The following is a 57671-nucleotide window of genomic DNA, read 5'->3' on the forward strand; positions in this document are numbered from 1 at the left end:
GTTATCAAGCATACTCAGATGCGATAAATAAAGCAAAGGTTAAGTTAAATGCATCTGATACTTTAACTAATGAAGAGATTTTAGACTTACAAAATCAAATTCAACTTGCACAAAATCAATTAACTATTGCAAACGATAAAGTAGACGCTGCTAAAAGTAATGTTGAATCATTAGTAACACAATTAGAATCACCAGAAATACAAAAACAATACCAAGAATTGTTAAAAGCTGCTACAACTCCCGAAAAATTAGCTAAAGCAATTAATGATATTAATACTGCTATTAAGGATCAAAAAGTTGAGAAAGAAACTTTAAAAGATCAAGTTCAAAGAGATATTGATTCGATTAAAGATCCTGAGAAAAAAGCAGAATTACAAAAAGAATTTGATGCGCTTAAAACATCAAATGCAACTAATGATAAATTCTCAGAATTCAGATCTCAAACATTAGCAGAATCACTTAAATCAATATTTAAATCACAACAGTCAACAAATAACACTGATGCTACTAAAGATAAACCTGAAAATCCAGAATCAAAACCTACAAATCCTACAAACCAACAACCTTCAAATTCAAAAAATACTGCAATTATTGTTATATCAGTATTAATTGCTCTTGCGGTAATTGGTGGATTAATTGGTGCTTGATTTGCTGCGCGTTCAATCAAAAAGAAGAAAGCTAACAAATAATTTAAATAAAAAGACACAGGTAATATGTCATTGAATTATAAATCTAAAAGCTACACTAAACGGTAAAAATTTATACAAAAAAAGATGATGTTTTTTAAAAATCATCTTTTTTTGCTACTTGAATATTACTTTAACAAAGATAATAAAACAGCTTATATAACCTACAAGATTAAATTTTAAGCATATTTAGAATTAATGAACAAATACTTAAATAACTGTTTTATCTCAGATCTCGTAGGATTTTCATCTATAAAATATTTTTGGGTTTTTTTGATTATAACCCCAGTGATTGGCAGATTTGTAATTAAACTATTTGAATCATTGATTAAGTTTATATTACTATCCACATAATACAAATCATTTGGCCTAACTATTTCAAAAACCAGTCTTCTTGAATCCGAATTGTTAGGATTAAGGATTATATATTTTTTGTTAAATAAATTATAATCTGCTTTATTAAATCAAAATTGAGTTAATATTAAATCGTGTTCTTTGAAAAACGAATCAAAATCTTGATTATTCAAATAAATTTTTGAAAATTCTTCTCTTAACATTTTTTGAATAGCAAGTTCGTCCATATTTCTAATGTCAAAGCCAAAGTTATACTTTTTGCTATTGTAAGCATCTACAAATAGTTGGCGAGTAAATTTACTGAGAAATTCTTGTTCTAATTCATCACCATTACTAAATACCTTGTATGATTTATCAAAAATTTTTTTATTTTGCGTGTTTCAAATATAACTTCAATAATAACCAAAAGTGTTATCGGTTTTAATAATTTTAGTTGCATCTTGATATTCATTTATTAATGCAGAAAAATTCAATGTTGTTCTCTCTTCTTCGATTGTTGTTGCTTTGTTTTCTTGTTCTTCTTTATTTCCCAAAGCAGAACACGAAACTGATAATGAAGCAGTAAAAACTGATATTATTGATAAAAATCAAAATCTTTTTCTAAACATTATTTAACCTCATATTTTTTATCTAAAAATTTAAATATTTTTATAACTTCACTTCTAGGTAGGTTGTCATTAATTATTGGATTTATTTTATATTTTTTACTTATTATAACTGAATCAATAAACGATTGCCCACCACTCGATGTTTTTACGTACTTATGCATTTTTAGTTGATTAGGTTTTAGTTTTATATAACTTAATTCAGCGCTATTTGGTGTATTTTTGATATCTGGAATTAAATAAGGTAATGCATCATAATTAATATTATATCTACTATGTCAAGAGGTAGATAAAATTAAATTATTATTGATAAAGAACTCATTAATTTTCATTCCGTTTAAGTATTCTTCTTCAAATTTTTCTTCATTTTTTGTTTTAAACTCTTTTTCGTTAATATTTTCTATATCAAAACCAAAAATATCATTTATATTTATTTTTATATAAGGGTCTTTTGCTTTATTTTTTCAATAAGTAAGCATCTTAAGATTAAATTTATTTAAAAATTTATTTCTTACGTCGTCTGGTGTATAAAATATTTCATAACCTTTCTCAAATATTTTTATTTTTTCATAATAGTTTTCTGTTCATAAATTGAGAAAATAATTACTTTTTGTTCTCTTAACTTTATTATCTTTTTGATAAAGTTTTAGATATTCAGTAAATCTATCGCGATAATTATCATCATAATCAGTTTCGTTAGAAGCACATGACATGACAATAAAAGGAGTGGATAATACAGGAATACACACAATATTTTTTAAAAAAGTTAATTTCATATATTCCTTTAACTAACTAAATATGTTAATACCAACGAGTCATCAATAGAATTTTCAAACAATGAATCTTTATATTTTTCTACCCTAACCCTATAGGTTCCTGAATCTATAACTTTATAAATTATTAATTCATCAACTGTATTCTCTGTGTATATCTTTTTAATTGTATTTCAACTTCCATCGGAATTTTTCTTTTCTAGGTATAAATCATAATCAGAGAATCATTTGTTATTTTGTCTTTTTAAAGCTTCACCTAATTTTAAAGAATATGAATCTCTATGTGTTTTAATTCATTCTGCATAATCAATTGCATTGGAAATACTTAAATAATAATTATAAAATGGAATAATATATTTTCATCATTCAGTTTTTTCAGCATTGCTTGTCTCTTCTCTTTTTATAATTCCTGCATTAAATAATCAAGAACTAGCTGCCTTTATAGTTTGATCCTTGTTTGCATAAAATTCATTTGAAATTAAAACTGTACCATTTAAATTTTTATTAATTGATTTAAATTTTAAATTATCAGCAGCAAGTAACATTTTTTCAAAATCAGGTATTCCCGCACCGTATATTTTTGAATATCCATTACTTTTATAATCTAAATAAACATCTTTAGGTAGTCATGATGAAACTGCTAAAATTGCTTTTATAGCTTGTATTCTAAGATAATCTTTGTCTAAAAAACCTTTTTCCCTTAATAATGTTGTAGCAAGACCCGCAACAATTGGTGATGCAAAACTTGTACCAACAGTTTCGTAAATCTTATTATCACCTTCATAAAATCTATCATATAGATATCCAGGGGCAACAACATTTGGTTTAGATAGACTTTCATATTCTTTAAATAAAAGATAGTTAGAATAATCAGCTATTATATCGCTAGAAATTCTCCTTTCGTTATTGTATTTTAATGCTCCAACTACAATATTATTAAACGATAACCTATTACCGTTTATTCACTCATTTTCTTCTTTCTTATTATCATTTCCATTACCTGAAGAAAACACATTGATCATTCCATATTTTCTAGAATAATAATCTAACAATAAATTGTTTTCATTATATTTTGATCCAATTAAATCATCTATTTCTCCGTAACTATGATTGACTACTTTTATTCCGTTTTCTGCAAACCATTTCATAGCATCATTTCATTCTGCGTCATTTTTAAAACTTGCAAAATATAATTTTGCATGCCTATCTATACCTTGACTACCTGCAGCAATCATTGGTACTTCCTGAGAATGATGGTTTAATTCATCCTCTTTGTATGGTCGCATAACTTCATAACCTTCATTTTTAAAATCATCTACCATTTTTTCATCAAAACCACCATTAGCTTCTAATATACCAATCGATGTTGGGAAATTATATTCTCTATTATCCTCATGCTTTTTTTGTTTAATAAAATTAAGAAACTTATCGTTATTATTGTTAATTTTTCTCTCAAATCTGTAATATTTGTCTTTTTCGCTTGAATTATTAGACATTTTTTTGATAGTTTGATCAAAAATTATTACTTGAAAGATTGAATTAAAATTTTTAATTTTTTTAAAAAAATATTCTCTTTCTTCTTCTGAATTAAAATAAAATCAAATAATTGGCACAAAATCTAAAGTCTTATAGTTTTTATAAATTAGCTTTTCATCATTCACTTTATTTAAAAATTCATCATTTTTTATTTTAATAATATTCTCGTTAGAATTTAATTCACTATCAGTTAATTTATGATCTAATAGCACTTTTAATTCATAATTTTTTAATGAATTAATATGATTAATATCATTTGACGATGTAGTTATTCTAAATTTCCTCACTAATAGTTTGTTATTATCGTAATTATGGTATCATTTATAGTGTTCTTTTGTTTTTCAATTATCTGCAATTTTTATGGTTGTAGTCATTCCTACCGCTCCTAACGCAATAATAGGTAATGATCTAAATAGTAATTTAAGTTTTATTTTTTTCATTTATTAAACCCTTCTTATTAAAAAAATAAATTAAAATGTATTTTACACTGAATTAAAGTTATTTTTTATAAATTTAATTCATACATTATTTTACCAAAATTTATTACTATTCTAAATTCAGAATTTCTATTTCAGAAATATTGAATAAAAATATACTAAGATATACAATGAAAAATTATGATATTAAATAATTTTTTCTTTATTTTAAAAGTTATTATCTCTATTTTTATAACATAAAACTACTTACAGAAACTCGCTCTAAATTTTTTTATGAATCTAAACGCCTTAATACACTATAAAATTCAAACAAATATAGTGTAGTTTTTGTTTAGTAATTCATTAATAGACTATTTTTATTTCTTTATTGTTGCAAAGATATATAATTATTAAATAAATAAAAATTATTAGATTAAGGAGCGAAAATGCAAAAAATTTTATTATTAGACGGAAATTTAATTAACAAAGATCATTCATCATATGTAGGTGCAACTTTGGACTATTTAGAGACTAAATTTAAATCAAAAAACTTAGATGTTCAAAGATTTGATTTAAATGATACACACTCAGAAGTTTTTTTAACTAAAAAAACTTACCCTGAATACTGAAAAATGATTGATTCTGATAAATGAATTAATTTATTAAAAGAAACCGATTTATTAGTGATTTCAACTTCGATGATTAACTTTACAGCGGCAGTTGTGGTAAAAAACTTTATTGATTCTATTTCAGTAGCAGATAAAACATTTTCATATAAATATTCTAAAAAAGGTGATGCAATCGGATTGTTAACTAACTTAAATGTTTTAATAGTCGCTTCACAAGGAGCACCACAAGATTGATATCAATGAGGTTCACACGTTTCTTGGTTAGAAGGTACCTTTAAATTTTTAGGTGCTAAAAAAGTTTTAACATACAGAATTAATGGAACTAAAGTTAAACCTATTTCAGAACACAAAGCAGTTGAATATACAAAAGAGCATGAAACAGACTTAAATGAAGTGCTTTCAAAATTCTAAAAATTGATTCATCAAAAAATATTTTTATGATAAAATTAGAAAGCATAAATTTAGCAGCAGTTTATTATTGTTTCTTTGAAATTTAACATGTTGAACTTTGTTAGTAGATTAGCTGATTAATTGAAATCATTAAGTTAAATTTTACAAACAAGGAATAAACCCTCTTAATTATGCAGAAAAGAGGAATAAATGTCAAGATATACAGGTCCTGTATTTAAAAGATCGCGCCGTTTAGGATTTTCTATTCTTGAAACAGGAAAAGAATTTTCTAAAGGAAGAAAAAGAACTTATGCTCCCGGACAACACGGAAATAGAAAAGTTAAATTATCAGATTATGGTCTTCACTTATATGAAAAACAAAAAATTAAACACTTATTTGGTTTAAATGAAAAACAATTACGTAAAGTATTTGATAAAGCCGTAAAGCTTAAAGGAGTTACTGGTACTAACTTATTACAATTATTAGAATTACGTTTAGATAACTTAGTTTATAGAGCTGGTTTTGCCACTACTAGAAGACAAGCGCGTCAATTAGTAAATCACAATCACTTTACATTAAACGGTAAAAAAGCTAACATTCCATCAATGATGGTGTCTGTTGGTGATGTAGTTGAATTAAAAGAAAAATCAAGATCAAACAATCAAATTACTGAAGCCTTAGCAAATAAAGAAGCCGCCACTTGATTAACCAGAAAAGATTTTAAGGTTAAATTAGATAGATTACCAGAAAGAACAGAAATTCACCCAGAAATTAAAGAATCATTGGTAGTTGAATTCTATTCAAAATAATTAAAGTTTAGGAGAATATTAAAATGAAAAAAGATCTTCACCCAACATACCATAAAGTTTCTGTTCTATGTTCTACATGTCAAAAAGAATTTAACTTTAAATCAACTAAAAAACACTTCAGCGTTGATGTTTGTTCAGGATGTCATGCCGTATTCACTGGTAATAGAACTCAAGTGAAAGCAACCGGAAGAATTGATAGATTTAACAAACGTCTTCAAAAGGCGGGTCAAAAATAATATAAAAAACACCTACGTTGTAGGTGTTTTGTTTTAATTAAACTAAAAGATCAAAAATGTCTTCACCAGCTTCTTCAAAAGTACGTACTCCAAAATTTTTAGCAACTATATTTCCTAAAGTGCCTAAACCATTTAGTTTAGATAACACTTTTGGTGATTTAAATGATTTACTAAAAATTGTTGCCGGCAATAATTCTCTTGTATGATTAAATCCGACATATAACGGATCGTTTCCGTGATCTGATGTAATAATTAATAAATCATCTTCTTTCATTGCATTTATTAATTTACCTAATTTAACATCCAACATCGAGATATTTTGTGCATATCCGTGTACATTTCTACGGTGTCCATAGTGCGAATCAAATTGTACTAAATTAGTGAAAATAAATTGGTTTTCACCACCCTTTTCAGCTAAATCAATGGTAATATCCATTCCGTTTGCATCACCTTCACTCGGAAAGTGTTTAGTAATTCCGCCACCAACAAAAATATCATTAATTTTACCAACCGAAATAACTTCAACACCTGCATTTTGAAGGTGATGTAAAATATTTTCTCCTGGTTTATTAGCATAATCATGTCGGTTAAAGGTTCGAATAAAATTCCCAAAATCCCCAATATAAGGTCTAGCAATAATCCGTCCTACATTTCATTCAGGTTTTGATGAACAAATTTCACGCGCAGCTTTTGCATAGCGATATAAATTATCTAAACCAGTTCATACTTCATGCGCACAAATTTGTAATACCGAATCCATTGAAGTATATACAATAATTGCTCCACGCTCATTTTCTTCATGCGCTAATTCATTAATAATGTCAGTTCCGGAAGCTGCCTTGTTTCCTATAATTGGCCTACCATCAAAAGCTTCAGAAAGTTTATCGATTAATTCTTGTGGAAAACCATTTTCAGCAAATGTAGGAAAAGGCATAGTAGTACGAATTCCCATCATTTCTCAGTGTCCAGCTAGTGTATCTTTTGCATTTGAAACTTCTTGAACTTTAGCCATATAGGCCATTGGTTTACGTACATAATAATTACCATTTAAATCAGTAATATTACCAATTCCTAATTTTTTTCAAACATCAATTTGAAATTCTTCAACCATTGACGCAGATCGAATGGTGTTTGCTCCGGCATCACCAAATGTAATTTGATCTCTATCTGGTCCAATTCCGAGTCCGTCAGTCACAATCATAAAGACACGTTTAAATTTTGCCATAATTCTCCTTTAAGATACATTTCTTTAAAATTACTTTATAATGTAATTATATACTTATATTTTATTAAATTTGAATATAAAACAATGATTTCCGAATATTAAAATTAAAGTAGCTACGTTATCACAGAAAGGTGTTATGAATCAATTTGAAATAAAAGACTATGATTTAGTGCTTACTGAATAAGGCGGATTTCCAATATTAACATCTGGGTGATATTTGGTATTAAAATATGAATCTATAATTGCGTTTTCATGCGCAATACTTGCATCGATTTCAATAGCAACAACATTATTAAATTTAGAAGTTAATTTAAAGTAAAAATTACCAGTTCCACTGGAAGGTTCTAAAACTAATAATGGATTAGGGTGCGAAATTAACGAAATCATTTTATCAACTATAAAATCTGGCGTAAAAACTTGCCCCAGTTGAATTTTATTCATCATTTCTCCTATTGATTAAATAACTTATAAATTCATTATCTTTATATATTATTTTATCATCAGTTAATTCATTATTTTGGATAAAGTTTATTTTTGCATCGGTTTTATATTTGTCTTGAATTACACTAATATATATTTTTTGTGCATATCGATAAAACTGTTGATAAATACTTTCTCCCCCACAAATAAATAAGATATCCTTTGAATTCCGATATTTCTTCAAAAAATTAACCGCTTCCTCAGTATTTTTTAAAATTTTAGAAATTGGCAAGTGCTTAAAAAAGTTTTTTTGAGCTGAAACTACAACTATTTTTCGATGTGATGTTTTAAAAGTTTTTGGTAAGCTTAAGTATGTTTTCAAACCCATTAATAATGTAGCATTTTGTGTTATGCGATTGAAAAATTCCAATTCTTTTGGAATTTTTCATGGTAATTGATTGTTGATTCCGATACCAAAATCTAAATCCGATGCAACAATTAAATTAATCATTAAAATCTAAATCTGCTTTCTTTGCGTCTTTTCACTTTTGAATTAATGCTTGATATTCTTCGTTATTTGAACATTCTAAATATGCTAATTGGTCTGCATCATTTAAGAAATCAAACTGCGGGGATGTATCAGTGTGAGTGTATTTATAATACCAATCTTTAACTATACGAATGTCTTCTTGTGCTTCTAAATCATTTACATTAAAGGTATATGATTTTATTTTACGTTGATTTAAATCAACGTTTTGTGGTGCGATATAATCACCTTCAGAATCTTTTAGAAATGCTGCAATAATAGCATATTTAGAAACTTTTGAATTATTTTTTTTAGACATTAAATATGCATAAAGTTGTGCTTGCTTACGATATGAAGCATCAACTCCATTCTTTTCTCATGAAGCATATTTGTTTTCGTTGGCGGTTTTGATTTCTAAAATCATTTTTTGATCAGGAATATATCCATCCGGGACCCCACTCAAAACATCATCAATGCCCTCAAAGTAATCATAATTAAACTTTGCTGCTTCATAATTTTCAATATGTTTGTTAGGAAGTTTGGATCTTAAAAAATTAAAAATTTTAGGTTCTAAGGTAATTCCGGCATTAATATATTTTTTAGACAAAACCGGAAGTTTTAATCTAGTAATATGACAAAAAGCGTTGAATTGTGATTTATAAGTATTAGATATTAAAATATCTCCAACACTACTTCCACCAATTTTTTTATAACCATTTCAACGGTCAAAAGTTTGTAACTGTTTATAAAAATCCGGGAGTAGTTTAATAACTCTGTTTGCTCTATCAATAATGTAGTGCTGGTTGTTGTAGTATTTTCTAGCCATTATTTAAAAAAATTTTCAATAATTGTATTGGCAGAAATGTCAACACCTTTAAAATCAGCAACTCATTCTTCGTTGATCATTGTATTTTGTGGAACAATATGGTCAAAACAAATATTTACCAACTTATCAAAACTAGTTTCGGTAGAATTATCATCAACTCCTAAAACGAATTTGTTAGCATCCATAAATTTTTCAATCCGGATCGCAATAACTTTTGAAACATCTTTATCCTTATTTTGTGATTCCTGGATTTCTTTCATTTCCTTCTTAAAGTAATCTAATTCGTTTGGGAATCTTAAATCATCTATTAAAATTAAGGTATTTTTCTTATCTTCGATAGATTTTTTAATAATATCTCTAATTTTATTGAAAACTCTAGTACATCAAATATTGTTATCAACATTTCTTCCAACTTCACCCATTGCAATTCATAACGGACGAACAACTTCTTTGTCTTTTCCATCTCATTTAATTTCTTCCAGGATTGGTTCTGTGATTTTTTTAATGGGTTCTGCAAAAGATAAAATATGAATATTATCATCAAATCTTTTTCTTAATTTTTCGGCTAAAGCAGATGATAATAAACCTTTACCACTCCTTCTTTTACCATTTATTAAAACAACTATATGTTTTCTTTTTGCCATTATTACCTCTTTAATGATTATGTCTAAATCGTGTGATATTATTATAATACATTAATAACACCAAGCAGATAAATTTAATCTACTTTTTTGTTTTTTATCAACTTATATTTGGTTTAAAAACCAAACACCGAAGCGTTTGGCAAATACTATTTTGTTAAAGAAAATATTTTTTCTCCCTGTGATATAGTTGAATTCGGTTTTTGCAATATTTGAAATTTCGCATCATCTATACTGCAAATAATTAAATGTATATCTAAATTTGCTGCCACAATCTTTTCCATATTTAGATTCAATAGTGTTTCACCCGCTTTTAATTCAGTGTTAATTTTATTTATTGTTTCAAAGCCAATTCCACTTAACTTATCTGCATCTAAACCAACTAAAATTACAACTTCTAAACCACAATCACTGTGGTATATAAATTGATTTTTTGCCGCAGTCATCATTTGGATTTTTCCATCAAAAGGAGCAATTATATTAATACTTTTTGCACTTTTATCCATTTGAATTGCTACACCATTACCAACTAAGTTTGCTGAAAATATTCCATCATTTAAAGTTTTTAAATCTATTAATTTTCCTGAAACAGGAGCTAAAACATCAATAGTTTCATTAGTTTCAGTGGACTCCAAGTTATTTTTGATAGATGTTTGTTTGGTGTTTGTGTTTATTGGTTGTCTTTGAAGTAATTGTAGATATTTTTTTACTTCAAAATTTAATTCTTCAGCGTTTTTTTCTAATTCCACTTGTATATGGTTGGATTCGTTAAAAATTGCAACATTTTTAGCTCCACATTTTTTTAAAAGTTCTTCAGAAACTAATTTTAAATCATTAACATCGTAACGTAGTTGTGAAACGCTATTGTTTAAATTTTTTAAGTTTGTCGCCCCACCAAAAGCATCAATTAAATCTTTAATATTACTCGGAACTTCTTGATTACATACACAACCCAAAAATGGTTTACATTTATCGCAAGTTTGTTTCATTTGACCCCTTTTTATTATTGTATTTATTTATAAATAATACACTTTTTTCTAAAATTTATTAATTGAAAGATTATTAAAATTTAGTTTTTATTTGTTAAAATTTTAATACAAGGAGAAAAATGTCAATTACTCAAAATCTCAAAAAAAAGATGTTGGAAATAGTAATTCAAATGCAACAAGATAATTATTTTGATCTCAATTTTGATATAAAAAAATTAAATTTTGTGCTTGCAGAACCAAATTTATCACAAAAAAATAATAGTGCAGTAGTTTATGATTTATCTAGTAATTTAGCCTTCGTTTTAAAGACATATAAAAAAATTAATCCAATACAGATTGCTCAAGATATATCTAATAAATTAGCAACTTATAAATTGATTAAGCAAATTGATGTTACAACACCTGGTTTTTTAAATATTATTTTAGATGATTCTGCTTTTATAGAAATTATTTCTAATATAAATTCTCAAAAACAAAATTATGCTAAAAACATATCAGAAAAAAGAAAAATCAACGTTGAATATGTTTCAGCTAATCCAACCGGTTTTTTACACGTAGGACATGTGCGTGGGGCGGTTTTTGGAAGTAGTTTAGTAAATGTATACAAACATGTAGGTTATGATGTTGAAGCAGAATATTATATTAATGATGCCGGAAACCAAATTGAAGTTCTAGCTAATTCACTTTGAGTACGTTATAAAAATTTATATTCTGAAGAAAAAGTAGAAATGCCTGAAGAAAGTTATCAAGGTGAAGATATTATTTGAGCCGCACAAGAGCTTTACAAATTGTATAAAGATGAATTTTTAACTTTGAATAAAACCAAAAAAATAAAATTAAAAAATATTGCTATTGAAATTTTCTTAAACAAAATTAAAAATGATTTAGCAAAATTAAATGTATATTTCGATACTTTTTCAAGTGAAAAAGTAGTATTACAAAGCGATTTAATTAACAAAGTTTTAGTTCAATTAAATCAACATACTTACCAAAAAGACGGAGCCTTATTTTTAAAAACCACTACATTTGGAGATGATAAAGACCGCGTCTTAATTAAAAATGACGCAAATAACACTTATTTATTGCCCGATATTGCTTATCATTTAACTAAATTACAAAAAGCAGATTATTTAGTAAATATTTGAGGTGCCGATCATTCAGGCTATGTTGCTAGAATGAAAATTGCTTTACAAGCGTTGGGTTATAACGCCGATAAATTAGAGGTTCTAATTATTCAATTAGTTAGATTGATCAAAGATGGTGTAGAATTTAAAATGTCTAAACGAGCTGGAACAAGTATAACGTTATCAGATTTACTTAATGTTGTTTCGGCAGATATCATTCGATTTATGATGTTAACTAGAGATATTAGTAACAAATTTGATTTTGATATTGATTTTGTTAATTCAAATGATTCTAATAATCCGGTTTATATCGTACAATATGGATATTCCCGAACTTTATCATTACTTAAAAAATTAACTACTCCACAACTACAAAAAAACATCATATTTAGCAATAAAGCAAAAAAAATTATCATTTCTTTAGATTTATTTATTGATTTACTCAAAACGATTGTTGATAGTGCTAAGGTAAATTTACTAAGTCAGTATTTATTAAATTTAGTAAAATTATTTAATAGTTTTTATGAAGAAACAAGACTGCAAGGACATGAATTTGAAAGTTCTTATGCAGCAATGGTATTAGCGGTTAAATATGTTATGAAACTAGCATTGGATTTAATGGGAATTAACGCTCCTGAAACAATGTAAAATCTGATAAAAATGAAAATTTTATTTAACAAAAATAAATAAAATAATACAATTTAGATATTATAATGTTGAGAAAGGACAAGATGAAAAATTCTACAATGTTAGAAATTACAACCGAAATTGTAAGTTCACAACCTGGAAAATCATTTACCTTTAATCAAATTTTTAGTAAAGTTGAAGAACAACTTAAAGATAATTGATTTAAATATGTACAAGGAAGCAATACATTAACATACGATCAAGTTCGTGAAACCAAAATGGGTGAACTTCATCGTCTATTAACTGTAGATAAAAGATTTCATAGAAATTTAGACGGTACTTGAAAAGCCGCATAATAAAGGAGAAAAATGCCATTAGTAAATGCTAAGGAAATGCTAAAAAAAGCAAAAGATGGAAAATATGCAATTCCGCATATTAATATTAATAATTTAGAATGAGCTAAGGCGGTTTTACTAACTGCCGAAGCAGAAAAATCACCAATCATTTTAGCTACTTCTGAAGGAGCAGTTAAATATATGGGTGGTTTTGATGTAGTAAGTGGAATGGTAGTAGGTTTAGTAAAAGATTTAAAAATTACTATACCTGTTGCTTTACATTTAGATCACGGAACTTTTGAAGGTGCTAAAAAAGCTTTAGAAACCGAAGGATATACCTCATTAATGTTTGATGGATCGCATCTTGGTTTTGAAGAAAATTATGCTAAAACTAAAGAATTAGTAGAATTGGCAAAATTAAAAAATATGTCATTTGAAGCTGAAGTTGGAACCATCGGTGGCGAAGAAGATGGTGTAGTTGGTGATGGCGAATTTGCTGACCCACAACAAGCACGCAAAATGGCCGCACTAGGAATTGATGTTTTAGCTGCAGGAATTGGAAATATTCACGGTCCATATCCTACAAGCTGAAAATCATTAAGTTTTGAAACATTATCAGAAATTTCAGCTGCTGCTGGAATCGGAATTGTCTTACACGGTGGAAGTGGAATACCAAAAAATCAAATCCAGAAAGCTATTTCCTTAGGTGTAACTAAAATTAACGTAAATACCGAATTGCAACAAGCTAATCATCAAGCAATTCGTGAATTTATCTTATCTAACAAAGATTTAGAAGGAAAAAATTTTGATCCACGCAAATTATATAAACCGGGATATGATGCTATGTGTCAAACTATTAAAGATAAAATTCATGAATTTGGTTCAGATAATAAAGCATAAAAAATCACCGCTCAGGTGATTTTCATTTATTTAAAACTTAATTAGAATTCTCAAATATGACATTAATGTTGTTAATTATGCCTTTATTATCGTACGAAAGTTTTGTAGTATTCAAATCAACTAAATATGATTTAGCCAACATTTTAAGTTTAGAAGTTTCTGTATTAGAATTTAAGTCATCATATTTTTTACGGTCTTTCAAATATTCATCAACATCGTGTGATCAAATTCTTGTATAATAAGAATTATTAAACATAAATTCTCAAAGATCATCATATACTCTTTGTTGAGACATTATAGGAACATTATTGTTTTTACTTTTATCTAAAATAATATTTTTACTAAAATATAAAGCAGATAAGTTATCTTTTAATTTAACTTCTCAATTACTTTTGCTTACGTTAAATTTATGTTTTGTTTCAGTAACCGAACTTAAAAAACTTGTTTTTTGCATTAAATTTAATTGAAATTTATCATCTTGAATTGTAATATTATTTATTTTTGAGTTATTGTATTCTTGCATTTCTTCACCAAATTCATAATCTCATCTCGATGTTAACTCGAATGCAAGATAATCGGGTGTTTGTACTTCTTTAAATAGATAAATTCATGTTCTTTCCATATCTCTGATAAATAAAAGATTAACTAAAACTTCGTTTTTATTTAATAAAGGTAAGATTTCAAGGATCATATTATTTCTTTTGTTATAGAAAACCTCATTTTCATTTGCAAAATATTTTTTAATATTTTCATAGTTTCACTCAAAATTATATGAATTTGAAATTTTAGTAAAATTTATTTTTTTATCTATGTTTTCTGTTGAAATTAAAGCAAAAATAGCATGTTCTCTATCGATTTCTTTTATTAAATTTTTACCAAATTTACTGTTTAGTATTAGATTTTCTGATTTTAAATTTTGCTTTAAATCTTTAATTTTTTTGTAATTTTGCTTTTCAAAAGGATTCTCAGCTTCTTGATTATCTTTTTGTTCGGCCACTTGTTGAGCGCAACCGGCGCTTATGCCTGAAATAGCAAAAAGATTAATAAGAAATAATCATTTAATATTCTTTTTAAACATATTAAGTTTCTAATTTTGATCTTGTTTCATATATAGCTGTAGAATCTGCAAGTATTACATACAAATTTTTATACGTTAAATTAACGTTCTGAAAATCTTTTTTAGGTTTAATATATACTGTATATTTATAAGGTCAACCTCTATAATTTGTATCATTTGGAAGCATTAATCTATTGGTAGATATAAATGTATTACCTAAAATATTATTGTAATTATAATTCATTGATGAAACATGGTATTGTCTGTAAATTCAATCAGGAGTAGCAAATATGCTTCCTTTTAGATTTGTTTCAAAGAGATTTACATGATTATTTATTTCATCATTGCTAATATTTGATCTCCTGCTATGAGAAAGTTTAAACAAATCAGAAAAATTTGAGAGAACTAAAATAAATTTATATGATCCTAATACAAAATTAGTATATTCAATTCCATCAGATTTTCTAAATAAATAATTATTATTTATCATACTATAATTATTCTTCATTGAAATTTTCATTATTTTTTTAAATTGTTTTTCCATTAAACTTCAACATTCTATAATCAACTAAGCCACCATCAATTATTCCTATTTTTATTTTTTTATCAGATCTTTCTGTAATTCCAAGTTTATCTCATAAATTGTCGTATTTTTTTGTATTTCTGTATTTATCTGTAAATATAGCAGAAAGAGCAAAAGGTACAGTAGAAACTAATGCTATACCAGACATAATTTTTCATATTTTTCTTATTTTCATTTTTACCACCTACATTTATATTATACTCTTTTAAAAAATGATTATTATCAATTTAAATCAAACACTAATATTAGTGTTCAAAATATTAATTAATTATTAACTTTATAATTTATAAATAATTCTATAAATAGTCCGCCTTATTTACTGATAACTGCTTTCTTGTTACTAATTTTTTAAAAATATTCATTATTATTCACATTTTACAAGTAAGTAAAATTTTAATAGATTAAAAAAGCTACACTATTTAGTTTAAATTTTGTAGTGTAGCTTTGAGGCTTGTATTTTATTATATCACTATTCAGTGAATTCTTCCTCTATTTGATTATTTATGCTATTTTCTGCTTGACATTCAGTATCGTTGCAACTTTCTAAGTGTCTACATGTTGGAAAACTTTTACATCCAATAAATTTTTGACCTTTTTTATTGCTACGAATCACTAAAACACCACCACAATTCGGACATGGTCTTTGTAATTCATGTAATTTAAAAACTACAACCTCCATGTGATTTGATGCATCTTTAATTTTTAATTCAAAATTTTGTCAAAATTCTTGCATTACTGAATCTTTTTGTAATTGATGTTCTGCAATTTTATCTAATTGTTCTTCGACATAAGCGGTATATTTTTCGTTAAAAATTTCTGAGAATGAATCATTGAGTGCTTTACTTACTTTTTTACCAAAATCTGTTGGTATAAGTGGAGATTTATCTGGAACAACAAAACCACGATTTTTAATTATATTAACAGTAGAAGCAAAAGTAGATGGACGACCTACCTTAATTTCATCTAATTTTTCTATCAAACTACCATCATTATATCTTGGTTCAGGTTGAGTTTGGTATTCTAAAAATTCAAATTTATCTACAGGTATCACATCACCTAATTTATAATTAGGATTGACTTCATCTTCGGTTTCTTTGTTAATGATGTAGTAACCGTCAAATAAAACTCTAGAGAATGATTTTCTAAACAAGTAATCACCGTTTTGAAAGGTAAATAAGGTACTTTCACGAATTGGTTGTGCGATTAAAGACTGAAAGGTATTGTTATAAATGAGAGTGTAAATTGCTAATTCTCGGTCAGTCATTTCAGGATAAGTTGTTTTTGCAAGTTGCGGAGTTAGATTAAAATTAGTAATTCTAATTGCCTCATGAGCATCTTGATCACCACTCACACCCTTAACGTTTTCAGCAACATAGTTAGAACCATATTTGTCTTTAATGAAAGCTTGTGTTTTTTTAATAAAACCTTCCGACATTCTAGTACTATCAGTTCTTGGATAACTAATCAAACCACCATCACCAAATCCTTCATAAAGCTTTTGAATAATTATTTGAGTGGAAGCGGCTGAATAAGGACTACGTTTATATAAAACTGATTGCTTAAACGGCGTAATAGCACTCATCTTGCGCTTAGAAATTTTAATATCAACTACTTTAAGTTCTTTCTTTGATGTTTGAAAATACTTAAACATTTCAGGATATTCATCCTTTAGAACTCATTCGCGTTTATCTTCGGGATTTTTAGTATTAAAATAATTTGCTAAAACTTGGCCTTTAGCATCTAAAGCATTAAGTTTATAAAAATCTTCAGGTACAAATGCCTCAATTTCTTTTTCGCGATCTACAATTAGTTTTAAAGCCACAGATTGTACTCGACCCGCAGTCGGTAGACCTGGAGAATTTTTAAATTTATTTTTAATTAAATTAGTAACTCTAAACCCAATAATCCGATCTAACATTCTTCGTGATTTTTGAGCATTAACTAAATTTTCGTCTAAAGGGCTCGCTTTTTTAAGAGCGTTTAAAATCGCTTCTTCACTAATTTCATTATATTTAATACGAGAATATTTATCATTTAGCTTAAAGTATGTAACTAAATGACTACCGATTGCTTCGCCTTCACGGTCGGGGTCGGTTGCAATATAAATATGCTCAGAATTTTTAGTTAATTCCTTAATTTCTTTCACAATATTTTTTTTAGTTGAATCTAAACTATATTTTGGTTCTCAAGTTTCAAAATCTATTCCTAAACCATAAACTCCATCAGTTTTCATTTTAAGAAAATGACCGACAGAAGCTACAACTTTAAAATCATCTCCTAAATACTTTTGAATGGTTTTAACTTTATTTGGTGATTCGACGATTACTAAATTTTTCATATCTTAATATAATACAATATTTTTTAAATTTAGTTTTTTAATTACTAAAATTTTTATTTCTTATTGACTTAATTAAATGATTTTAAGTTTATTTAATCACTATTATATAATGATCATGAAATAAATTAAAAAGCACTTATAACTAACTAAAATAGTTTGATATATTTTTTGGAAATCTAATGCAAAATGGTAGAATTTATTTTGAGTATTATATTGCAATACTCCTTGGCTAATTTAGCCCAGAAATGACCATAAGGAGAAATTTTAATTAAGTAATGAATAAATACGAAATTATGATGATTGTAAATCCAAAAGTTGATGTTAAGGTGGCTTTTGATTTACTTTCTGATGTTTTCGGTCAAGGTGTCAAAAAGGCCGAAAAATTAGATAGACACGAATTAGCGTATGAAATTAATAAATCAAAACATGCGCAATATGTTTTAGCATTAGTTGAAGCAAATGCTGATAGCCCAAAAGAATTTACACGACGTGTAAATATTACTAAAGAAATTTGAAGAACTTTAGTAATTAACTTAGATTCAGAAAAAGGTTTAACACCTAAAAAAGAATCAAAACATCTAAAACCAAAAAGAACTTTCACAAAAAGAGAAACAAAACCTACTGATGAAGCAGATAAATTCAAAAAACGTCCAAGAGTTTATAAACCTGCCGAAACAGAAGCAAAATAATTTTAATAAATGAGGTAAATAATGAATAAGGTTATTTTAATTGGTAGAACTACCACTGATATAGAATTAAATAGCACATCATCAGGTACACCTTATGTACGTCTAACATTAGCAGTTCAAAGAAGAATACAATCTAAAAATGATGTAACTGATTTTATTCCATTAGTTGCTTGAGGTACAAATGCCGTTTTATTTAAGAATTCAGTTCCAAAAGGAAGCTTAATCGCAATTGAAGGAACATTACAATCTAATTCATATGTTTCATCAAAAACTAATCAAACAATTCGTGCTTTAGATGTACATGTGGATAATATCACTTTCTTAGAATCAAAACGTGTAACCGATGAAAGACTAAAACAACGTGGTACATTTGATGATTTTACTAAAAAAACTACCTATGAAAACCCAACTTTTACTTCATTTAATAATACAAATCAATTTTCAAAAGATGTAAATTTGTCCACAAATCTAAACACTGAAAATTCAAAAAATGAAGTTTTCGAAAACAAAAAATCTGTTGATGAAAAACTACACGATTTAGATGACTTAGATATTGTAGATGAGGACATCGATGTTTTTAATTAAAAAGGAGAATTATGGCTTTTAATAAACGTAAAAAAGCTTTTTCTAATAGAAAAAAAGTATGTGCTTTTTGTGAAGAAAGAATCAACTATGTTGATTACAAGAATGTTGAATTATTAAACAAATACATTTCAGCAACCGGACAAATCAAAGCAAAAGCTATGACCGGAACTTGTGCTAAACACCAAAGAAAAGTAGCTAATGCAATTAAAAGAGCGAGATATGTCGCATTAATGCCTTACGTAGTCATTCGTGCTCGTAATTTAGCAAAATAATACAATATAATAAATCTTCAAATACAGCATTTGCTGTATTTTTATTTATAATTTTGAAATAATATATTAAAATATTTTTAGTACATGTCAAACAAAATAAAGGAAAATAAAACAATATGAAATTTAAAAAAATTATTTTAACTTCGGCAGCATTCGTTGCTACTGTTCCAACCGTTGCGATCGCAGCTGCTTGTGGGCCAACCGAAAAACCTCAAGGAAATAAATTCAATATCTTAAGTGATCAGGGCGTATTTTCTAATCTATGAAACAGTGTTTCGGCCGAAAGAGATGCAATGGCGCTTTCTCAATATCGTTCTGCTATGAAACAATTTGATGCTTTAGTTGATAGCCAAAAAAATGTATTCGAATTGGATAAAGCCAAGATTGATCCAAAAACTTCAAAATTAACTGTTTCAAATACTTCAGAAAACAAATCAATTCCAGTAGTATTCATGGACATCGATGAAACTATCTTAGATAACTTTGGTTATCAACATTGATTAGTAGCTAATAATGCATCATTTTCACCTGAAACATGAAATGAATTCGTTCAAGATAAAGTATCTAAAAAAATACCTGGTGCATTTGAATTTATAGATCACGTTTATAAAAAAGGTGGAATTGTTATGTTTAATTCAAACAGAGAACAAAAAAACCAATTAATTCCAACACGTGAAAATTTAATTAAGGAAGGTTTAAATAAAGCATATTTACCTGATTGAGTTTTTTGGATGCAAGGTGTGGATTTAAACACAGATAAACCTTGAGCTAACATCAAAGAAGACGAAAATGGAAAGCGTATTAAATCACACAAAGAAGAACGTATGAATTTAGTAAATTCTAAAAAATGAAACTTATCTGTAAATGGACAAGATTTTGGTGATGCAGTGTCTTTAAAAACAGTAATGCGTATTGGTGATAACTTTGATGATTTTAATGATATTAGATCAGCAAATCAAACAAATGAACAACGTAAAGATATAGTAAATAAAGAACTTGGAAAATTATTTGGAAACTTTGATTCAAACGTTAAAGGTATTAAATATACCAAAGATGCTCAAGGCAATGCAATAAAAAGCGAAGAAAGTTGAGCTGAAGGTTATGTGCAAATCGGTGGTAACGCATCATACGGTGGATGAGTTAGTGGTTTAGCTGCTGGTTTTAACGGATTTACAAATGATAAAAAACTAAAAACTGTTGAAGATTTAACTAACGCTTTAAAATGAACTCCATCACAACAAAAGAACTCTTAATACTTAAAAATCGGCCTAAATTATAGGCTGATTTTTATTAAAAAATAAATCAAAGATCTTCTTGGTTTATTCATCAAATTGTGATTTGTATAAATTATTATAAAAACCACCCAAAGCTAAGAGTTGTTGATGTGTACCACTTTCAATGATTTCTCCATCATTAACAACTAAAATTAAATCAGCATTTTTTATCGTGCTTAAACGGTGTGCAATGATAAATGAAGTACGATTTTGCATTAAATGCAACATTGATTTTTGAACGATACGTTCAGTACTTGAATCGATGTTTGAAGTTGCCTCATCTAAAATCAAAATATTACGATTTGATAAAATTGCACGAGATAAAGATAACAATTGTCTTTGTCCCTGCGAAATATTCATTCCGTTATTTTCAATCGGTGTTTGATAACCTTTTTCCATATTTTGAATAAAGTGATGTGCTTGAGTCATTTCGGTTGCTTGTTCAATCTCTTGCGTTGTAGCATCGGGATTGGTCATCTTTAAATTTGCTAAAATAGTTTCATTAAATAAAAACGAATCTTGTAGTACAATGGTCAAAATATCTTTTAAATCTTCTGAATTAATTTCTTTTAATTCATTTCCATCAATTTTAATACTTCCTTTTTGATAATCATAATATTTTGAAATTAGGTTAATAATAGTAGTTTTTCCGGCGCCAGTAGGCCCAACGATGGCAATCACTTTACCTTGCTTCGCTTTAAATGATGCTCCTTTCAGTTGATAATGTTTTGAATTTTCATTATATTTAAAATAAACATTATCAAAAACTACTTCACCTTTAACAGATTTATAAGTGACTTCTTGGGTATTAGCATCTATATATTTATAAGCCGCAAATCCAAATGGATCTTTTTTATTAGTTTCTTGATATTGCTGCTTTTGTTCATTATAAGCAATTTTAACAATTCGAATTTTTTCAGCTGCTTTAGAAGGTTCAACGGCATTTAAAATCCGAATAACACGGGTAGTTGCGGCAACTCCGACTTGAGCGTTAAAAACTGTTGCTAAAACTTGTTGAAATGGGCCAATAAAATTTCAATTTAAAGAAATATAAGTAAAGATCAGCGCGGCAGTTGCTTTGCCCTTGATATCAGCCCCTAAACCAGCTACTCCTCAAACGCTAAGGTTGTATAAATAAAATAAGGCAGAAATTACAGAAATCACTAAAATAATTGAGTTAGAAATCACATAATAAATAGTTTCTAAACTCTTGGTTATCATATCTCCTTTAAAAGCAATATGACGAATTTTTTTAGTAATCTTTTTAAGTTCACTATTAATTAATGCTTGACGGTTAAATGAATTGGTGATTTTAGTGTTGGCTAGCATTTCTTCAACGAATGCATTAAGTTCACCAAATGCGTCTTGAACTCTAATGAAATAAGGTTGCGATTTTTTAATCAATAAAACAATTCCACCGAACATCAATAACGAGATCGGAACTACAATCAAAGTTAATGCAACTGAAATTAGCGACATCATCAAAATAGATAAGCTAATGCTAAAGAAAGCAGCAATAATTTGAGTTAAACTCTGATATAAAGACAAGGCAATATTATTGACATCAACAATTAAACTAGAAATTAAATTTCCGGTTTTATTATGATCATAATATGCAATCGGTAGTTTTAATAATTTAGCAATTAAATTATTACGCACCCGGCCTGCAGCTTTAAAACTAATTTTGACATAAAATAAGTTTTCTAAATATTTAAAAGCAGCATAAATTAAATAGATTAAAACTAAGGTTCCTAGTAATAATCAAAATTTTAATGCATTAAAATTTTCTCATTGTAAGGCACCTTTAGCTAAGGGTTCAAAAAATGCATTAATAATATAACCAATTAAAAAACTTCCACCAATATAAGCTACTGAGTTAATCGCTGAAAACAAAATTGCAAATCAAATTAGTTTACGATCTGGTTTGATAAAAGCAAGTCAAATCTTAAAAGTTTTTCAATTTGAATGAGTTTTTTTCATCTTACTCCTTATTGTTCTAATTGATTATAATTAACATCTCAGTATCATTGACAATTTTGTATCAATTCATTATGTGTTCCAGATGCGATAATGCGTCCTTTATCTAAAACCAAGATTTTATCAGCGTGCTTAATTGAATTGATTTTTTGTGTAATAATAATATTAGTAGTTTGATAATCTCTATTTAAATTAGAAATCAGTTTTTTAGTAGTAATGTTATCTAAAGCACTAGTTGAATCGTCTAAAATAAGAATTTTAGGTTTAATTAACAAAGTACGTGCAATGGTTAGTCTTTGTTTTTGACCTCCAGAAAGGTTTTTGCCGCGTTGTCCTACTTCGTGGTCTCATTTATCGCTAAAATTCTCTACAAATTCATCTGCACACGAAGCATTCAATGCTTGTTGTAATTCTAAATCAGTTGCATTTTCTTTAGCAAATAGCAAGTTAGATTTAATACTTCCCGAATAAAGAAGCGCATCTTGATAAACAATTCCGACATCTTTACGTAAATCATTGGTATCTATATGATTAACTTCTTTACCATCAATTAAAATATTCCCATCGAGATATTGCATATTTTTAACCAATAAATTAGCTAAAGTAGATTTACCAGAACCGGTTGGCCCAATAATTCCTAAGGTTTGTCCTGATTCTAATTTGAAATTAATGTCTTTTAAAACATAATCTTCAGAGGTTTCAAAGTATTTAAAATTAAGATTTTTAAATTCAATACTATAGGCTGCTTTGTTTTGATTACTTAATAATAAGTTAGTTTCAAAAGGTCGATCACTAGATTGAAAATCTAAAATATATGTAATCCTTTGAGCGGATACTCTAGCACGAAATAAGGTGCCTAAAAACTGACTAAAACTGCTAATCCCAAAAGCAATAATAAATTCATATTCCATAAACGCATTAATTTTAGCAATTAATTGTGTGGTATTTGCAAGGGAATGATCTTTATCCAAAATCACATATGCAGCCGAATAAATAAAAACTACAATAAGGTTAATAATAAAGAAAAAAGCAGGCATTGCTAATGAAAAAATAGAGAAAATACTGCTTTCTGTTGATCTTCATTTACGGTTAGCAGCCTTAAATTTTGCATATTGTTGATCTTGTAGATTATACGCTTGAATAAATCGAATTCCTAAAATATTTTCATCAGATTCTTTGGTAATAGCATCCAAATTTTTACGATTTTTCATAATATGTGGTCTTACATATTTGAAAATAAAAGTCATTACAAATAACAACAAAGGAATTACGGCAATGATTGCTCAAGTGAGTGGAACATCAGTTAAGAATGCAAAAATTAAACCAGTGATAATATAAAATGGTGCTTTAATTAATGTAGTTGATGCTCCAATTAAAAAGTCTCAAAAGACAGCAACATCATCGTTAATTCTAGTGATTAAACTTTCTGGGGTAATATGTGCGATCTCTTTTAGTGAAAGAATTTGATATTTACAAAAGAGTGCATCACGATAATAATTAGAGGCTTTTTCGCCGGCTCAAACTATTATTAACAACCCTGAAATAGACATAAGCGCTGAAAATGCAATCATTCCAAGCGTTATTCCTAGTAGTAACCCTAAAGTATTAGAAAAATTATTAGAAGTATATGCAGTTATATTAAAAATAATAATTTGATATTGACCAGTTGAATTAATCAAAAGTGGGAGAAATTGAGAAATTAAAATCGGAATAAACATTGTAATTAAAACATTAACAATAATTAAAAAAGTTCCGATATAAAATTGTCGTTTAAGACTACTAGGTAGTATTTTAAACATTTTAATCATTTATTACCGCCTACTTCTCATCTTCTCATTCAAATTCAAATCCATAGATACTGACAATATCTCCTTTTTGGATGTTACGACGAATTAATTCGTTTCATACACCAATTTTTTTTAAGATATTATTAAATCTTAATAAGTTATCATATGTATTAATTGGAATTTTATAATATAACTCCTCTACTTTTTTACCGCTAACATCAAAATATCCTTTGTAAGGATTTTTAACTATAAAATCCGGTTCAAAATTAATAACTTTAACTTCGTCTTTCGGATTTTCAATTGGTGTATAAGCAGTTTGTTGTAGTAATTGTCATAAATTAGCTTTTACATTCTCTAAATTCTCGCGAAAAATTGCAGAAATGGCAATCACTTTCACATTAGGATATTTTGCTTTAAATGCTTGTAGATGAGAGTTAAAGTTTTCTAAATCGCTTTTATTAGCGATTATCAGTTGAGGTTTTGCTTCTAATTTTAAATTATAAGATCTTAATTCATTGTTAATGATTTCAAAATCTTCAATCGGATCTTTCTCGGCACTTCCAAAATCTATAATATGTGCGATAACTTTACAACGTTCAATGTGTTTTAAAAATTGAATTCCTAATCCCTTGCCTAATGACGCTCCTTTAATTAAACCGGGTAAATCAGCTACAGTAAAGGAGTTTTCGTGAAACTGTACCATTCCTAATTGTGGTACTAAAGTGGTAAATTCATATTCGGCAACTTTTGCATGTGCATTTGAAACTGCGTTTAAAAATGTGGATTTCCCGGCCGAAGGCTTACCAACAACCCCAACATCAGATAAAATTTTTAAAACTATTTTTGCTTCATATTTTTCACCCGGCATCCCATTTTCAGCGATTTTTGGTGCGGTATTTTTAGAGGTCTTAAATTTATGATTGCCGCGACCTCCTTTACCACCTTTGGCCACCAAATAAGGAGTATCTAACTTAATAACATCAGCTACCAATTTATTTTTATTATAAACCAAAGTACCTAACGGTACTTTTATATAAGTGTCTTTTGCATTGGCTCCGTAAAGGTTTTTTGGACCACCTTTAACTCCATTTTCAGCCGTAATATGCTTGTTTTTATAAAAACTTAGTAAGGTATTTTTTCCGGTATCAGCAACAAAATAAATATGACCACCGCGACCTCCATCACCGCCATCAGGTCCACCGCGATCTACGTGTGCTTCACGACGAAATGAAATCATTCCGTCACCACCCTTACCAGCTTGTAAATATACACTAACTTCATCAATAAATTTAGCCATTTTTACCTCTTTTGTATTGAATTTAATTATATCATATTTTGATGACTAAGTTTTGATGCCAAAATAACTAAAACTACTTTTTTACCTTAATATTTGTAAAAAAGTAGTTTTATCATTATTATGATTTTAAATTTTGTTTGAGTTCATCAACCTTATTTAACCTTTCTCAAGGTAAATCTATATCATCGCGTCCAAAGTGTCCAAAATATGCAGTTTTAGCATATATTGGTTTTCTTAAACCTAAAGTATCTATGATTGCTTTGGGGGTAAGTTTAAAAGTCTTTAAAATTGCTGATAAGATTTGATCTTTAGATACTTTTTCACTACCAAAGGTTTCCAACAATATTGAAATAGGTTGTGCAATACCGATTGAATAAGCCAACTGAATTTCAACACGATCGGCAAGGCCGGCAGCAACGACGTTTTTAGCAATTCATCTCGCTGCATACGCGGCTGAACGATCTACTTTAGTAGCATCTTTACCACTAAAAGCACCGCCACCGTGTCTAGAAGCACCGCCATAAGTATCTACAATAATTTTTCTTCCAGTTAAACCGGTATCACCAATCGGTCCACCAATAACAAATTTACCAGTTGGATTAATTAAAATTTGTCTAGGTTTAGCTAAATTAAATTTAGCTAAAGTAGGTAAAATAATTTTATTTTTAATGTAGTTTTTAAATTCTACTTCTTGATATTTTTCTGAGTGTTGAATACTTAATAAAATAGTATCAACACTCACATTTTCTAAGTCTGTATAATCCAAGGTTACTTGAGATTTCATATCAGCTTTAGCTCATTTAAAATCTCCATTTATTCTTAATTCTTCGGCGGTTTTTACTAATTGATGTGCAATTGTAATTGCTAAAGGCATATATACTTTGGTTTCGTTAGTTGCATAACCAAACATAATTCCTTGGTCACCAGCACCAATTTCATTACCTAATTCTACACCTTGTGCAATATCTGGGCTTTGGTGTCTGATATCGGTGATAAAACTAGTATCAGTTGTGTAATATCCTAAAATTTTAAGAATATTTTTAGCAATTTCAATTACATCAACTGAAGCATCAGATTTTACTTCTCCGGCAATGAAAATATTATGTCCGCTAGCCATTGTTTCTATGGCAACTTTAGCATTAGGATCTAAAGTTAAATAAGCATCTAAAATCACATCAGAAATTTGGTCACATACCTTATCAGGATGTCCTCTTCCAACTGATTCGCTTGTAAATAATTTACGCATTTAATTCTCCTCTGTTTAAGTTTAATAGATAAATAGAGGCATAAAAAAGATGGTCTTATGCATGTTAGGAAATTAATTCCCCCTGACTATCCACCTTGGTTTAAAACCGGTTGGCAATGGTTATAGTTGTCTAACTACCATACTCTTTATGCAGCCATATTTTTAGTTAATATGGTTTAAGTAGTATAGCACAGTTTTAAAAAGATTTAAATATTTTTTGATTTCATTGAATTTCATTTTAAAAAAAATTTTCATGCTTCTTTTAAATTATAAGCAATAAAAAATTTTTGATGATTAAATTGAGGGTTATTATGATATTCATTAACAATATTAGTTGCTTCTAACTTAGTGATAATTAAGTTTTCAAAATGTACCTGTGCTTTAATGCTATTAATAAGTTGCTTTGAATAATTTTTATAATTAATACATACCTAAAAATTTTTCTAATTTTATAACATCACTAATAATTATTTTTATTTTAGTTTTAAAAAAATCATTAATATATTGATCTAAATTAGGATTGTTTACTAAATGGGGTATTAATTGGATTTTTCAATAATCTGATTGATAAGTTAATTTATTTAAATGTAATGTTTTATAACCATTTGCGATAGCAATTGCGGCATTCACAAAATTACTATCATGGATATTTACATTGTTTCTAAGTGAAATATAACCTTGATTTACTAAAACAAAATATTCGTTCTTGTTAAATTTATATTAAATTTTGTTTTAAAAAAGCATTTGAAAGTTTGGTTATTTTATCATCTGTCTTTGAAAGATAGTTATTTAAATAAATCTTGATTAATTTTTCTTTTTTAACTCAATTTCCATAATTATTTTTAAATTTCATGTAATAAATGATAAATGTATCTTATCATATTAAATTAAAAATTAGCTTCATTTTAATAATAACACATGTACTTAGAAGTAAATTAAATAACTAATTGCTTTATTTAATTTGACGTTCATTGTATTTTCTGGTAATATTATTTTGTACTTAATTTGTAAAATTAAAAAAGGAGTCTTATATGATTATTTTTTTACTATATATAAGACTTCAACCGAATTTTACTATAAATGATTAAGCAAAAAATATACTTATTTAAGTTATCACGAATAAGACATTTTTGTTTTTTATATAACACGCTTATCGCAACTAAAGAAAGGAATATATGAAAGAAAAAGAATATTTATTAGATTTATCAAAGAAAAACTTTGAAAATGGAAATAAATTTTACGAAGATAAAAAAGAAAATATCGATCCTGATGGTATCGGAGATAAACAAATTATAGGTTTTCTTCCTAATTTATATCAATACTTATTTTTTTACTCGAATAATAAAATTTCTATACCAATTTTTCAAAGACATTATGAATGAACTAAAGAAACTATTGATGGTTTATTACAGAACATCATAGATAAAGCATCAATTATTGAAATGGATAATAAAAATAACAATCAAAGAATTAAAATATTTTTAAATAAAAAGTTGTTTTTAAATAATATTATATTAACATATCATGATAACAAACCGGTTATTATTGATGGTCAACAAAGAACAACAACTTTATTTTTAATAACCGTTGCACTAATTAAATATTATTTTAATGCAAAATTTTATAAAAATAAACAAACATTATCAAATTCAGAAGAAAAATTTTTCAATTTTAATTTTATAAACAAACAAATTCATGAAATAGAAGAAAAATTTGGCAGCGACCACCTAAATTACATAGTAAAAATATTTAAAGGTGACATATCAGATTTAGATGAATATGATAAAAAAATGTTTAATATTTTCGAACATATTTATAAAAAACTTTCAGATTTTTTCGAAAACATGAATGATATCGAAGAATTTAAAAAGTTCGTTAAATTCTTTATGGAATGTATAAAAATAAATGTTACTTTAATCAAAGTGAGTTCCGAACATGAATCAAGTAAAATTTATGAAAACATTAATCTCTATTCTAAACCGCTTGAACTTACAGATTTACTCAAAAACAATTTATATTCTAAATTAATTCAAAATAAGAATAGTAAAAAACAAGAACAAGACTGACTTGATAATAACAAAATAAAGACCTCACTAAATTTATTTGATAAAACATGAAATATATATTTTAGAAAATCAACAAATTTAAATGGTGGAGTCATAAAAGATTTATTATCTGTTTTCTTATATTCATTATTCATTAACAATAATTTATTAAATGAAGATGAAATTAAAAAACCAACAAAAACTCTTGAATTTTTTATCAAAAAATTTGATGAATTAATCACAAGAAAATTACCAATTCAATCATTAAACGAATATAAATTCACAAAATTAGAAGATGATTTATTTATAAATGACTTATTAATTTTTAATTTTATATCATACAACAAAAAAAGAGAAGAAGAATATAAAAAAATTATAAATAAAAATGAACGTATAAAAAAACTATCTGAACAATTAAATAATATAAAAGAAATTTGATTTATAAAAGAGCAAATTAGACATATAACTAGTTTAGGAAATAAAAATATATTTTTCTATCCTATCTTTACTTTATTAAAGGAATTTAAATTATTTGATTTAGAAATTTTAAGTAAAAAAGATAATGATAAAAATAATCAAAAACGATATTTAAAGAATATTCATGAATGTCAAGAAGTTTTATTTGAATTAGAGAAATTTGCTGTTAATTGAAAATTTTTTAATTATAATTCACAATCATTAGCCCCAAAAATGATGGAATTATCATTCAAAATAAAAGAGAATATTAAAAATAGAGATGAATTAATAAGTATTGATTTAAAAGAAGTTCAAAGTGAACTAAGTAAAATTTCAGAAAATCTTAAATTTGCTGATCTTTATAATGATATAGATGACTTATTAAATGATTTAAACAACCCAGATAAAAAAGAAGAAAGATTGAAGAAATTAGATAAATTACTTATTAGCAATACAGAAAAAACAATTATTCTCAGACGTATAAATAGTTATATCAATGATTTAAAGAAAGATGATGATAAATATTTAAATAGAAATTATGATATGATAAATTTTGATCATAACTATAATTTTGAACATATATTACCAAATAAAAAACCAAATACTTCTCAAAATTTATCAACATGAAACGATAATGAATATAATTTATATAAAGAAAGAATTGGTAATGGTTCTTTAATAACTAAATCACTTAATTCATTTTTAAGAAATAAAGAAACAAAAGAACAAAAAAATAAAAAAGCAGTAGAAAATAATACAGATAAAAAAAATTTTACAGTTTTAGGATTTAACGAGAATAATAATACTTTAAAATCCGGTATAGATTTATTTGCCTCAATCTTTACTTCCGAAGATGATCAACAAGAAATCATTAACTCCATCCAAGAACGCAGTGTTCAAATTTTAAAAATTTACTTTGAAATATTTTCGAAAAAATAAATAGAAAAGTTAATCAAGGCGGAGCATATTATTCCGCCTTGATTTATTTAATAAAATTGTCTATAAAACTTCAAAAACCTAAATAAATTATAAATTTAGGATCAGTCTAGTGGATGAAGTATAACATCGCTGCAACATAATTCACACTCTATTAAAAATACTAAAGTTTTTATGAATTTACAGTTATTAGAATTCATGTTATATATTTCATCAAGTAAAGACATAAAAAATAACTATAACTTGGTTATAGTTATTTTATTAATTATTTTTTACGTTTTTTAAGGTATAGTCAAACTGCGGTAGCAGCTAAGATTGCCGCAACTGCTAATGATATTACAATAGCAGCAATTACACCTCCTGAAACTCCTTTAGCAGGAGTTGTTTGTTGTGATTGATTATTAGAATTAATTGTAGCATTAGATTTTGTTTGATTTTGTAGTTCGGTTTTTGTTTGAGTACTGATTTTGTTTAATTCTATGATTTTTTGATCATAATCAGCATTACTTTCTAATGCATCTAATCGAGCTTGTAGAGCTTTTCTTTGTTCGTTACCTTTAACCTTAGCAATTTCAGCTTTCAGTTGATCTCTAAGATTTATATATGAAGCTGTTTGGTAGGCCTTTAAAATATCTTTTAAAGTACCAACAGTATCTGCATTTAAGATTTCAGCTTGAGCATTTTTAGTTAATTCCTCATTAGTTGAAACTACTTTTAAAATACTTGTTTCTAATGCAGTAATTTCATCTGCTTTAGCTTTTAATGTTTGTAAGGCTTCGGTATCTGTGGTAGAATCAATTGATTTGTTAGTTTCATCTCTTAATTGTTTTGCTTGGATCGCATTGGTTGCTTCTAAAGCAGCGGCTTTAGCATTAGCAAAATCTGTTTCTAACTTGATTTGTGCATCTACTTTTGGTTCTAAAGCAGCTAATGCTTCAGTAGTTAAAGCAGCGTTAAAGTCTATATTAAAGATATCTTTTAGCTTTGGTTCACTAACTTGTTTAATTTTGTTACGTACTTTTATTTGAGCCAAATTAAATTTGTTTCATTCTTGATATGCGTAGTTAGCGTGTAAGTTAGCTAAGATCTTAGTTAAAGCATCATTTGATAAATCAGGGTTATTTAATAAATCTTGGTAATTTCCTTTATTATCTAATTTAGCTAAGATAGCTTCTGCTTCAGCTTTAGCAGCAACTTTAGCAGTATCACCATCTGCAACTTGTAATTGTGCTACAGCGGTTTCTAACATTTCAGCATCAACAGCAATATCTAATTTTGCAATATGTTCTTTATTTGCAAGACGTGTAGTAATCCGGTCTAGAACAGCTTGGTATTTTTGGAATGAATCAAAGCTATATACATTTTCTTGGTTTGAAATTGGATTAGCTGTTAGAAGTTGATATTTAGCTAAATCATTATTACGTAAAGTTTCAATTGCTTGGTATTTTGTTTTTAGTTGAGCTAAAACGTCTTGGTAATCTTTAGCAGTAACAAATTCTTTTTGACTTATTGTTTGATCTGATTCAGCAACAGCATCTAAAACTTGATTTGATAATTCAGGGAATAAAGTTTGATACTTATCAACAAAACCAAGTGCAGTTGCATCACGGTATTGTTGATATTCGTCTTTAGCAGCACCAGTTAAATTCTTTGTTAATGCTTGGTATGCTGTATCAAAGTTAGTTACAAAGGTATTATTAATATCAGTTGTTTTATTATTAGTTCCATTATAGTTAGTTACTAAAGTTTTTAAACTATTATAGGTATCAAAGTTATATAAATTTGCATCTAAAGCATTAAATCTTTGAACATCTAATTGTGCACTTTGAGCACTATAATCAACTGGTGTTGTCGCAGTTGCTGCTGTTAAAGCATTTTTAGCTGTTACAAGTTTTTTATATAAACTATCTGCAAGGGTATATGAAATGTTTTCTTTATCTAATAAAGCAACTTTAGCTTCAGTTACGGCATCTAAATATGCGTTTCAACTAGCATCACTATAAGTTTTTGTTTCACTATTTTTTGTAAATGTCTTATCACGTACTAGGTATACTTTGGTATCTGCTGTTGAATCTTGAGATTGTGTACTTTGAGCAGCTGGGGTAGTACTATTTGCACTACCTGGAGTACTTGAAGTAGATGTTGAAGTTGTTGTTTGTGAAGGAGAGGCAGTTGAATTACTTGGTTGGATACTACTACTTGAAGCTTGTGTGTTTGTTGATGTAGTTGATCCAACAGCACCTGATTGAGTTTGTTTTTGTTGTTCTCTTTGTTTTGATTCTGCGTATTCATCTTTTGTAAATGAAGTAGCAATTTCTAATTTATCAATAATAGTATCACCTGGAGTTTGTTGATGATTATTTTCTGCTGTTTGAAGTTCATTTGTTGAACTACCGCTAACATTTGGAGTTGGTGTAGTAATTTGAGTTCTAGTGCTTTGAGCATTTAAGGTCTTTGAGACAAATGCTGATAAGTAATTAGCACGAATGCGTTTAAAGGTTTCTAAATCGAGATTTGCATATTCTTTAATTGCCTCTTTTAATTTAGTTTTTGCATCTATAAATGCATCTCGAGATTTTTTAGTACGTTGATTAAGTTCATTTTCATCTTCATCAGTTTTTGAATTAGCTGTAGAATTAGCTGTACCAGTATTTACAGTAGGATTAAATAAATTGTCTGCTTTGGTTTTTTCATCAACGGAAACTGATTGTAAAGTTCTTGAGTCTACACCACCAAATGAAGCTATTTTAGGTTTATGTCCATCTTTTCATTTTATCGATAAAGCAACTAAGGTTTTATCCTTTTCATTTGGTAACATAAATGTAAGAATATTTGTAAATAAAGTACCAAGTTCTTTCTTAGAAAACTCATGTTTAGAAGTATCAAATAATAAAGCTTCAATTGTAGCGTTTGATGGAGTTCCTAAACTTACGACTCTTAACGCTTTATTTTTAAATTCGTCGTTTGACACACGGTAAGCCAATGTTCCTGAGTCGGCTTTTGGTTCTCAATAAGTGTTTAAATCCTGATTCAACATTACTACAGGACGATGATAGAAATTAACTTCTTGATAACTAGTGTCACCAGGGTTAGCTTGATAGGTTTTGATATAAGGATTAATAGTTTTTTCAACTAATTCACCACTAAATCTTGGATCATTAACAGGTTGATAATCTGTAGCATCATTAATTTTAATTTCAGTGATACCTAAATTTCTATTGTTTGGATAATCTGCATTTACTACTAATTTAAGATATCTTGCTTGAACATTATCAATAGCATCATTAGCTCAATATTTATAATTAGGATTTGCGGTGTCTAAAGTCCCGGTATTTGCATATAGTAATCTTTTTTGATTATAATCCGGATCGTCATTAATAGTTAATACCTTAGTTCATGCTGCATCTGATGCATCTGAATTTGAAACATAAACATCTAAATTTCTTGGATAGTTATATGAATTAGTATTTGCATATAATTTTAATTTACTTAATGTAGTATTATAACCTAAATCATAGATTGCTCATTGACCTTGTTTTGGTGATGAATCTGCTTCAATACCAACAAATACTGTTTGAGTATCAAAGTTTTGGTCAAATAAATTATTATCTGAATCATTTAAAGATCTTAAATTACCGGATACTAGTCTGGTTTGTTTATTTTGAGGAGCAAGTACTACTGAAACTTTATTAAAGGTTACTTTTGTAGGATCTATAATTACAAAAGCAGGTTCTTTTGAAATTGGTGAAAGTGAAGTAGGATTTTCATCTGGATTTTCTTTACCAAATAACAATTGATTAGTTGTAGGTGTTTGGTTACCTGTACCAGTAAATGTCTGTGTTGTTACTGGTTTTGTAGTATCAGGGGTTTCTGGGACATAATCAATATATTTTTTATATGGTTGATCTAATTGATCACCAGTTATCCCACCTGCAACACCTAAATCAACATAATTTCTATTATTTAAAAATGTGATATATCTAATTTTTCCTAAATTAGATAAGTCATTAGTATTAGTTACTGTATGTCATTCTGATGTATCTGCTGATGCTTGGATAATAATATTGTCTGGTTTATCAAATTGATCAAGGTTAATACTTTTAACATCGTATAAAGCACCTAAATCAAAACCAAATTGTTTTCCGTGTTTAATAATAAGATTTGCTTTATTGCCAGGAGTTACACTAGACATTACAAATTGATTGCCGTCTTTAATCACACTAACACCACTACGGTCAACACCTTCTCCGTTAGAATTAAAGCCAGCTCAAGTGTAGTTGGTTGTATCATTTATTTCAATATCTGCAATATCTCATTGTGATAAATCGTTTGCATCTGAAGCGGGATATATACGTAATCCGTATAATGGTTTTGAAGCATCAAATCCAAAATAACTAGTTTTATCTGGTGTTTGATGTTCAATCGCGGTTCCGACCTCATTGTTTTGTAATGGTGCAACCATAACCTTGTTAAAGGCGTTTTCGCCTTGTACAAATTTAAGTTGTGAAACATTTGTAGGACGATCAAAAACTACATCAATAAAATCTGAACCACCTTTTGCAACATTCCCGTTATTTCTTTTAAATGAAACAAAAGTGTTTGGATTTTTATCAACAGCCAATTCTCAAGCTTTTTTATCACCAATTCCTGAGGTTGAATTTGCTAATAATAAACTCCCTTTATTATAAATCTGAATTTTTGGATCAGTTGTCGAATTATAACCATATGCACTAACTTCAGAAACTTTTCATCATCCACCTTTATTTTCACGAGATTTAATTCTAAAGTATGTTGTATAAGCGCCACCAAATACTCTTAAATATTGTTGGTTTGTTTTTACATTAACGATATTATCATTTCCGCTAGCTGAACCAAAATGTTTTCAAGTTTTTGAAACTTCATCAAAATATTCCACTTCTATTTTTTGTAAAGAATCACGACCATTAGAATCTTCTTTATCCTGTTCAATAACAATTGAAGAAATATACTTTGGTCCATTATCAACTTTAAATCCTATACTATCGTTAATTTTTGGGTTTTTATCATTTGAAGAATGTCAAAAAATAACATCTGTATCAAATTTAGAATCGGTTAAGTTATTTGTATCGGTTCGACCATTTTGATTAGTAGCTACTATATTGGTTGTCGCATCGCTTCGCGTTGAATCGTTAGATTGAACATAATGAATAGTAAGTTTCTCTAAATTGTTACTTGATTCCTTTGAGTTAACTAAAAATTGTAAAATTTTAAAACTTACATTAGTTTGACCGGCTTCAGTTGAACTCTCAGATTTATTTGAATTTAGAATTCTAACTCCAATAACGTTAGCAATAGGTGAATCTAATGTTTTAGTTGTTAAAGCTGATGTCGGCTCGTTTAATTCAAAAGCCAAAGGACTAGAGGTAATAGTTTTTATAGTGCTTGTAGTTGTAACGTCTTTTGATAAGACAGTAACATCATGTCAGTTAGAATTAACATTAGCATCATCACCTGCTAATAAATATTGAATTTTAGCATATTTAAAATGGTCAAATTTAATATTATTTGATCCTACTTTCATCGGTGCACCTAAATATTGAACCGCTAAATCTTTGAATACAATTGGTCTTTTAAATAAAGTACCAAAGTAATCGCCTACTTTAAATTTTCCACTCGCATTTCTTGTGTTATCACCTTTAGTAGTATTTGATGCAAAAATAGCTAAGTCACGATTATTTTTATAAAAGACTGAATTATATACTAAATTCGCTTGGTCACTATTTGAATATCCAAGATTAGTAAAGACAGTTTGTTCATTTTGAGTCGGTGTAAAAATATTTCAAGTAAGATTATCTTGTAATCATTTTAATATAAATTCACCTAAGTCTTTAAGAGTATCGTTTTTTGGTTCTACAGTAGTTTCTGTTAATTCTGTATTTTCTAATTCTTTTAATTTTGCTGCTGTTGGATTTTTAAGATATTCAGTGAAACCTGGAAGTTTTGTAGTAGAGTATTTATCAGCGGCTTCAAATTTAATTTTAGCATCATAGAACTTACTTAAGGCTTGGTCAAAGTTTTGATCTTTAACTTGAGAAGTGGCTTCAATTAATTCACGAATAACTTGAGCATATTGATAAAGTTGAATTAATTCCGGTGTAATTTCTTTAATATATTCATAACCTTCTGAACCTTGTAAGGTATTAAGTAGGATTCTTGCATTATAAATTAAATCATCTATTGTGGTTGTTATTTGATTTTCAATTGCAGCAAACCCTGTTACTTTATCAATACTTGCTTTAAAGGTTGAAATACTACTTAAAAAGCTTTCTGAGTTGACTAAATCAAGTTTTTTTAATGCACGAGATACTAAACGAGTTTGGTCTTGAATTTTGGTAAATTCTGAAATAATTTCGTCTTTTACCTTGCTTGCATCTGATGTAGAATTTCAAACTTTTCATGAATAATTAGCATTAGCATATAACGCTAATTTTAAGGCATCAACGTTATCAACTGATCTAACTACAACCCCGTTTAACCCTCTTCAATCACTACTTGAATCAAAAATTGGATAATATCTATTTAAACCAGAAAATAATAATTCTTTTGGATTTTGTGGATTTAAAGATAGATTTAATAACAATGAAGCACCACGTCCAGTAGCTTTACTAAATTCTGAATATGTATCATTTGTTTTTAATGTGACATCTTGACCCCCGCTTGGTAATTTAAGCACTTCAACATCACTCGGAAATTCACGATATCATTCGTGGTAGGCACCATCATCCTCATTTAATAAATAAACTAATTTAGTATTAAAATCAGGTTTTGCTACTTTAACAACATCTTTAATTCATAATGTTAAATCATTTAATAATTTAAGTATTAATTCTTGTTTTTGATTTTGTTGTTCAATTTCAGGGAAAACGTTCGCATTATCTGCGAATAATGCAAATTGAGATGCACCAGCATCTGCTAATTGCATTAATTTAGCTTTTAATACATCTAAGTCCTGAGTATAAGTTGCTTGTTTAATCGCTGTAGCTTTATCTGCAAACGGATTTACAGTATATACAAATTTAAATTTATTTGCTTTTCCTAAAGCAGCTAATGGTTTAATTTTATCATCTAATTCTTCTTGATTATATAAAGTTCTTCAGTCTGAACTACGTTTTTGATCATCTCTTGGTGCGTATAGGTATGAATTTAATTTATATTTTGAACCATATTTCATTCAAGTTGAAAGCTCTTCAGAAGTTAATGTTTTAATATTTCTTTGATCTAAGAATCCACGCACACTTAATGAAGCAAAATCTTGAATTACAAATTTTTCTAATTCACGATGAGGAAGTTGATTAAACACTTGAGCTAAGGTTTGAGCAGCATAATATGCTGCATCTGTATTTTTTGCTAAAACTGAAATAAATCCAGTTGATTTAGTTGAAATACGATATGCATCATTTTGTTTTCAGAAATCACTTCCTAAATCCAACTTAGAATCTTCTAATTCATAAATTTTAGCATCAACTAATTTATCAGCATTATTGTTAATTCCTACAATAAGGTTAGTTACATGATTTAAAAATCTTCTAGTTTCGGTATATTTTAAACCTTTAGCATCTAAAACATCTTTATATGCTTTCTTGGTAGCATCATCAATTCCATTTTCAAATACTAAATTAACTTGATCAGTAACTAAGAAAGTACGGCTATTAGTATCAGTTGTATCATATTTAATTGATTGCACAGTAGGAGTAAACTTATAAGTGGTACGAACCCCCGAATCTGCAGTAGTAGTATTAGATGTAGCTGTAGTTGAACTGCTCTGTGATGTTGTAGACATAGAAGCTGCAGAAGCTATTAAAGCTATCATCCCAGATGAACCAAGTAACAATTTCATCTTTTTATTAATTTTCATATTACCTCCGTAATAAATTGAAAGTTAGCTAAATCTAACTTTGAAATATACAGTTTATATATATATATATATATCGCTATAACTAGGTAAAATAAGTCTTAAAAGCGATATAATATAACTAGATAAACAAGATACTTTTTATCAGCATTTTTAATATTATAAAAAATATCAATAATATGATACAACATTATGCGAATTTTAATAATTATCTTTTAAGGAATTTGTTCATTAATATATATTAAGTAAACTACTCCATAAAAATACTTATATTCCTGCTATTAATATATTTACAACCAAAACATTACTTTAAGTTTATCTTTAGTTTACTTTTGATATAAAAATTAGTATATTGAATCTACATTTATAATTTACTTATTTAAATAAATCCTATAAAATTAAAACTATGAAATTAAAAAACAAAATCCTTATTACCGCCGCTTTAACGCTTCCTGTATTAGCGACAAGTTGCACCCAAAAAGTTGAAACGACAAAAAATACTTCAATAGATATAACTACTCCAGAAATCCCTAGAGATAATCAAGATAAACCAATATCACCACAAAAAGAAGTTATTGAAAAACCAAAAACTGAGCAAATAAAGCAACCAAATAAAGAAACAAAGACCGAACAAACTAATAAAAAAGATTTAGAAACTAAGAAAACTGAAGAGCAACCTCAAAACAATCAAGAAAAAAAAGAAGAAATTATACAATCTTCAGAGACAAAATCAGAACAACCAAAAAATGAAAACTTAGAAAATAAAGAAACTGAAATACAACCAGATTTTAATGATCTAGAATCATTGCAAAAAGATATTATAATTAACAATATATATTATAAAAAGCGTGATGCGTTAGTTGGTTGATCAGAATTAAAATATAATACAGATATTTTTATAAGTTTATTAAACTTACCGCAAAGTATAAAAGATAAATATCAGATTACTTATAATGAATCAAATGATTTTAAAGTAGACCAACAAAAAGGTGTAATCGAAAACATTTTAGTAACTTTCAATTTTAAAAATCATCAAAAAACTTATAAATATAAATTATCCGGTTTTAAAATAACAGAAAATAACCCAACAATTAATCATAAGGAACAATTTTTAAATAAAAAAACCTTAAATCAAAACATTCGTAACTTATTTCCATCTTTATTAGCTCATATGATTTTATATTCTGAAAACCCACAAAGTTATAGCCAAAACGAAAATAAAAGTAATTGTAGTAGTAATGACAGTTGTGTAATTAACTATGAATCATTACTTAACAAAAATAGAGATTTATTTAAAGAAACTACACCTAATTTAAATATCTCTTTAAAAACACAATTTTTTGAGATTAATGAAACTTATAAAGAAAAATATGTTTGAAATATTACAGCTGCTAAGTATAATGATTTAACCGGAAGCATCGGTTTGCAAGTAGAAATTAGAAATTCAGATGACAATCACAACAACGAACCAGACATTACCCAAGAATTTGAATTTGATGGATTACGTAGTTTAAATCCTAATAATCAAAACCCACTTTTAAGTTTTTTTATCACGCCAGCAGATTTAAAGGATGTAATTAATAATCTCACTAGTTTAAAAAACAAAATTTTAAATAACAAAGATAATAATAATACTATTATAACCTTAACTTCAATTGAAGCAAGTAGCTTAAAAACCAAATTATTTAACAAATTTTTAGTTTCAATTTTAGATAATCAAAATACTTATCATTTAAGCCTATCATCTCAATATACTAAAAACTTATTAGGTTTAACTCAAGGCTTTAGCATTTATCCTTTTTATACTCATTTAAGTTCTAATAATATTAATAACCTATCAATTAGTATCGAAGATGACTCACAACGAAATGCAAAAGTTGTAAATTTTACTTTTAACTTTAAATATCAAATTGCCATTCAAAATTCATATAGTAGTTTAAGAGATAATTCCTTAGATGGTGAGCACTATATCAAACTTGAAATTTCAAGTCAGGTGCCTATAAGTGGGCTCTCACAAACAAGCTAAAACGGTTTTTGAAACAGATTCAGTGATTGTTAAATATACCCTAGCAATCACTGAGGTAGGTTTATGAAAATCGGAACAGGATTTAATTCTCAAATATTTTTTAAATAAACAAGCTAATTTGTTAGATTTAGGTTGCGGAGCCGGCCGTAGTAGTTTTAATTTAGAAAACTTAGGTTATAAAAATATTTACGCAATTGATATCTCTAAAAAAATGATTGATACAGCGCGTTTAATCCAAAAACAAATTCATAATTCAAAAATAGTTTTTGAAAATATGGACGCAAGTAATTTAAAATATCCTAACGCTCATTTTAATTATGCTTTCTTTTCATTTAATGGCTTTTCAGGGATACCAAAGCACCAAAATCGCATCAAAGCACTAAATGAAATTTATCGGGTTTTAAAACCTAATGGAATTTTTATCTTTAGTATACATCCTTGAAATCAACAAAAATATCAACAAAGATTAAAAAAAGAAAACATCTCTAAAACAACCGAATTTGAAATCGAAAGATATGGTGATTTAATTTTTAAAAATGAAGAAAATTTATATGATTTCTTTCATTTATACAGTGATACTGAGTTAAAACAAAAATTAAGCAGTGTAGGTTTTAGAGTTTTAGATATCATCAATCGTGATACAAACTATTCAGAAGATCAACAAGTATTAAGCTTCGCCGATAACACCAACTTTTGGATTTGTCAAAAGTAATGTATTAAATATTAATAAATCAATTATTTTGATATAATAATGTTTTTAAATTTACATAAATTTAAAAATGAATTAAGTAAATTAGGAGATTTGATGAAAAAGATCAAAGGTAAGAATTTTATTTTTTACGGAGTTAACTATATCGTCGGTTTTGGTTTTTTAGCAACTATTTCTAGCGTTATCAAAACGGGAAGTTATAGTATCCTTGTATTCTTAATCACCTCCTTAATTGCCGCGGGTGTAATGTTGGCTTTCTCGCGCGGAAGTCAGTTATATGGTAATGAAGTTGGTGGCTCATATGTCTATGTAAAGAAAGCATTTCCTAAAAATAGATTCTTTTGATATGTAAATGGTTGAAATCAATTTATGCAAGCTCCGTTGTTTTCGGCAACGGCACCCTTATTTTTTATAAATATTATTCAATTGTTTATTAAAGATAACTCAGTATTACAAAAATATTCATTTCTGATTCAAATTTTAGCACTGTTATTCTTTATCTCGCTAACAATTATTTCGGCGCTGAATTTCAAAATTTCTACGAAAGTGATTCTATGATCAGCAGTTGTAAAATGAATTATTACAGGAATTATTTTTGTAGCGGTTATTTATCTAGTTACACAAAATCCAACTCAACAATTTCTAAAAGCAGACGCTAAAGTTACACCGTATTTAATTATTAGTTCTATTTTAACTTTTATATATGCTTACGGTGGTGTTGAGGGCTTAGCAGGTCTATCAACTGAAGTTAAAACTAAAAACTTTAGAAAAATTTTATTAATTGTTTTTGGTATTATTATTTTTATTTACATTCTATTTTATTTATTATTTTTATTTATTCCAGTCACTAGTTCTAGCAACTCAAGTTATACTGCCGTGATTTTAGAAAGCGCGTTAGGTATTGCCGGATTAATAATTTTTACAGTTGGTTTATTATTTAGACAAATTACTTCAACAGTATTTTCGATGATTTACTATGCAAAAAGCGTTGCTCCTTTATCTTTAGATGGTTTCTTACCTGCTTCATTAGGTAAAGTCGCTAAAAATGGTCAACACCGTAATGCTGTAATCTTTTCAACTGTAATCTCAATTATTGCAATGATTATTTTTACTATTCTACCTAGTTTACTAAAAGTCGAAAACCAGTTTTCTACCATTTTACAAGCCGGTAATTTAGTGTTCTTTTTACAGTATTTATTTGCACTAATTGCAATGTTAGCATTAGCTTATAATAAAAAATTAAATTTAAAAATTCCACTTTGAGAAAAAATTATTTATATCACAGTAAGTATATTAATCATTTTTATTATGCTTGTAACATTTATTCCGCCAATTTTAGGCGAAGCTTATAATGCTTCGAGCGCGATAATCATCGGTGGTTATGTAGTGTTTATGTTAATTGGTTTTATCTTTTGAGGTTTATACGTACTTTATAAAGAATTCAAATCATTAAAAACCAAGATTGAAAAAATTGAAAAATATATTGACGCACAAAACACTACTCAAACCGAGCTATTACAACAAGCAGAAAAAAATAATTTAGAAGCAAACCAAACTATTTTATGGGACGATCAGACAAACTAAAAACAGGACATACAATTATGTATGTCCTGTTTAGTTTAATGAATAATATTCAACAAAATCTCATAAAAAATCTTTTAGACAACATTTTATATGATTTCAATTATATTTTAATGTTTTAATGATATTTTAATCAAAATTGCAATCATAATACTGATAAATTATTACTCACTTAGAAAATAGAGCAAATGATTAGCAAACTATATATAATGAAAACAAGGGATAAACCCTTGTTTTATTCTTCGAAATTAATTAAATCCGAAATCTTTTTAGCCGCAATCGCTCCATCTGAAGCTGCAGTAACGATTTGTCTAATTTCTTTAGCACAGATGTCGCCGGCCGCAAAGATACCTTTTGCTCTAGTTTGCATTGAGGCATCAACTTCAATAAAACCTCTCGAATCTAAGATATCTAAATCCTTGATAAAGGTTGTAGTCGGTAACATCCCAATATAAGGGAAAAATGAAGCAATTGCAATTTTAGTTTCATTACCATCTTTATCAACGATAATAGCAGATTCTAAAGAATCGGTTCCATTAATTTCTTTAATTTGTGAATTACGATACACAATCACATTAGGACGACTTAATAATTCTTTAACTAAGCGTTTTTCTGCACTAAAGTCTGCATCACGAATCACAATATGTACTTCCGAAGCAATATTTGCTAAATAAGTTCCTTCTTCAACCGCTGAATTTCCAGCTCCTAAAACTAAAGTAGGGTGTCCTTTGAATAAAGGTCCATCACAAATGGCACAATAACTTACACCACGGTTTAAGAATTGATCAAAGTTTTTAATAAATTTTGGTTCTCTATTTTTCATTCCGGTAGCAATTAAAACGGTTTTAGCAAATAAAGACTCTCCGTTTGCTAGCACAATTTCTTTATCTAAATCGCCGTGGTTAATTAATGAAACAACTTCACCGTATTTATATTTAGCACCAAATTTTTTCGCATGTTCAAAAAATTCAGTTGCTAGTTTTCATCCATCCACAATTTCGGTCCCAATTCAGTTTTCAACCTTGTTAGTTAACACTAATTTTCCACCTGGTGAACCTTTTTCAACAAACATTGTTTTTAATTCGGCACGTGAAGCGTATAATGCGGCATTTAAAGCCGCTGGCCCACCACCAATTATAATTAAATCGTATCTTTCTTTTGTCATAATATTTTCCTTTTATTTAAATCATGCATAACTATAAAGTTTCTTAAATATATGTGAAAATGAAGTAGCAGCCACATATTTTAGATAACTATCTTCATCGGCATAACTATAAAACTTAAAGACTTTATGTTTTATAGTTACATTATATTTAACTTTGTTTCAGAATTGATAATATACAAACAATAATGCGCCAACCAACACAAATCCTAAGGCAACATATTGGTATAAACCATACGCCTCTTCACGGAGCGGTTCCATTGCCATACGTAGCAATCCGTATCATAATAAATACAATCCAACGCTGGTACCCGGTTTAAAGATACCAAAATAATTTACCACTCACACAATTAAAATATAACCAATTAAGTTTGCAAGTCCTTCGTATAAGAACAACGGATAACGATATGCGCCCGCTAAACCTAATTGATCTGTTAGCGCATCTGAAATATACATATTTGAAGCAAATGATTGACCAAAGACTAAAACACTGTTTCCGCTTCAGTCTATTTTTCCATAAACTTCGTGGTTAGCGTAGTTCCCTCAACGACCAACGAATTGTCCAATTAAAATAGTAGGAATAATAATTGAAGCAGCCTTGCGGATATCTAAGTGTTTTCTTTGGGTATAAACATACCATAAATCAACGATAATCGTTAAAATTAATCCCCCTTGAATACTTAGTCCACCTTCTCAAATTTTTCACCAAGCCGAACCTCGAAACGGTATTGGTGCATAAATTCATTGCTCAACCATATAACCAAAACGCGAACCTAAAATCCCCATTGGAATGGTTATTAAAATCAATACATATAACTTATCCATATTTAATTTTTCACGTTTTCAAAAAAACAAGATTGTTAAAATGGATGCTAAATAACCCAACATAATCATTAACGAATAAATTTGAACTTCAAAACTATTGATTTTAAATAATGGAAAGGCGGGAACACCTTCGCGATAAGCCACTGCAGGGATAAAATCTGCGCTATTCATCTGTATCTAACCTCCTTTTTTCCATTTCTCTTAAGATGTCTAATCCATCGTGTTTCGATAAATAAGCACTAACGGCAGCTTCTATTAATGAAGATACCGATCCACCTTCCTTAATTGGAATTTGGATTTTTTTAATGCTGCGCCCTAAAATTGGATACGATAAAAATCCAATTCCTAAGCGATCTAATTCATTTTGGACATCACTACGAACTAATTCTACCACTAAATGAATAATTGTAGATGAAGCAACAGCTTTAATACCATAAGTGTATTTAATATCAATAATCCCAATTCCACGCACTTCTAACATATTACGTGTAATTTTTGGTGATCTACCAATAAATAAATTTCCGTTATTTTTTATTAAAACCGAGTCATCGCTTATTAAAATGTGTCCTTTTTGCACTAATTCTAGGGCTGCCTCTGATTTACCAACTCCGCTTTGGCCGATAATTAACACACCAGTTCCACCAACTAAAACCAAACAACCATGCACTTGAACTTCTTCACAAAAATAATTATTTAAATATGAACCAATAATTGTGGTAATCGAAGAAGAACTAAGATTAGTGATACATACTGGAACATGATATTTATTCGCTATACTTTCTATTCAACTAAGTGCTGGTTTCATCACCCCGCGCGAGAGCACCACTAATGGTGGTTGGGTCTTAAAAATATGTTCAATCGCTTTGAGTGATTCTTTTTTACCAATGCTTTGAAATCATATTGATTCACTTGTTCCTCAACAAATTAAGTTACCGTTAGAATTTAAGTTTTCAATACGTTCGGCCAGTTCCAAACCAACACGTTTGATCGCAGGACGATAAATAAAATTTCAATTAATTGTTTCAGGGGTTTGATTGATTAATTTTAAACTAAAGGAATCAACAATTTTGGCAGCATTTATTTTAATCCGATTCATTAATTTAATTATATAGCTTTTCTCCTATTTAAATAAGATTTGTCTTAAAAATTCTGCGGTATAGCTTTTGGTAGATTTAGAAACTTCTTCAGGAGTTCCAGAAGCAACTACCATCCCACCCTTAACTCCGCCATCAGGGCCTAAATCAATTAAATAATCACAATTTTTAATAACATCTAAATTATGTTCGATCACTAAAACTGAATCCCCTTTTTCTACAATGCGTTCTAAAATTTCAATCAATTTTTTAACATCGTGCACATGTAATCCGGTAGTTGGTTCGTCTAAAACATATAATGTTTTTCCGGTCGGTTTCTTTTGTAAATAAGTAGCCAATTTTACCCGTTGTGCTTCACCTCCGGATAAAGTAGTTGACATTTGTCCGAGCTTGATATAACCGAGTCCAACATCTTGTAAAAATTGTAGTTTTTCAATAATTTTTTTATTAGTTTGAAAAAACTCTAATGCTTGATCTACACTCATTTCCAAGACATCATTGATGTTTTTGTCATGATATTTAATTTCTAAGGTTTCACGGTTATAACGTTTGGCATCGCATTGATCACAAGGGATATAAACATCTGGTAAAAAGTGCATTTCTATTTTTAAATAACCATCACCACTACATTTTTCACAACGACCACCAGGAGTATTGAAACTAAAAATTCCTTTATTATATCCACGCGCACGCGCTTCAGCAACATTAGCATAAACATCCCTAATATCATCAAAAACACCAGTATAAGTAGCCGGATTAGAGCGTGGAGTACGACCAATTGGACTTTGTGAAATTGGGACCACTTTATCGATATTAATTAAACCTTTAATAGTATCAAATTTTGCCTTACGTTGAATACTACCTTCAGTTAAGCCACGCATATGTTGAATTCCAGCAACTAAAATATCATTAATTAAAGTACTTTTTCCACTCCCTGATACCCCTGTTATTCCAACCAACATTCCTAACGGAATTTTAACGTCAATATTCTTTAGATTATTTTCACGGGCACCTTTAATTTCAATACTATGTCCGTTACCGCCGCGGCGCATTTTCGGGATATTAATACTTCATTCACCTGATAAATACTTTCCAGTTATAGATTGCGGACTTTGGATGATGTCATCTAAACTACCAGATGCAACTATTTCACCACCTTTTTCACCAGCAACTGGGCCAATATCTACTAAATAGTCGGCTGCATAAATGGTTTCTTCATCGTGTTCTACTACAATTAATGTATTTCCTAAATCCACCATATTTTTCAGAGTTTGAATCAGTTTTTGATTATCTTTTTGATGCAATCCAATTGATGGTTCATCTAAAACATATAAAACTCCTGATAAATTAGAACCAATTTGGGTAGCCAAACGAATGCGTTGTGCTTCACCGCCAGATAAACTTTCAGCACTCCGGTCAAGGGTTAAATATTCTAAACCAACGTTTTTTAGAAATGATAAACGATCTCAAATTTCCTTAATAATTAGATCTGAAATAGACTTTTTATTTTTATCTAACTTTGTTTGTAACTCAGCAATTTTTTCAAGTAGTTTTTCAATAGTCATTTTGATATAATCGAAAATATTTAACTTATCAATCCGCACACTTAAAGCTTGCTGATTCAGCCTTGCACCTTTGCATAAATGACATGCAAAAGTACCCATATATTTTTTTAAATAATCACGGCGATTTTCTGATGTGGTGCTGTAGTAATGGTTTTCAATTAAAGTAATGATTCCAGGCACACTATCCCTGCGACGATATTTATTTCCACTTCCAGAAACTAAGACATATTCAATCTCTTCGGTGCCACTACCATATAAAATCCGACTCACTTGTGCATTATTAAGTTCATCAAATGGAATATCTTTAGGAATGTTATAATGTTCTAGCATTGCATCAAACGTTTGTCATTCTAAATTTTGGGTATTAACAGTATTTGCAAAATATTTAATTGCACCTTGATTGATACTGCGCCATTGTTCAGGAATCAAAACGTCCACATCGGCCTTGAATTCTAAACCTAATCCTTTACAGTTATCACACATTCCATATGGAGCATTAAACGAAAACATTCTAGGTTCTATTTTAGAAATAGAAAAGTCTTTGTAAATACATGAATAAAGTTTAGAATATATTTTAGTTTCCTGGGTTTGTAAAAATTCAATTTTAACTAAACCACCTGATTTTTCGGTTGCAACATTTAAAGCGCTAGAAATTTCATTATAATTGGCTTCATTAACTAAAATACTACGTAAGATCACTAAATCAATATTATGTTTGGAATTTTTATTTAATGAAATTTCATCCTCTAATAAATAACTATCACCATCAATTTTAACTCTTAAAAAACCTTCATTTTTAAGTTTTTCTAAAAGGTTTTGATGTGTTCCTTTTTCTCCCTCAATCAAAGGTGCATAAATCGCGATTTTTGCATCAATAGCACTTTGATAAATTTGCTGTAAGATATCTTTGGTAGTTTGCGAAGCAATTTTAATATTATGATTCGGACAATATGATTCACCAATTCTTGCAAATAGCAATCTAAAATAATCATATAATTCCGTCACAGTTCCCACAGTGGAACGTGGATTATTATGCACGGTTTTTTGTTCAATAGAAATTGCCGGACTTAACCCTTCTATTTTATCTACATCTGGTTTTTTGGTCCCACCCAAAAACATCCTTGAATATGAACTCAGTGAATCTACATATCTGCGACGACCTTCTTCATAAATTGTATTAAAAGCTAACGAACTTTTTCCACTACCACTAAGACCGGTAAATACAACCAACTTATTTTTTGGAATTGTTAAATTCACATTTTTTAAATTATTTTCACGAGCACCTTTAATTACTAAAACATCATCTTTCATTGCTCTCCTTGTTTAGTTTTTAAAGTTAATGATAAAAAGATTGCTAATAAAAATAATATAAATTATGCTTATTTTTATAAACATAATTTATATATTTAATTAATATAAAATTTTAATTATCTCAAGGTTCACTTTTATACTTATTTTTTAAGAAATTATAAAGATTTTCCGCTTCTACTTTTTTATTTTTATTAAAAGAGGTTCCGTCTGGTTTGACAACATCTGGTTTATTTAATACAATTACAGTCATCTTTAAAATTCTTTGATAATGTTGACGATCATTATTCCATGAAAAATCATTTGATAAATCTGCTGGTTTGTATATTTTTATTTGCATGGCATCAATTTTTTTATTTTGATTAATAGCAGGTACTACAAATTCTTCTCAATATTTAGCATTTTCTGAATTATCAGTCCATTGTTCATACAAGAATAAACTTTTAGTTTTAAAAAATTCAGTGGTTTTTTGATAATTTAAGTATATTTTTTCAAACATTTTACGATTAATTTCTTGTAATTTTTCTTCTGTTAAGGTACTAAGTTGGTTTTTTAAAGAATCATCTATTAAAGGTGCATATGACTTAATTAAATCTAAATTAAATCTACTTAAAAATATTTGATTTAAATCATCTTCAGAATCAATTAGCGCAATTCTGCCATAAAAAATATTTCCAAATTTACCGTAATTATCTTTTTTATATGCTCAATTATTTGAAAAATAACCACCTTGATATGTTTGAATATTACTATCTATTTGATATTCTTTTAAGTATTTTATAAACTTATCCATTTTTTGTGTTTCTGAACTTTTATTATCCTTACCGAAAGGACTAGAACAAGATAAACTTAATAACGGTATAGTTGTAATTGTAGTAAAAATAAAGTACTTTTTTATCTTTTTCATAATACCTCTTTTTAATAATTTATTTGTCAAATCTATATTTTGCTTTTAGATAATCATAAAGTTTTATCGCTTGTGATTTGTTTAATTCTTCATTTACTATAACAGTATTAACCGATTTATCAAAAACTTTGTACAATAATGTAAAACTCAACGGATACTCTACGGGTTGATATGCTAAGTCATATTTTAGGATACTTGAAGGACTAACTAAATTAAAAATATTTATTTTTTTAGTTGGTACTATTTCACTTGAATTTAGAAAAGGCCGAATATTAATTTTTTGAAAAATAAATAAATTTTTAGTTATAAAAAAAGTATCAATAGATTCATTATTTAAAAATATTTTACTAAATTTCTGTTTAATAAATTCTTTAAGTTGTGATTCACTCATTAATTTCTCTTCTTTATATGTATCGACTTCCACATTATTTTCATTTATAGTTTTACTATTTATGTTTTTAAAGAAATCTAAATTTATTTTGTCTATTATTTTTTCTTGTAATTCCTGTGAACTTTTTAATAAAATATAATCTTTATTAACCCTATCAAGAAAAGTTTTTTTCTTTGTTTTTTTTGTATAAATACTACTATTGTAAGAGAGAAAAATTGATTCAAAATAATTATCTGATAGTCGTTTTATTTCATTATCTTCTTGGTATTTATCCAATAAATCCAAAAAATTTTCTGCATACTTTTCTTCATCATATTCTTTTGCAACTTTTTTTTCATTGTTTATATTAGTGCATGCAACTACGAAAACAGGAAAAGTAAATGTTCCGCTTAATAAAAGTCAATATTTGTTTTTCATCATCACTACCTTATTGTGTATGTTAACGCTAAACTATCATCTATCGAATTATTGAATAGTGAATCTGCATATTTTTTGATTGCAAAGCGATATGTTCCACTTTCGCTTGTGATATATTCTAAAATTTCATCATTAGATTTTATGGAATTTTTTTTATCTATATCATATCAATTACCATATTTATCTTTTTTTTGTAAAATTATGTCATAATCAGTAAAGAAATTATTGCCTTGTTTTTTGTTAGTTGTTTCAAGATTCAATCTTTCTGAATTAATATGTGTTTTATATCATTCGTCTTTTTCTCTTGTTAATCTGAAACCCTCAATAGAATTCGCAATTATACCACCTAACGGACCCAAGAATCATCATCAATTAACATTAGCATTATATGTTGGTAAGTTTTCTTTATTTTTTAAAATACCAGCATTAAACAATCAAGAAATAGCACCTTTTATATGCTTATTTTTATCTACAAAGAACTCTTTTGAAGTCATTATTATTCCTGTTTCGTTTTTTGATATATCTTTAAACTCTATATTATTAGTTGCTTCTAACATTTTTTCAAAATCTACTATTCCTGCACCATAAATCTTAGAATATCCATTTTCTTTATACTCAATTTTATCAATTATATTTGGAGTTCTTGATGAAGCACCTATAATAGCTTTTATAGCTTGCAATCTTTTTGAATCAATGTCTAAAAATCTTTTCTCTCTTAATAAAGTTGAAATTAAACCTGAAACTATTGGTGCAGCAAAACTTGTACCACGAAAATCATCATATTTTTTAATTTTAAAAAAGTCATCTTCGTAATAATATCTAGAATATAAATACCCAGGAGCTACAACATTAGGTTTAGCAAGGTCCGAATAATCATCATATAATAAATAGTTTGAGTAATCAGCTATTCTATCTGTAGCATTTTTTGTTAATTTGTTATAATCTAAAGCTCCTACTACAATATTATTGAACGATGCGTTTGGACCATCAATTCATTCATTTTCTTTTATTTTATTGTCATTACCATTTCCAGAAGCAAAAACATTAACCACACCATATTTTCGTGAAATGTAATCTAAAAAAAAGTTATTTTCATTATATTTATAATCAGGATGATCTTTATTATAACCATAACTATGATTTATTACCCTTACACCTTTGTTTAAAACAAATCATTCAATCGCCTTCATTCAATGAGAATCAAAACTAGTAAATGATGCAAAATATAATTTTGCAAATCTATCAAAACCTTGTTCTCCGGCTGCTATTGAAGAAACTTCCTGAGCATGATGACTTATGTTTTTTAGAGAATCAGAATAAATTTCATATCCAAATTTCTTATAATCTTCTGTTTTATCAGCATCTAATGTACCTTTTACTTCCAAAACACCAATAGATGAACTATTAGCATATCCTCTTTTGTCCTCTCTTGATTTTTGCGCATCAAAATTTACAAAAGTAGAATTAGTATTATTAATTTTTTTATCTAATTTGAAGTATGGGTCTTTTACCTCTGCATCATCATTATGTTCTATATCTGATACAAGTGATTTTGATTGGCTTGCTTTTTTATTAGAAAAAACAATTGCTTGAAAAATTTCGTTTTTTTCTATTATATTTTTTAAAAAACTCTCGCGATCATTTTCATTTTTAAAATAAAATCAAACAATAGGCATCATTTCGCTTGTTTCATAATTTAAAACTAACCTATTTAATTTGTCTTGCTTTTTAATATTATCAATAAATTCATGATTCTTTTGTTTTATAAAGTCATTATTTGTATTATCATTAAATTCATAATTTAATAATAATTTTAATTCAAAATGATTGTTAATATTAATATCATTTGCATCGTTTGCAGAATTTAGATTAAACTTATTTTCTCTTACTACCATTTTATTATTTTGATATTTTTCATATCAAAGTGTTTGTGTCTTTTGTGTTTTAGAATTATCCGGAAGATAAATATAACCCACAGATACAGTTGTAGCAAACACCACTCCTGATGTTATTCAAAATAATTTTTTTAATTTTTTGTTCAATTAAAATTCCTCCATAAAAAATTTAATTTATCTTGATTATATGTTTTGCTTTCTTTGTTTATTATCACATCATTATTATAAGATACAAAATATAAATTAACAAATGAAATTTTTTGAAATGTATAAAAATATTATAAAAATCTTTTTTCTGCTTTTTTTGTTTCATATTTTTTCCATATTATAAAAAAGCAGCCTAAAAGGTTGCTATTTGTTGAATAAATTATATGTTTGAACACGAAAGAGTGCTTTCTTAAGTTTGGTTTCTAATTTTACTAAATCTACGGTATCTTTATTATTTTTAATACTATTTGATAAAAATTCAACATCATCTTGGGCGCGTTTGATATCGATTTCTTTTGCATTAATAATATCATCGGTAATAATATTAATTTTACTACGGTCTGCGTAAATAATCCCACCACCAATATAAAAACTTTGTAACGGTTGACCATCAACAGCACCAATAGTTAAAGTACCGATTTCTATACTAGAAAATAATGGAGCACGGTTAGGTTGAATCCCGATATAACCATTAGCGGTTCGTAGAGTAACGATATGAATATCACCTTCATAAAAAATTCCGTTTGGAGCAGTAATCTTAAGATGTGTTTTATTCATTATTTTTGTTATATCTTTCTATAACATCATCAATACTTCCTGCGTATCTAAAGATATCTTCAGGATAAGTATCATAATCACCATTTAAAATTGCCTTGAAGCTACGGATGGTTTCTTTCAAAGGAACATATTGACCTTTAATTCCTGAAAACTTTTCAGCAACAGTGAAAGGTTGCGATAAAAAGTTTCTAATGCGACGTGCGCGTGCAACGATTTTTTTATCTTCTTCGGATAATTCGCCCATCCCTAAAATGGCAATAATATCTTGTAGTTCTTTAAATCTTTGCAAAATAGAAATCACACTTTGAGCGACATTATAATGTTCTGAACCAACTACTAACGGATCTAATAAACGTGAAGATGAATTTAATGGATCAATCGCTGGATAAATTCCTAATGACGCAATTCCACGGTCTAAAACGGTTTTAGCATCTAAGTGACTAAAAGTAGTTGCAGGAGCCGGATCGGTTAGGTCATCGGCAGGCACATACACAGCTTGCACTGAAGTAATAGAACCACGACGAGTTGAAGTAATCCGTTCTTGTAAAGCCCCCATCTCAGTTGCTAAGGTTGGTTGATATCCAACCGCGGATGGCATACGACCTAATAAGGCTGACACTTCAGAACCGGCTTGTGTAAATCTAAAGATGTTGTCAATAAATAATAACACATCTTGATTTTGTTTATCTCTAAAATATTCAGCCATTGTTAAACCACTTAAAGCAACACGCATACGTGCACCGGGCGATTCATTCATTTGACCAAAGACTAAGGCAGTTTTATCTAAGACTCCGGCCGCTTTCATTTCATAGTATAAATCATTTCCTTCACGAGTACGTTCACCAACACCAGCAAATACCGAAAGTCCGTTATGTTGTGTTGCAATGTTATTTATGAGTTCTTGAACTAAAACTGTTTTTCCAACTCCAGCTCCACCAAATAAACCAATTTTTCCACCTTTTGCATATGGAATTAAAAGGTCGATAACTTTAATTCCGGTTTCCAAAACTTCTGATGAAGTTTTTTGTTCTTCGTACGAAGGAGAAGGTGCATGAATTGGGGCGCGACTAAATTCGCCTTCTAGCGGTAATTCATCGATTGGATTTCCTAAAACATCAAACATTCTGCCTAAGACAATATTACCAACTGGTACCGAAATTGCTGCACCAGTATCTTCAACTTGCATTCCACGCTGTAATCCGTTTGTATTTCCCATTGCGATGGTACGTGCAGTATCATCTCCGATGTGTTGTGCAACTTCTAAAGTATAAATTTGTCCGTTATTATCTGTTACAGTTAAAGCATTAAGTAGTTTTGGTAGTTTTCCCTCACTAAAACGCACGTCAACAACTGGTCCTAAAATTTGGACGATCATTCCATTTTTTTTCATTATATCTCCTTTATTTAAGTTGCATCTGCACCAGCAACAATCTCGGTAATTTCTTGAGTAATTATACTTTGACGCTGTCTGTTAAATTCTAATTTGAGTTCTTTAATTAAATCATCAGCATTATTAGTAGCATTTTCCATTGCATTACGACGTGATGCCATTTCAGAAATTTTTGATTCAAAAGCCAAGGTATAAATCATGCTCGAAATATACATCGGAACTGAATTTAATAACACACTTTCGGCATTAGGTTCAAATTCAATATCAGAACCTACAAGAGTTTTTTCACTAATATCTAATGGAAAAAGTTTTTTTATGGTTGCTTCTTGATTGAGATTGTTGATAAAAGATGTATAAATTAAATGCACCTGATTAATTTTTTTATGTGAATATAAGTCAAAAGCAGTTTTGGTAATTTCATTACAAATTGTATAAGATAACTTATCACCAATATTGGTATATGCATTTAAAATTTGTGCTTTATGTGATGATGAATTTAGTAATCCATATCCTTTTGTTCCGATAACTACAATCTGATCTTGAGTTTTAACGTTTTCATTTAGTAATTTAAAAATATTAGAATTATATGATCCACATAAACCTAAGTCACTAGTTACAACTACATATAAACTTGCATCTATTTCTTTATTTTGTGGAAAAATTTCATAAAAATCACGGGGTTGTACGTGTAAAATCAATTCATTAAAAGTATCATCTAAGGTATCTTTATATGATTGGATTTGAATATGTTCGTTACGTAATCTTCTTAATTTAGAAGTTGAAACAAGTTCCATAGCATTGGTAATTTTTTGAGTGTTGCTAACTACAGAAATACGATTTTTTAAACTATTTAAACTAGGCATTAAACTACATCTTGATATTTAGCTGGAATTTCTTTGTACATACGTTTATCGTAATCGGGAATAGTTGCAACAATGTTTTGTACGATTTTAACTAAAGCTTTTGCTATAATTTGATAATCTTCATCAGAAATTTTTCCACTACTGTGGATGCGATCAAAAACTCCAAAACCTACTTCATCATGTGATGCTCAATTAATGACATTATCACGATATTCATGAATGTGATCTAAAGGTAGTGGGTTGATAATACGTTCTTTAACACCAACCAAAATAATTGCTTGTGTTTCTTGCGGAATTGGTAGATATTGCTCTTGTTTAAGTAATTGATATACTTTAGCACCATGATCTAAAATAGTTTTAGTTGAATCATCTAAATCTGAACCAAATTGTGCAAAAGCAAGCATTTCATTATATTGTGCTAATTCTAATTTGAGCGAACCTACTACTTGTTTGGTGGCCTTGGTTTGTGCTGCAGAACCTACCCGCGAAACACTAAAACCAATATCTACTGCTGGTCTTTGTCCGGCGTTAAACAAACTTTCTTTAGTAAAAATTTGACCATCAGTAATTGAAATTACATTGGTAGGAATATATGCACTAATGTCACCTTGTTGGGTTTCAATAATTGGTAAGGCAGTAATGGAACCACCACCATAATCTTTGTTTAAACGTGCAGCTCTTTCTAAAAGTTGAGAGTGTAAATAGAAAACATCCCCAGGATATGCTTCGCGACCTGGTGGTCTTCTCAAAAGCAATGAAAGGGTACGGTATGCAATCGCATGTTTAGAAAGATCATCATAAATAATTAAAACATCTTGGCCTTTTTTCATTCATTCTTCTGCAATAGTAACTCCGGTATATGGAGCAATATATTGTTGTGGTGCTAATTCACTAGCTCCCGCAACTACTATAGTGGTATATTCAAGGGCTTGGGTATCCGAAAGTTTTTGTACTATTTGCGCTACGGTTGAATTTTTTTGACCGATTGCCACATAAACACATTTTACATTTTTACCTTTTTGATTGATGATAGTATCAATTGCAATTGCAGTTTTTCCGGTTTGACGATCCCCGATAATTAATTCACGTTGTCCTTTACCAATCGGAATCATTGTATCAATTGCTAAAATTCCGGTTTCCAAAGGTTGATTTACTTCCTTGCGAGTCATAACACCTGATGCAGTTTTAAAAATTTCTGATTTGCTGGTGGTTTCTATTTTACCTTTACCATCAATTGGATTTCCTAACGCATCAACGACACGGCCTAACAGAGCATCACCAACATTAACTGAGATAACTTCACCAGTTCTTTCTACATAATCTCCCTCAGAAACTGAATTTGCATTACCAAATAAAGCAACTCCAACAGTTTCTTCTTCTAAGTTTAAGGCTAAACCATATACAGTTTTATTAAAAACAACAATTTCACTATTTTTAACCTTATCTAGACCGGTTACAACAGCAATCCCATCCCCAACAGAGATAACACGCCCAATTTCTGAATAATCAACTTTAGAATCAATATTTTTAATACGATCTTTAATGATTGCAGAAATATCATCTAACTTAATTGCCATCTACACCTCCTTTTCATATTTTAAAATTTCATATTTCATTTTTTCTAATTGGTGTTTAATGTTTAATTCCATTGTTTCAGTGCGTGAAACAATTTTAATACCTGCGATTAAACTAGGATCCACATGATTAGTGATTTCAATACTACGACGTGTGGAAATTTGGATTTTATTTTTTATTTGCTCTAACTGCTCGTTTGTCAATGGAAATGCTGAAATTACATCAATAAATCTGATTTTTAAAACACGGTTTGAAAGTTTTAAATATTCAATCATGATTTTGCGGATGTGTTTTGCAACACCACGAGCAACAATTACTTTGAGTGCATTAATAATAATTCAATCAAAACCCTTGAATGCTAAATCAATGGTTTTAAGACGCTCGTTTAAAGAAATAAAATCATCATAAAAATAATTAGTAAATTCTGCATTATGGGTAAATAATTCTTTTACAGCTTCAAATTGTGGATGTAATTGTTGAAATTTGTTTTCTTCTTGAACTAAGTCAAAAATCGCTACAGAATAAGCTTGAATATTCTTTTTTTGTTGCATTATAATTCATCAACTTCTTTATCAGTGTTTAAGAATGTTTGTACAATCTCATCTTGAGTTTGTTGTGACATTTCACGTTTAAGAATTTTTTCTGAAAGTTCAGTAGCAACTGTAACGATATATTTTTTAGAATTTTCTTCAAATTCTTTTTGTTGTGCTTTAATAT

The 57671-nt window shown here is 28.2% G+C and carries 47 protein-coding genes (1 of these 47 running past the window's edge); 15 read left to right on the forward strand and 32 right to left on the reverse strand.

What is annotated here, in order from left to right; translation table 4 throughout:
• Positions 1-689: EGFR-like transmembrane domain-containing protein (locus tag BCF59_RS03640; protein ID WP_166666776.1), on the forward strand; the 689-nt coding region annotated here is incomplete at its 5' end.
• A gap of 176 nt (positions 690-865) precedes the next feature.
• Here the strand turns inward: BCF59_RS03640 and BCF59_RS00005 are convergent.
• The 3 genes from BCF59_RS00005 to BCF59_RS00015 are packed head-to-tail and all read right to left on the reverse strand — an operon-like array spanning position 866 to position 4394.
• Entirely contained in the window at positions 866-1648 is a 783-nt protein-coding gene (locus BCF59_RS00005) for a hypothetical protein (RefSeq protein WP_134109868.1), read from the reverse strand.
• Positions 1648-2421, reverse strand: a complete 774-nt coding sequence (locus BCF59_RS00010) for a hypothetical protein (RefSeq protein ID WP_134109871.1) — start codon at positions 2419-2421, stop codon at positions 1648-1650. The genes BCF59_RS00005 and BCF59_RS00010 overlap by 1 nt, the downstream gene beginning before the upstream one ends.
• Before the next feature lie 8 nt (positions 2422-2429).
• Entirely contained in the window at positions 2430-4394 is a 1965-nt protein-coding gene (locus tag BCF59_RS00015) for a S8 family serine peptidase (protein WP_134109874.1), read from the reverse strand.
• A gap of 422 nt (positions 4395-4816) precedes the next feature.
• Here BCF59_RS00015 and BCF59_RS00020 point away from each other — a divergent pair, with 422 nt between their 5' ends.
• The 3 genes from BCF59_RS00020 to rpmE all read left to right on the forward strand — a co-directional run bounded on the left by BCF59_RS00020 (position 4817) and on the right by rpmE (position 6435).
• Entirely contained in the window at positions 4817-5410 is a 594-nt protein-coding gene (locus BCF59_RS00020) for an FMN-dependent NADH-azoreductase (protein WP_134109877.1), read from the forward strand.
• A gap of 189 nt (positions 5411-5599) precedes the next feature.
• Positions 5600-6199 (forward strand): 30S ribosomal protein S4, encoded by a 600-nt coding sequence (rpsD, locus tag BCF59_RS00025; RefSeq protein WP_134109880.1) that lies wholly within the window; start codon positions 5600-5602, stop codon positions 6197-6199.
• A 23-nt stretch (positions 6200-6222) separates the two neighbouring features.
• Complete coding sequence (gene rpmE / locus BCF59_RS00030; protein ID WP_134109883.1) at positions 6223-6435, forward strand: 50S ribosomal protein L31; 213 nt, start codon at positions 6223-6225, stop codon at positions 6433-6435.
• A 37-nt stretch (positions 6436-6472) separates the two neighbouring features.
• Here the strand turns inward: rpmE and BCF59_RS00035 are convergent, their stop codons facing one another.
• From BCF59_RS00035 to BCF59_RS00060, 6 genes are all read right to left on the reverse strand, one after another.
• The gene (locus BCF59_RS00035) at positions 6473-7660 is read right to left on the reverse strand and encodes a phosphopentomutase (protein ID WP_134109886.1); all 1188 of its coding nucleotides are present in this window, start codon (positions 7658-7660) and stop codon (positions 6473-6475) included.
• 159 nt (positions 7661-7819) lie between these two features.
• Positions 7820-8104 carry a DNA methyltransferase family protein gene (locus BCF59_RS00040; RefSeq protein ID WP_134109889.1) on the reverse strand — a complete coding sequence of 95 codons (285 nt, stop codon included), beginning with the start codon at positions 8102-8104 and terminating at the stop codon, positions 7820-7822.
• Entirely contained in the window at positions 8094-8591 is a 498-nt protein-coding gene (locus tag BCF59_RS00045; protein ID WP_134109892.1) for a dihydrofolate reductase, read from the reverse strand. The genes BCF59_RS00040 and BCF59_RS00045 overlap by 11 nt, the downstream gene beginning before the upstream one ends.
• Complete coding sequence (locus BCF59_RS00050) at positions 8584-9432, reverse strand: MAGa7180 family putative nuclease (protein WP_134109895.1); 849 nt, start codon at positions 9430-9432, stop codon at positions 8584-8586. Before BCF59_RS00050 ends, BCF59_RS00045 begins: the two co-directional genes overlap by 8 nt.
• Positions 9432-10076 (reverse strand): hypothetical protein, encoded by a 645-nt coding sequence (locus BCF59_RS00055; protein WP_134109898.1) that lies wholly within the window; start codon positions 10074-10076, stop codon positions 9432-9434. Before BCF59_RS00055 ends, BCF59_RS00050 begins: the two co-directional genes overlap by 1 nt.
• Before the next feature lie 146 nt (positions 10077-10222).
• A complete protein-coding gene (locus BCF59_RS00060; protein ID WP_134109900.1) occupies positions 10223-11062 on the reverse strand; it encodes a PTS glucose transporter subunit IIA in 840 nt (279 codons plus the stop codon).
• Between the two features lie 119 nt (positions 11063-11181).
• Here BCF59_RS00060 and argS point away from each other — a divergent pair, with 119 nt between their 5' ends.
• The 3 genes from argS to fba all read left to right on the forward strand — a co-directional run bounded on the left by argS (position 11182) and on the right by fba (position 14048).
• Positions 11182-12834, forward strand: coding sequence for an arginine--tRNA ligase (gene argS / locus BCF59_RS00065; RefSeq protein ID WP_134109902.1), 1653 nt, complete (start codon positions 11182-11184; stop codon positions 12832-12834).
• An 83-nt stretch (positions 12835-12917) separates the two neighbouring features.
• Complete coding sequence (gene rpoE, locus BCF59_RS00070; RefSeq protein WP_134109905.1) at positions 12918-13169, forward strand: DNA-directed RNA polymerase subunit delta; 252 nt, start codon at positions 12918-12920, stop codon at positions 13167-13169.
• 12 nt (positions 13170-13181) lie between these two features.
• Complete coding sequence (gene fba / locus BCF59_RS00075) at positions 13182-14048, forward strand: class II fructose-1,6-bisphosphate aldolase (protein ID WP_134109908.1); 867 nt, start codon at positions 13182-13184, stop codon at positions 14046-14048.
• Between the two features lie 37 nt (positions 14049-14085).
• On the opposite strand, the gene BCF59_RS00080 is transcribed toward fba, so the two are convergent.
• The 4 genes from BCF59_RS00080 to topA all read right to left on the reverse strand — a co-directional run bounded on the left by BCF59_RS00080 (position 14086) and on the right by topA (position 18026).
• Positions 14086-15126 (reverse strand): hypothetical protein, encoded by a 1041-nt coding sequence (locus BCF59_RS00080; protein ID WP_134109911.1) that lies wholly within the window; start codon positions 15124-15126, stop codon positions 14086-14088.
• 1 nt (position 15127) lies between these two features.
• Entirely contained in the window at positions 15128-15613 is a 486-nt protein-coding gene (locus BCF59_RS00085) for a hypothetical protein (protein WP_134109913.1), read from the reverse strand.
• Between the two features lie 19 nt (positions 15614-15632).
• The gene (locus BCF59_RS00090) at positions 15633-15836 is read right to left on the reverse strand and encodes a hypothetical protein (protein WP_134109916.1); all 204 of its coding nucleotides are present in this window, start codon (positions 15834-15836) and stop codon (positions 15633-15635) included.
• Between the two features lie 321 nt (positions 15837-16157).
• Positions 16158-18026: a type I DNA topoisomerase gene (topA, locus tag BCF59_RS00095; RefSeq protein ID WP_134109919.1), complete on the reverse strand. Its 1869-nt coding sequence runs from the start codon at positions 18024-18026 to the stop codon at positions 16158-16160.
• A gap of 275 nt (positions 18027-18301) precedes the next feature.
• Between topA and rpsF the strand changes: the two genes are divergently transcribed.
• The 4 genes from rpsF to BCF59_RS00115 all read left to right on the forward strand — a co-directional run bounded on the left by rpsF (position 18302) and on the right by BCF59_RS00115 (position 20825).
• Positions 18302-18715 carry a 30S ribosomal protein S6 gene (gene rpsF, locus BCF59_RS00100; protein WP_134109921.1) on the forward strand — a complete coding sequence of 138 codons (414 nt, stop codon included), beginning with the start codon at positions 18302-18304 and terminating at the stop codon, positions 18713-18715.
• Between the two features lie 21 nt (positions 18716-18736).
• Positions 18737-19300 (forward strand): single-stranded DNA-binding protein, encoded by a 564-nt coding sequence (locus BCF59_RS00105; RefSeq protein WP_134109924.1) that lies wholly within the window; start codon positions 18737-18739, stop codon positions 19298-19300.
• A gap of 11 nt (positions 19301-19311) precedes the next feature.
• Complete coding sequence (gene rpsR / locus BCF59_RS00110) at positions 19312-19572, forward strand: 30S ribosomal protein S18 (RefSeq protein ID WP_134109927.1); 261 nt, start codon at positions 19312-19314, stop codon at positions 19570-19572.
• Between the two features lie 116 nt (positions 19573-19688).
• The gene (locus BCF59_RS00115; protein WP_134109929.1) at positions 19689-20825 is read left to right on the forward strand and encodes an HAD family acid phosphatase; all 1137 of its coding nucleotides are present in this window, start codon (positions 19689-19691) and stop codon (positions 20823-20825) included.
• Between the two features lie 66 nt (positions 20826-20891).
• On the opposite strand, the gene BCF59_RS00120 is transcribed toward BCF59_RS00115, so the two are convergent.
• The 5 genes from BCF59_RS00120 to BCF59_RS00140 form a co-directional block, all read right to left on the reverse strand.
• On the reverse strand, positions 20892-22826 hold the full coding sequence (locus BCF59_RS00120) for an ABC transporter ATP-binding protein (RefSeq protein ID WP_134109932.1): 1935 nt from the start codon (positions 22824-22826) through the stop codon (positions 20892-20894).
• Between the two features lie 8 nt (positions 22827-22834).
• Positions 22835-24631, reverse strand: a complete 1797-nt coding sequence (locus tag BCF59_RS00125; RefSeq protein WP_134109935.1) for an ABC transporter ATP-binding protein — start codon at positions 24629-24631, stop codon at positions 22835-22837.
• Between the two features lie 10 nt (positions 24632-24641).
• Positions 24642-25907, reverse strand: a complete 1266-nt coding sequence (gene obgE / locus BCF59_RS00130) for a GTPase ObgE (protein WP_134109937.1) — start codon at positions 25905-25907, stop codon at positions 24642-24644.
• Between the two features lie 118 nt (positions 25908-26025).
• On the reverse strand, positions 26026-27153 hold the full coding sequence (gene metK / locus BCF59_RS00135; protein ID WP_134109940.1) for a methionine adenosyltransferase: 1128 nt from the start codon (positions 27151-27153) through the stop codon (positions 26026-26028).
• Between the two features lie 420 nt (positions 27154-27573).
• Positions 27574-27783 carry a hypothetical protein gene (locus BCF59_RS00140; RefSeq protein ID WP_134109943.1) on the reverse strand — a complete coding sequence of 70 codons (210 nt, stop codon included), beginning with the start codon at positions 27781-27783 and terminating at the stop codon, positions 27574-27576.
• A 545-nt stretch (positions 27784-28328) separates the two neighbouring features.
• On the opposite strand from BCF59_RS00140, the gene BCF59_RS00145 reads away from it, so the two are divergent.
• On the forward strand, positions 28329-30593 hold the full coding sequence (locus tag BCF59_RS00145; RefSeq protein WP_134109946.1) for a DUF262 domain-containing protein: 2265 nt from the start codon (positions 28329-28331) through the stop codon (positions 30591-30593).
• Between the two features lie 262 nt (positions 30594-30855).
• On the opposite strand, the gene BCF59_RS00150 is transcribed toward BCF59_RS00145, so the two are convergent.
• Entirely contained in the window at positions 30856-38484 is a 7629-nt protein-coding gene (locus BCF59_RS00150) for a beta-N-acetylglucosaminidase domain-containing protein (protein ID WP_134109948.1), read from the reverse strand.
• A gap of 403 nt (positions 38485-38887) precedes the next feature.
• Between BCF59_RS00150 and BCF59_RS00155 the strand changes: the two genes are divergently transcribed.
• From BCF59_RS00155 to BCF59_RS00165, 3 genes are all read left to right on the forward strand, one after another.
• Entirely contained in the window at positions 38888-40507 is a 1620-nt protein-coding gene (locus tag BCF59_RS00155) for an LppA-related lipoprotein (RefSeq protein ID WP_134109950.1), read from the forward strand.
• Complete coding sequence (locus BCF59_RS00160; RefSeq protein WP_134109953.1) at positions 40485-41219, forward strand: methyltransferase domain-containing protein; 735 nt, start codon at positions 40485-40487, stop codon at positions 41217-41219. The genes BCF59_RS00155 and BCF59_RS00160 overlap by 23 nt, the downstream gene beginning before the upstream one ends.
• A gap of 93 nt (positions 41220-41312) precedes the next feature.
• Positions 41313-42800 carry an APC family permease gene (locus tag BCF59_RS00165; RefSeq protein WP_166666777.1) on the forward strand — a complete coding sequence of 496 codons (1488 nt, stop codon included), beginning with the start codon at positions 41313-41315 and terminating at the stop codon, positions 42798-42800.
• A gap of 232 nt (positions 42801-43032) precedes the next feature.
• Here the strand turns inward: BCF59_RS00165 and BCF59_RS00170 are convergent, their stop codons facing one another.
• The 13 genes from BCF59_RS00170 to atpF form a co-directional block, all read right to left on the reverse strand.
• On the reverse strand, positions 43033-43965 hold the full coding sequence (locus BCF59_RS00170) for an NAD(P)/FAD-dependent oxidoreductase (protein WP_134109959.1): 933 nt from the start codon (positions 43963-43965) through the stop codon (positions 43033-43035).
• 9 nt (positions 43966-43974) lie between these two features.
• Complete coding sequence (lgt, locus tag BCF59_RS00175) at positions 43975-44955, reverse strand: prolipoprotein diacylglyceryl transferase (RefSeq protein WP_134109962.1); 981 nt, start codon at positions 44953-44955, stop codon at positions 43975-43977.
• A complete protein-coding gene (hprK, locus tag BCF59_RS00180; protein ID WP_318025641.1) occupies positions 44948-45880 on the reverse strand; it encodes an HPr(Ser) kinase/phosphatase in 933 nt (310 codons plus the stop codon). Before hprK ends, lgt begins: the two co-directional genes overlap by 8 nt.
• A gap of 24 nt (positions 45881-45904) precedes the next feature.
• A complete protein-coding gene (uvrA, locus tag BCF59_RS00185) occupies positions 45905-48754 on the reverse strand; it encodes an excinuclease ABC subunit UvrA (protein ID WP_134109968.1) in 2850 nt (949 codons plus the stop codon).
• A gap of 112 nt (positions 48755-48866) precedes the next feature.
• The gene (locus tag BCF59_RS00190; protein ID WP_134109971.1) at positions 48867-49658 is read right to left on the reverse strand and encodes a hypothetical protein; all 792 of its coding nucleotides are present in this window, start codon (positions 49656-49658) and stop codon (positions 48867-48869) included.
• A 19-nt stretch (positions 49659-49677) separates the two neighbouring features.
• Entirely contained in the window at positions 49678-50466 is a 789-nt protein-coding gene (locus BCF59_RS00195; protein ID WP_134109974.1) for a hypothetical protein, read from the reverse strand.
• Positions 50467-50471: 5 nt separating this feature from the next.
• A complete protein-coding gene (locus BCF59_RS00200; RefSeq protein ID WP_134109977.1) occupies positions 50472-52508 on the reverse strand; it encodes a S8 family serine peptidase in 2037 nt (678 codons plus the stop codon).
• Positions 52509-52712: 204 nt separating this feature from the next.
• Positions 52713-53126, reverse strand: a complete 414-nt coding sequence (atpC, locus tag BCF59_RS00205) for an ATP synthase F1 subunit epsilon (RefSeq protein ID WP_234851405.1) — start codon at positions 53124-53126, stop codon at positions 52713-52715.
• Positions 53119-54516 (reverse strand): F0F1 ATP synthase subunit beta, encoded by a 1398-nt coding sequence (atpD, locus tag BCF59_RS00210; RefSeq protein ID WP_134109982.1) that lies wholly within the window; start codon positions 54514-54516, stop codon positions 53119-53121. Before atpD ends, atpC begins: the two co-directional genes overlap by 8 nt.
• A gap of 14 nt (positions 54517-54530) precedes the next feature.
• A complete protein-coding gene (gene atpG, locus BCF59_RS00215; protein ID WP_134109985.1) occupies positions 54531-55379 on the reverse strand; it encodes an ATP synthase F1 subunit gamma in 849 nt (282 codons plus the stop codon).
• Positions 55379-56956: a F0F1 ATP synthase subunit alpha gene (gene atpA / locus BCF59_RS00220; protein WP_134109988.1), complete on the reverse strand. Its 1578-nt coding sequence runs from the start codon at positions 56954-56956 to the stop codon at positions 55379-55381. Before atpA ends, atpG begins: the two co-directional genes overlap by 1 nt.
• The gene (gene atpH, locus BCF59_RS00225) at positions 56957-57505 is read right to left on the reverse strand and encodes an ATP synthase F1 subunit delta (RefSeq protein WP_134109991.1); all 549 of its coding nucleotides are present in this window, start codon (positions 57503-57505) and stop codon (positions 56957-56959) included. It abuts the gene before it with no gap.
• A protein-coding gene (gene atpF / locus BCF59_RS00230; RefSeq protein WP_134109994.1) for a F0F1 ATP synthase subunit B crosses the window boundary here: on the reverse strand, positions 57505-57671 show its final stretch. 403 nt of this gene lie beyond the right edge of the window; the window shows 167 of its 570 coding nt (coding positions 404-570); its start codon lies off the right edge, out of view — the gene reads right to left on this strand; its stop codon occupies positions 57505-57507. Before atpF ends, atpH begins: the two co-directional genes overlap by 1 nt.

The organism is Mycoplasmopsis mustelae (assembly GCF_004365095.1).
GTDB lineage: Bacteria > Bacillota_I > Bacilli_A > Mycoplasmatales > Metamycoplasmataceae > Mycoplasmopsis > Mycoplasmopsis mustelae.